A 57,671-nucleotide genomic window follows, 5' to 3' on the forward strand; every position below is an offset into this window, starting at 1 on the left:
CCATTGAACGCAATGAAACAGCCAAGCAAAAAGCCAGCTTGTTGCCCAAGGAATAAGGTTTAAACCACATTAAAACCTTTTTACTAATTTAGTCGTTTCAAACTCATTGAAATTTTGAAGCTGCACCTTGAACAGATTCCCAGGGAGGAGACCCTTTCCAAGAAAGAGTTTATCCGTAAATACTTCAAGCCCCAAAAACCAGTGGTTATTGAGCGCTTTATTGAGGATTGGCCCGCGTATTCCAAATGGAATCTAGAGTACATGAAAGAGGTGGCAGGTGATAAAACCGTTCCCTTGTATGATGATCGTCCGGTAAAACATGACGAAGGATTCAACGAGCCGCATGCAAAAATGAAAATGCGGGACTACGTGGATCTTTTAAAAAAGGGTCCAACAAAGTATCGTATTTTCCTTTGGAATGTATTGAAGGAAGTTCCCCAATTACAAAAAGATTTTACCTATCCCGATTTTGGATTGAGATTGATGAAAGGACTTCCCATGTTGTTCTTTGGGGGCAGTAACTCCCATACCTTTATGCATTATGATATAGATCTGGCGAACATCTTCCACTTTCATTTTGAAGGGAAAAAGCAATGCATTCTATATTCGCAATCCGAAACCAAGTTTTTGTACAAAATTCCCCACTCCTTGATTACCCGGGAGGATATAGATTTTGCAGACCCGGATATGGAAAAATGGCCAGCCCTGCAACATGCCAAAGGGCACATAGCCCAATTGGAGCATGGTAACGTACTTTACATTCCTGAAGGATATTGGCATCATATGAAATATGTTACCCCGGGATTTTCCATGAGTTTGCGCGCCATTGCCAGAAAGCCCAAGAATTTTAGCAAGGCGGTTTACAACATTTTCTTTATGAGGCATTTTGATAATCTTATGCGTAGGCTCAAAGGGCAAAAATGGATAGATTGGAAGAATGAGGAAGCTGTTGTCCGTACTGAAAAAATATTGACGGAAAATAGAATGGGTTAGATCAATTCATTGATTTTCTCGTAGACCAAGTGGGTCTCCCAACCCCTGTAGAATAAATAATCGGCCAATTTCTTCTTTCTTTTTTGGCTATTGGTCTCCTTAATTTGTCTCAACCGTTTTTTTGCAAGCTCATCCAATGTGGCAAGGTACTCACCTTCATCAATTTCTGCTAGGGCACTTTTTATATTGTAGGCGGAGATTTGACGTTGTTTCAATTCCAGGACAATGCGGTTTTTACCCCATTTTTTTATGTTGAACTTGCCCTGGGCATAACTTTTGGCAAAGCGCTCCTCATTTAGATAATTCTCTCGGATCAAATGGGTAATAATGTGGTCAATGGCCTCGGGAATCATATGCATGCCCCTTAATTTTTCCACTACTTCTTTATGGCTCCTCTCCTGATACGCACAGAATCCTTCCAGTTTTTTAGTGGCTTCGTCCACGGTATAATGTTTATTTTGAAAGGCTTGTTTGTTCATGGTTTCATATTAGGTTTGGAAACCACCAAGCTAGTGGTATTGGTAGCGGTGAAGACGGTTTTTCCATCAACCATATTTAATTTTGCTCCTCCTTCAGCAGTTAAATTATGGTCTTGTGGTAAAATAAGTTTGATGGTCCAATCAGGTTGGGTTTGCTCAATCTTAATTTTGAAATGATCGTTGTTGTTTTCATACCAAATGGAAATGTGATTATTGCTTACGGAAACATTTTCCAAAGAGGCCTTGTCCCATTTTGAAGGCATTTGGGGTTTAATAATCACAGTATTTCGATTTGCCTCTGGATTTATACCAAAAAATTGTTCCACAATAGGAATTGCAAAGGCATAAATGTTCCATGCTTGTACAATCATCCCATAGTCTGGGGAAACCTCGTACATGCTACCGGGAAGGGCGTAGCTAAAGGTTCGGGTCATTCTGGTTAGATAATCCAAGGCGTTATCGGGTCTACCATAATTGTTCTCGGCGATGGCTTGCACTCCAGTGGGCAAGGTCATCACGGCACCTGTATATGAAAAGACTTTACTCCCCTTAAACGATCCAATGTCTTTTCCTGCAGACTCATCTCTATCTATTCCCGTAACAAACATGCCAAATGGATTGGTATATTTCTCTGCGGTATTTAAGGCGGTTATGGCTTTTGTACTGTCGGCTATGCCCATTTCCATTGGGGTGTTCACCACCCAATTATGGTGTAGCACAAAAGGTTTCAAGGAAGTGGATTGTTGACCCAAAATTGCCTTCTTGGTAGCCTGGAGTTCTTCAATGGCCCACGGCTTGTTCAGGGTGTCTGCCCTAACCACGGCGTCGTCTATTAAATGCAATGCTTGTTGGTCCGTGCCCAGAAAGTCTGCATAAGAACCGAATGGTTCGGACCAAAAATCTGTATTGATTTTGGTTCGAAGTGTATCTGCCAATGCCTGATATTCTTTTGCCAAATTGTACTTTTCCAGTTCGGTCGCCATCTTTGAAGCATCTTCAAAAGCCTTTTGGGTATACGCAGCAACATCGATCATCTCGCTGTCCAGACCATGGATTTCCATCATCCCAAAACCATCTGGGAATAGGTTATTGTTGCTATCATTTTCATCCATAAGCCACTGTAACCCTTTTTGAACTGTTGGGAAGTATTTTTTTAGAAACTCCAAATCACCGTTCCACTTATAAATATGATAGATCAAAGACGCAAACTGAGGGGTTTCGTTGATATTCCCAGGGTTGAATACGGTGCCGTTTGTAGACATTTCATGAAGGATCTTGCCGTTGCCATTTACCGCAAGAGAAACACTATCCAATAGCATAATTGTTTTTTCTACAATATCCTTTTGGCCAATCGCCATGTACCCTTTTAATGCATATTCACTATCCACACCAAACCACCATGGGTAATCGGGGATGCCAGCTCCTATGCCCGTACCTATTTCTGGAACGGACCGTACCAACCAGTCGCAATTGTATTTGAGCCATTCAAACGCCTGCTGCATATTTTTGTCGGGAATGGTAAGCTTGGATTGATGGGCTAGTTGGGCGTAACGCTCTTTTTTCTGCTGCGCCATTTTAAAGAAACCATTGTGTATGTCAAGATATGTGGCCAAAGCCTCTTCTTGGGATTTGTACGAACCGGAAATCACAAAATTGAGAATATATTCAGATTTACTGGGCACCGTAAAGGCATACACAAGAGAGCCGGATTTACCGTTTTCGCCATTTATTTTCTCTGGGGAAGAGCTAGATGAAGGGTTCTGGTCAGACCCAAAAACTGTGAACCATGGGTTGTCTTCGTCTTTTCCAACCCATTTGCTGCCATCAAATTTTATGTTGTCCACAGCATCATGCATTTGGGTTCGTTCGCCTAGCCATGTTGGCCTTAGGTCTGTATGTCCAGTAAACGTAAACTTCATGGATTTTTCCGTGGCACCCTTGTTATGTATCACAAACTGAACAAATACACCCTGAGTTGTGTCTGGAACAAATTGTATGCGGTCTACGGAAATGTTTTTGGAAGGAAAATCAAAGATGTGTTGATTGGCAAAAGGATAGTTGATAAAGTCAGTGGCATTGTTCAGCTGTAAAGTATCGTTTTCCAACTGAATTTCTGCATCAAACCCATCCAAAAGTTTTATAGGATGGTTCCATATACCGCCCATTTCGCCTTTTATATGCCATCCCAAAGGCGGGAACTGTCCGTTTTGATGACCGACCATATAAACCCGGTCACCCGCAGTTACATATGGAGAATCTTTGTAGCGATCATTTCCCTTAATGGATTCTGAGGTTTGTAATAATGTTGACAATGGCTGTTGGGATTCAGAAGAGCATCCCACAAAGGCAATTATTAAAACTAAACATAATAGAATCCTCATTTCAATGAATATTGGTGGATCATAAAAGTAGCACTTTGTATCTAAATCCCTTAAAACAAAAAAGCGGCTCCAATTTTGGAGCCGCTTCTTATATATGTATTGTTTTGCCGTCTTTATTCTTAAAGCGGTATTCAAGGTATTTGTATGCATCCCTTGGTTGTATTTTCACCCATTTTTTGTGATCCATAAACCATTTGGATCGTATGGATGGAAATCCTTTGGTCAGATATGCAGCAATAAACGGATGGGTATTTAATATGATGCCATTGTTTACTTGCTTGCTTTTCAAAATTCGCTCAAGGTCCGCTTGTATTTTGTCTATCAAGACTATTGGAGCTTCCACTTCGGCACCGTTGCCGTTTGGATTTTCCTCACTGGTCTTAATGTTCATTTCGGGGCGCACCCTTTGCCTTGTAATCTGTACCAGGCCAAATTTACTTGGAGGCAAAATTTTGTGTTTTGCCCTGTCGTCCTTCATTTCTTCCCTTAGGTGATCAAATAACTTTCTTCTGTGTTCACCTTTGGTCATATCTATGAAGTCCACTACAATGATTCCACCCATATCTCGCAGTCGTAATTGTCTTGCAATTTCGGATGCGGCCAAAAGGTTAACTTCCAGAGCGGTATCCTCTTGGTTCTTGGCCTTGTTGGAACGGTTGCCACTGTTCACGTCTATAACGTGGAGCGCTTCAGTATGTTCTATGACAAGATAAGCCCCACGGCTCATGGAAGCCGTTTTTCCAAAAGAGGTCTTGATTTGCCGTTCGATCCCGAATTTTTCAAAAATGGGAGCGGAACCTGAATACTGCTTTACTATGGCTTCTTTTTCGGGTGCGATTTCGTGCAAATAATCCTTGATTTGATTATAGAGCGTTTCATCATCAACATGGATTCCTGAAAAGGAATCGTTGAAAACATCCCTTAAAATGGATGAAGCTCTATTGACTTCTACCAAAACTTTTGAGGGGTGCGGAGCTCTTTGCAATTTCTTGCACATTGCTATCCATTTGGATAGCAAGTTCTGAAGATCTTTGTCCAGTTCTGCAACTTTTTTGCCTTCTGCAACGGTACGTATAATAACACCAAATCCTTTGGGCTTAATGCTCTTTACCAAACGGATAAGTCTGTCCTTTTCTTCCTTGCTCGCTATCTTTTGGGATACCGAGACCCGATCGGAAAATGGGACCATGACCAAATAGCGCCCAGCTATGGATAGCTCGGAACTAATTCTGGGCCCTTTGGTGGATATGGGTTCTTTTACAATTTGTACCAATAATGACTGATTGGCTTTGATTACATCATTGATGCTGCCATTCTTGTCGATGTCTTTTTCAAATGGAAAATCTTTCAGGGTGTAATCCTTTAAACGCCCTGTCCTAACTTTTTTGATGAATTTCAGCATGGAAGACAATTGCGGGCCCAGGTCATGATAATGCAGGAATGCATCTTTTTCGTAACCTACATTGACAAATGCTGCGTTAAGGCCTGTAACGGGTTTTCTGATCTTGGCCAGAAAAATATCCCCTACGGAAAAGTTGTTGTTGTCTTCTTCTTTGTGTAATTCTATAAGTTTTCCATCCTTGAGTAAGGCAAAATCGACTGCTTCGGGACTAGATCGAACAATTAATTCTCTATTCACCTGAATCGATTTTAAATTTATCCCGGAATAGGTTATGGGATAAATGATTAAACAATATATGGTATCGGTTCTATTTCAAACCGATTGAAATTCGTTTCTTGAATCTCTATGTCAAAGAACGTGTTTGTGTAAAATGAAAAAGTAGTTGCAACAACTACTTTTTCTTGTGTCGGTTAGCTCTTCTGCGCTTTTTGCGCTTGTGCGTAGCTACCTTGTGTCTTTTTCTTTTTTTACCACTCGGCATAGGGCTCTTGCTTTAGTGTTAGTTATATTATTTTACTTGTACGTTGCTTTTTACGCCTTCAACAAACACCTTGGCGGGTTTGAAGGCAGGAATATTGTGTGCGGGGATTTTAATGGTAGTGTTCTTTGAAATGTTTCTACCTGTTTTTTCCGCTCTCGTCTTAATGATAAAGCTTCCAAAACCTCTTAAATAAACATTATCTCCATTCTCCAAGGACGATTTTACCTCCTCCATAAATGATTCAACTGTTGCTTGAACGTCTCCTTTCTCAATACCTAACTTCTCTGAGATTCTAGTTACAATATCTGCTTTCGTCATTTCTCTTGATTATTTTTCTTATTTTTTTGGCTTGCAAATATAAACATTAAAATTAATCTTTCGTTTAAAGCCTTTAATTTTAAGTATATAAACTGACACACACCGACAATAGTATTTTTCTGCATGTCTTTTTCCCAAGAAATTTTACAATGGTACCATAAGAACAAACGAGAGTTGCCATGGAGGAACACCATAGAACCTTATAATATTTGGCTGTCTGAAATTATCCTTCAGCAGACCCGGGTTGTTCAAGGAATACCCTATTACCTTAAGTTTTTGGATGCTTTTCCTACTGTTCGTCATTTGGCAAAGGCCCCAGAAGAAAAAATTTTAAAGCTTTGGCAAGGGCTAGGCTACTATTCAAGGGCCAGAAATTTGCATGCGACCGCCAAAATGGTGGTGAACGAGCACAACGGCACATTTCCGAATACCTATGTTGGGTTAAAATCCTTGAAAGGAGTTGGGGACTATACGGCTAGTGCCATTGCATCTATCTGTTTTAATATTCCGGAGCCTGTTGTTGATGGTAATGTATACAGGGTGTTGGCAAGGTATTTTGGCGTGGGTATACCCATAAATAGTTCTGAAGGAATCAAACATTTCAAGGAATTGGCAAGAAAGGTTATGAATGAGGAACAAATTCGGGACTACAATCAGGGTATCATGGAGTTTGGGGCCATTCAATGTGCGCCAAAAAAGCCATATTGCATGCTATGTCCGTTACAAGAGAGCTGTGTGGCCCTGAAAGATAATAAAGTGGATGTTCTGCCCATAAAACTGAACAAGACCAAGACCCGAAGACGATATTTTAATTATCTGGTTTTTTTGGATGGTCAAAAGAATACCTTATTGGAACAGCGAAAAGGAAAGGGCATATGGCAAAATCTATATCAGTTTCCCTTGCTGGAATCCGAAAAGGAATTACAAGTTGAAGAATTTGAACAAATTCTAATGGAAGAAAATAGACTTCCACGATACCGTTCTTTTTCCATGTATAATGAGACACCTATTGTCCACAAACTATCCCATCAGCATTTGTATACCAGATTCTGGATCGTTGAAACCAAGAAGCTTTTACCAGATGGGATTTCATGGGAACAAATAATGGAATTTCCCGTACCAGTTTTAATCGCGGATTTCATCCAAACATTTAAAATTTAGTACTTTTGACTAATTAAAGAGTTATGAGCGGAACATTGAACAAAGTAATGCTGATCGGGCATTTGGGAGACGAAGTGAAAATCCACTATTTTGAAGGTGGGAATTGCATTGCCCGCTTCCCTTTGGCCACCAATGAAACCTATACCAATAGACAAACTGGAGAAAAGGTCACCAATACGGATTGGCATAATGTTGTGGTACGGAACAAGGCTGCCGAAATCTGTGAAAAATATTTGAGCAAAGGCGATAAGGTATATGTTGAGGGTAGACTCAAAAACAGACAATGGCAAGGAGAAGATGGAAATACCAGATATACTACCGAGGTACATGTGCAGGATTTTACCTTCCTGACCACAAAGAAAGAGAGCATGGCCAATGTACAGCAGATGCAGGAAACTTCTCCAAGTCAGGAGGCATCTAAAGTTTCTGGCCCTGTGGCACCCATGGATGAGACCGAGGAAGAGGATGACCTGCCATTCTAAACATATAAGTTAAAGCAATTCAATTTGGATCCCGAACCCCCTTGTTTGGTATTTTTCTTCACTGCCTTTAATGGTATTTTTACCATAAAAGTTATTGTGCTTTTTTTCCTGTTGGGCGGATCTGCCATGATTTCGGCTGCTGAGGTGGCTCTTTTTGGCCTGTCCCAGACCGATGTAAACGAAATGCAGGAAAAAGACAGTTCCAGAGGTAACATGATCGTACAATTGTTGGACAGACCCAAGAAACTTTTGGCTACTATTTTGATTGCCAATAACGCCATAAACATTGGCATAGTTTTACTGTTCAGTTCAATTGGGGAAACCATTTTTTCTGGAATAGACGGTACCTTGCGATTCTTGTTGGAAGTGGTGGTGGCGACCTTTCTTATCTTAATGTTCGGGGAAATCTTGCCAAAAATCTATGCCAATCGCAATAGGGTTCAGTTCTCATACTTTATGGCTGTTCCCTTAAAAATTTTAAGTGTTCTGTTTACTCCTTTAAGTGCGCCAATGCGATCAAGCACCCTATTTCTTGAGGAAAAATTGGGGAAGCAAAAATCCAACCTCAGTATTAACCATTTGTCACAAGCATTGGAGTTGGCTTCAGAAGGGGATACCACCAAAGAGGAGCAGAAAATATTGGAAGGCATTGTAACTTTTGGTAACACAGACACAAAGCAGGTCATGCGTCCCCGAATCGATATTTTTGCCCTGAACGAGAAAATGAAGTTTCCTGAAGTTATCGAGGAAATCAAAAAGAACGGTTACTCAAGGGTGCCGGTGTTCTCTGAAAATATGGACAATGTACTGGGTGTTCTGTATGTGAAGGACCTTTTGCCCTATATCGACCGAAAAAGTTTTAGTTGGATGTCCTTGATCCGTGAACCTTATTTTGTGCCCGAGAATAAAAAACTGGACGACCTATTGTTGGAGTTCCAAGAAAAAAAGAACCACTTGGCGGTTGTGGTCGACGAATATGGGGGTACTTCCGGGATTGTTACCCTAGAAGACATTATCGAGGAAATAGTTGGGGATATTAGTGACGAGTTTGATGATGAAGACCTTATTTTTTCTAAACTGGATGAACGCAATTATGTATTTGATGGGAAAACCGCACTTAAGGACTTCTACCGTGTAACCAAGATTGGGGACGAAGAGGAATTTGAGGCCAAGAAAGGGGAGTCCGAGACCATAGCTGGGTTTGTTCTGGAAATTTCAGGAGGCTTCCCCAAAAGAGGCGAGAAAATATTCTTCAAAGACTATCAATTTATTGTAGAGAGTTTGGACAAAAAAAGATTGAAACGCATTAAAGTTACCCTGCCCCATGAAGCTTAGCCATTTTATATTTTTTTGTGTTGGACTTGTATTTATGGGCTGTAAGGAAGATGTTTTGCCCAGACCCAAAGCCATGCTTCGGTTGGAGTATCCCCAGGGAAGTTATAAGCTGTCAGACTCCGATTGCATTTATACCTTTGACCAAAACACACTTTCCATCATAAAAGAGAATAAAGATTGCTCCTTGGTTTTGGATTATCCAATGATGAAGGGGTCCATCTATCTTACCTATAAACCAGTGGACGGTAACATTCGGGAACTGCTCATAGATGCCCAAAAATTAACCTATGAGCATGTTGTCAAGGCAGATAACATTGCACCCAAGGAATATATAAATGCTGAGGCAAAAGTTTACGGGATGTTCTATGAAGTAAGTGGGAATGCTGCATCCCAATCCCAGTTTTATGTGACCGATAGCACAAATCATTTTATAACAGGGTCATTGTACTTTTATGCCAAGCCCAATTATGATTCCATTTTGCCTGCGGCCATGTATCTACAGAACGACATCCGTAGAATCATGGAGAGCCTTAAGTGGAAAGAATGATCATTCTTTGGATAAAAGCGCTTCGGCTCTTTCTATACTCCCGTTAATTTGCTCCTTCAGGGCGTTTACTTTTTCCTCCTCTTCGTTGAGCCATTGTTGTTTTTGCTCTGAAAGCTCCTTCCCATACAAGATTTCGTCGGAATCAAATCGGTCTCCGAAATTTTTCATCCAGTTCATCATAGCTCTATTGGCCTTTTGAAGATCTTTCATGGCTTTTTCATATTGTTGGCCTACTTCAGTGGTGTCCACTTTTTCTTTGAGCTCACCAACCAACTTGCCCAAGGTGCCCATTTTGGGCATTACTTCATCATGAACTGCCATAACCTGTTCCATTTGGGTTGGTCCTTCGGGAGCTTTTTTCTCTTCTTTGCAGGAAATGGTAAGGATAGCTAGGCATATTATTAAAAGGAATGTTCTCATAGTAGAATATTTTGCATGCTAAAATAACCAAAAAAGGAGCTATTAAAGCTCCTTTTTTTTATCTGTTTGTGATGGGGTTATTTAAAATCTGAAGCTTCTACACCTTCATTTACCTTGATTTCCTTCACTATGAATTCAATGTTCTGTGGCCCCATTTCTTGGGTCAATTTAAATGGAAATTTGATTCCAGATACTTCCTGATAGTTGTCATATCCTAAAGTGTTCTGCATTTCTTGACCTTGTACTTCCTCTACGGTCACTTCTTGAATCTTAAGGCCGGACGCCACATCATAAAAGGCTGCTTTTTTGTTGGTCACCTTTAATTTGTAGGCTTTTTTGTCTCCTATGGTTTCAATGCCTTCCAAGGTGATATTACCTGCAGCGAGATAATTCAGTTCTGGAAATGCGGCAGATTCTTCCTTTATTTTCTCAATTTCCTCTGAAGAAAGGTCTTTTCGCTGGCCTTGGGCCACCATGTAGCCCTTATTACCATCCAAAACTTGTTTCTGCATGGAATTGCCCATTACCTTTACATCTTGCATAAATTGATCCTTGGAGGTTTTCTTCATTTCCAGTTCCAGCTTCATTCCTTGCATTTCTGCCTCGGCCATCATAGCATACGATTCCACATTTTCCAACTTGGTCTTTCCACCAACGGCTTCGATATATTTTTCCAAGATCGATTTAGCGGTTACGCCATCTGGAATAGCGACATTGTAATTGGGCTTTTCAGTTTTGTTGGCATATTTGTCATAGTACAGTACGGGTATGTTCTTGCCTTTGAAAGAGACTTTTTCCAAATTTTCCAAGACATCACTTCCCTTTCCTGTGACCACAATACGGGCATTGGAGGTAGAAAAATGTTTTTTTGCTGCATTCTGGATGTCGGAAATGGTAACGGCCTCAATGCGTTCCAAATAAGTTTTGTAAAAATCGGAGGGTAGGTCTTCCGTTTCTATGTTGAGGGCATAGTTGGCAATGGTTGCCGGATTTTCGAGCGCCATGACAAAATTTCCGGCATAAAGAGCCTTTGTGTTGGTCAGTTCCTCTTCAGTCACCGGACTGTTGATCATTTTATCAATCTCTTCCAGAATCTGGACCACAGAACTATCAGTCACTGCATTACGGACTTGGGCATAAGCATCAAAACGCATTGGGCTATATTTATTGTCCCTGATACCGGAGTAAGATCCGTAGGTGTACCCTTTATCTTCCCGTAAATTTTGGTACAATCTGGCCTGGGACCCTCCGCCTAGGATTCTATTGGTCAAAAGGGAGGCCAAATAATCATCATCCTTCATTTTCAAATGGGTGATGTTTTCCACGGCCACCTCGGATTGAACGGCGTTGGGGGCATCTACAAAATTGATTTGGGTGTATTGGGCATCAGTGGGTTCCGCATAACTGAACGATGGCGGAACAGCCTTGGACCAAGGCGTAAAATATTGGGTCACTAATTCCTTTACATTGTTGAAATCAACATCGCCAATGACCACCAAATAAGCATTGGCAGGCACAAAATAATTCCGGTAAAATTGCTCAACATCCACCAAGGACACATTATTTACGGTCTCTTCACTGGTTATCTCTCCAAAAGGGTGGTTTTTACCATAGGCAAGGGCCAATTGAACCCGTGTAGCTATGGCTGAAACATCTTTTTCTTCAGATTTAAGTCCGGTTATAATGCGATCTTTTTCCTTGTCAAATTCCTCTTGGGTAAAGTTGGGGTTCAAGGAAGCATCGGCCATGAGCTCCAAAATCCTTGGGAAATATTTGGAAAGGCAACTCGCTGAAGCACTTTGACTGTTAATATCAATCGAGGCGCCTAAAAAGTCGACCTCCTCATAAAAATCATCTTTGGAGATGGACTTAGATCCTTTTCCCAATAGGCTAGAGGTCAAATCGGCAACCCCTGCCTTGTCACCCTCCAAAATAGGAGGATTATCTATGGTCAAATGAATGGATACCCTTGGTAATTTATGATTTTCTACCACTAAAACCTTGAGGCCGTTCATGAGTTCAAAACGAGCAGGTTCCTCCAAATTTATTTCAGGGGCAGGTCCTCTTTGAGGTTGTTTGGTGCGATCTATCTGTGCGTGGGATACTGCCATAAAGAGCGACAGTATCGTTAATACGATATACTTTTTCATCTTAATTGGCGTCTTTTTGTTCTGGTAAATATTCAAGTTCCACCCTTTGGTTTACTTTCAGGTATTTTTTGGCAACTTCCCTAATTTCTTCCCGGGTAATGGATCGGTAAATATCAATTTCTGTATTGATGAGGTCGGTGTTGTCCCTTAGCATGTAATTTTCGGCCAAGGAATTGGCAATCCCTTGAACACTGCTATTGGCGCTCACAAAATTGTTCTCGAACTTGTTCTGGAGTTTTTGATAGTCTTTTTCTGAAATCAAATCGGTTTGGATTTTCAAGATTTCGGCATCAATCCCATCCTTGATGTCCTGTATGGTATTGTCCCCAACAGGTAAGCCACCCACAAGGTAGGCGCCGTAATCTTCGGCATCAATGGGAAAAGAAAAAATTTGAAGGGCTTTTTTCTCTTCATCTACCAATTTTTTGTAGAGTTTGGAGCTCTCCCCATCACTAAGGTAGGTCGATATCATATTGATGACATATGCATCCCTTTTAGCCTGTCCCGGAGTCCGGTACGCCAAAAAGATGGCAGGAATCTGAATATTGGGATCATGATAGGTGGCCTGAATGGTATTGGTGATGGGAGTGTCCTCAATGTTTTTTCTTTGGACATCGGCCCCTCTTGGGATGGGACCAAAATAATCAGCAACCAATTTTTTGGTTTTGTTGATGTCGATATCCCCGGCAACCACCAGTACGGCATTGTTGGGTACATAAAAAGTTTTGTTGAAGTTTTTGAAATCATCCAAAGTGGCACTGGCCAAGTGATCTAAGGAACCAATTACACCCCAACGATACGGATGTTTTGTGTATAGATTTTTCAGCATTTGTTCAAAAAATGCCCCATAAGGAGAGTTGTCCACACGAAGACGTCTTTCTTCCTGAACCACTTCTTTTTGGGTATCTACCCCTACTTGTCCAATAATGGGATGCATCATCCGTTCAGACTCCAACCATAAGCCAATCTCCAAACTGTTAGATGGGAAGGTCTCGTAATAATAGGTGCGATCCAGAAAGGTGTTGGCGTTTCCGCGACCACCGTTGCTAGTCACAATTTTGTCCCATTCACCCTTGGGAATGTTTTGGGTACCCTCAAACAAAAGATGCTCAAAAAAATGGGCAAACCCAGTTTTTTGTGGGTCCTCGTCCTTGGATCCCACATGGTACATGACCGAAGTGGTCACCACAGGGGCTGTGTTATCTTGGTGTAGAATAACATGAAGCCCGTTGTTTAGATCATACTCTTCATAAGCGACTTCTTGCGCAGCAAGAAAATGGCCCATGGCAAGTATGAAAAGTGCAGAAAGCAGAATTCTTTTCATAATGCTCTATTTTATGTTGCTAAAATCCAATGAGGTTAGTATGGATTTTTTGATTGATGTTACGCTAAATATAGGATAAAATTTGAAAGTCAGATAAATATGACACAAGTCTTTGAAGGCAACTGTGGCATATGTCGTAAACATTCAGTAAATTAATCATCATATCCAAAAATATAATGAGATGAAAAATCTAACCCTACCTATTCGTTTTGGAATTGTCACCAGTGCGATTCTCATTGCATATTTTTTGATACTCTCCCTCATGGGAAAACACACCAATGTGTTTTATAGCCTATTTAATGGTGTTATCACTGGGTTTGGTATTTATGAGACCATAAAGTATACAAGACTACGGCAAGGTAAGGGTTTTAGTTATGGTAGTGGTTTTACCGCAGGGATTACCACCGGTTTTATAGCTTCACTACTGTTCACATTTTTCTTTGCACTTTACTCCACCGAGCTCAACAGTCATTTTTTGGACGACCTTTCCAAGGTTTGGGCCAAGGACTATAAAAATTTTCAAGGAATAGTTTTCTTTACGGTTGCCATAATGGGGTTTGCCACTACCTTGGTTTTAACACTTTCCTTTATGCAACTCTTTAAATCTTCCAACAATCCCAAAAAATAATGGGTCAAAAGGTTGTAATTATACTTGTGGATTAAGGATTTAGCAGTATATTTGCACCCGCTAATTTGGCGAATAGACCATTAAATAATTATAACTAACGTATTATGTACGCAATTGTAGAGATGGCAGGGCAGCAATTTAAAGTTGCAAAAGACCAGAAAGTGTACGTTCACCGTTTGCAGGAAGAAGAAGGGAACAAAGTCGTTTTTGACAAAGTTCTTCTTTTGGAAGATGGAGGGAACGTTACTATTGGCGCCCCAGTCATAGAAGGTGCGGCTGTTGAGGCCAAAGTTGTAAAACACCTTAAGGGTGATAAAGTTATCGTCTTCAAAAAGAAAAGACGTAAAGGATACCAAAAGAAAAACGGACACAGACAATATTTGACTGAGATCGTTGTTGAAGGTATCGTGGCCAAAGGAGCTAAGAAAGCTGCTCCGGCAAAGGCTAAAGCTGAGGAAAAGCCAGTATCTGAACCCAAAAAGGCAGAAGCAAAAAAAGCTGCTCCAAAAAAGGAAGCTCCAAAGGCGGCCGAGGATTTAAGCTCCAAAACGGTAGCTGAATTGAAAGATATGGCAAAAGCTAAGGACATTACCGGATATTCTTCCATGAAGAAAGCCGAATTGATTGAAGCGTTAAGCAAATAAAAGAATAGAACTAAAATTTAGATATCATGGCTCACAAGAAAGGTGTAGGTAGTTCAAAAAACGGTAGAGAATCAGAATCGAAACGCTTAGGGGTTAAGATTTTTGGTGGTCAGGCCGCTGTAGCCGGTAACATCATTGTAAGACAACGTGGTACCAAGCACAACCCTGGTGACAATGTTTATGCCGGAAAAGACCATACCTTGCATGCCAAGGTAGACGGCATCGTGAAGTTTGAAAAGAAAACTGGAGGAAAATCTTTTGTTTCCATCGAGCCTTTTCAAGCATAAGAATACACCGTTTTAAACGATTAAAATAAGGCCCCGCGAAGCGGGGCCTTATTTTTTGCCCTTCCTTCAACTCATTTTTTAATGGTTTAATAACCTAATGATGATATGTGACCGACGGTAATTGATTTTATTGTCACTTCTTAATTTGGGTCACGTTCCATGAAAACAAGTTTTGGTGTCTTTTGTATAATGGTTTTGGTGGTAGTTCTTATCCATACCCCAGTTCTGGGTCAAAAGTTACAACCCGATTATATTTCAATACAGACCTCTGACGCTACTTTTCTGGAACTTCAAAAAAGGTTGGAAGCTTCCAAACAACATCCCGATCAACCTCGGGAAATTGTCCAGAATCACATAAAATTGGGCGAATATCATCATATGCTGGGATTGTATTCTGAGGCAATGGACCAATACAATGGTGCTTTGGAACAAATGGGAACCGATCTTTCGGATACGCTTTATATCAAATTGAACAACAACATTGGAAGAGTGTATCTTTCCCTAAACAATTTTGAACTGGCCGAGCAACATTTTACGGATACCATGAACCGTTCCTTAGAGCTCAACTATAGCTTTGGCCAGGCCAATTCCATGTCCCTATTAGGGGCTTGCTATGAAAAACAGGGAGAATATGAAAAGGCGCTGGCCTATCAAAAAGAGAGCCTGTTGTTGTTTGAACACCTAGGAGATAAACATGGTGTGGCCATCACCAATGAGAATATTGGGAGCATTTATGAGGATTTAGGGCAATTTGACCTTGCTTATCAATACTTCAACAAATCATACGGGTACGTAAAGGATTCTGAAACCATAGAAGAGGTAAACGTACTCAATAATCTGGGAGATTCCTTTCGGAAAACTGGGGACTATGATTCGGCATTGACACATACCAAAAAGGCGTTGGAGATTGCTCAAAAACTCAACGACCTACATCAGTTGGAAGGTGCCCATAAAGACCTTTCCAAGACCTATGCCCTCATGGGAAATTTTGAAAAGGCCCATGCGGAACTGATACAATCAGAAAGGTTCAACAGTGCTATGCTCACGGCCCAGAATACCAATCAGCTCAATGTGTTGCAGACCATTTACGAGACCAATAAAAAAGAAGCCGAAATACAGTTGTTAAAGGAACAGAACAAGGTAAATGCCGCCAATCAAAACTTACTTTGGGTGGCGCTGTTCGCCATAGCCGCTATCCTAACCATTTTGTATAATTATTTGGGAAGAAAGCGAAAGGCCAAGATCAAGATACAGGAATACAAACAGCGCATGCTCAAGGCGGAACTGGACAAAAAAGCCATTGAGGAAAAGAACCTTCAAAATGAGGTGCAGCTCAAAACAGCTTCACTATCCCGATACAGCCTCCATCTTTCCCAGAAAAATAAAATCTTGCTCGATTTGTCCAATACCCTTCGAAACATTGCATCTCGAAGAAATATGGACACTTCGGAAAAAATAAAAAGCTTGGTCAAAGAAATCGATTTTAATCTGCAGCAGGAGCACGAGTGGGATGAGTTCATGAATTTTTTTAAGGAAATTCACCCAGAGTTTATCAAGAAACTCTCCACTATGTCCGAAGACAACCTTTCGCCAGCGGAGCTACGGCTGGGGATGTTGTTGAGGTTAAACCTGACCTCCAAGGAAATTGCATCCATCTTACGGGTTACCCCCGATAGTGTTCGAGTGGCTCGCCATCGTCTTCGGAAGAAACTCCCCATAGACCAAAAAGAAGAACTGGTAAACTTTATGATAGAGCTTTGACCACTTTTTTTCGCCACTTTTTAGAAAAGGTTAGCCCCATGTAAAAAAAATGTAATTGTTGCCTTCTTGTTTCCGCAGTTTTAGGGATTTGTTTCCTTTTTGTTTCCCTTTAATTTAAATCTTAATGGGTTGATATACATAGTTTTGGAATGCATACTAACGTAAACCAAAATGAAATCAATGAACTTGAAAAAACTACTTTTTGTAACGCTTTTTTTGATGCTTGGTCTCCTAAACGCCCAAGCACAAACAGGCAATATACAAGGAACCATTACCGATGAGAACGGCATTTACGTTCCTGGGGCGAATGTATATATTGAATCCCTGTCCAAGGGAGCTATCACCGACTTTGACGGAAGATTTACCTTGGTGGGAATCGCAGCGGGGACCTATACCCTGAATATTTCTTACTTGGGCTATGCCGATGTGGAGCAGGAAGTTACTGTTTCCAACGGACAAACTACCGCGGTGAGTATTGTCCTCAATCCTTCCAATGTGAAATTGGATGAAGTTCAGGTAAGTGCCTATGGACTTAGTGGGCAGGCGAAAGCCCTGAATACCCAAAAAACCAATTTAAACATAACCAATGTGGTCTCCACGGACCAAATTGGAAAATTCCCAGATGCCAATATTGGAGATGCCGTTAAACGGATTCCTGGAATCACCATGCAGGTGGACCAAGGGGAGGCCCGTAACATTATTGTTCGAGGTCTGTCGCCCCAACTAAACTCCGTGACCTTGAATGGTAGCCGGATTCCTTCCGCGGAAGCAGATAACCGAAACATTCAAATGGACTTGATCCCTTCGGATATGATTCAGACTATTGAGGTGAACAAGGCCGTTACCCCAGATATGGATGCCGATGCCTTGGGAAGTTCCGTGAACTTGGTTACCCGTACTGCACCCCAAGGATTTCGGGTTTCGGCCACGGCGGGATCGGGAGTCAACTTTATTACCGATAAAAGAATTTGGAACGGGTCTATCTTGGTGGGAGACCGTACCAACAACGGAAAATTCGGGTACATGTTTTCTGCCACCATCAACGACAATGATTTTGGTTCAGATGACATTGAAGCTGAATGGACGGATGAGTTTGAATACAACACCGGGGAAGAAGATGAAGAAGGAGAGCCCATTTTGGAGGAAGTGGATGTAGATCCCTACACCAATGTAACCGAGCAGCGCACTTATTTGGTACAACGGGTGAGAAGGAGTTTTGCTGCCAATTTTGATTTTCAAATCAACTCAGGAAACAATATTTTCTTGAAAACTATGTACAACTGGAGGGATGATCGTGAGAACCGTTTCCGATTGGAGCAGGAAATCTTGGATGGAGAGGATATTGAAGTTGGGGATTTCACGGTTTCCAGTGGAAGGCTTACCCGTTTCCCTGCAGAAATCAAAAGACAGACCAAAGGTGGTGTTGCCGGTGGGCGTAACAAGAACAGACGTTTGGAGGATCAGCGGATGCAAAATTATACCCTTGGAGGTAACCATTTGTTGGGATCTTTGAAGATGGATTGGATGGGGTCTTATGCCAAGGCTTCAGAAGAACGTTTGAACGAGCGTTACGCGGAGTACGAATCCGAATATATCGTGAACAACGATAACAGCAACCCTAGATATCCTATCATGACTGCTGCCAATGCTTCCGATTTTAACGATTTGGGCAACTTTGAGTTTGGTGAGATCACCAACGAAAATCAATATACCGAAGAAGAAGACATGAACTTCTTTGTCAATTTTGAATTGCCCGCCAATATTTTTGGCCAAGGGGATGGATCTATGAAGTTTGGTGCAAGGGGTAGGTTCAAGACCAAGGAAAGAAACAATGATTTCTTTGAATACGATTTGGAGGACGACTTTCCAACCTTGTTGGATGTCCCCACTAAAGATTATACCGATCCAGAGTATTTGGCAGGTGAAAAATACCAGGCAGGTAACTTTGCCAGTGCGGAATGGATAGGCTCTTTAAACCTGAACAGTTCCAATGGTGAAGCCGTTCCCGATGAATTTTTGCCGGGCAATTTTAAAGTGAAGGAAAATGTGTTTGGGGCCTATGCCATGATGAACCAAAGACTTTCCGATAAATTGAGCGTGTTGGCCGGTGTTAGGGTAGAGAGTACCAAATTGGAATCTGATGGTAACCGGGTCATCTACATTGAGGAAGATGAGGATGCCGGTATTGAAGAGGGCATTGAAGTGGAAAAGGTTTCGGATGAAAACACCTATACCAATGTGTTACCGGGCGTTCATTTTAAATATGATGTAACCAATAATACCATTCTAAGGTTTGCATGGACCAATACCTTGGCTAGACCCAACTATGTTGATTTGATCCCAAGGGCCGAAATTGTGAACGAAGATGCAGAAGTCATTGTTGGAAATCCAGAGTTGGATCCCACAACGTCTATGAACTTTGATTTGAATGCCGAGCATTATTTTCAGAGCGTTGGAATTATTTCGGGCGGGCTTTTTTATAAAAGGATAAATGACTTTATATACACTTTCATTACGGAATCTGAGGATGATACCTTTGGTGCTGGAACCACAGGGTACGATATTTTCCAACCCTTGAACGGGGATTCTGCATCCATTTTTGGAGCTGAGGTATCTTTCCAGAGACAATTGGATTTCTTGCCCGGGTTTGCACGTAATTTCAGCATTTATTTAAACTATACCTACTTGACCTCAAGTGCTGATGGTATCCGTAACGAAGATGGGGACGAACGTACCGATTTGGATTTACCCAACACCGCTCCGAACATGTTCAACGGTTCATTAGGGTATGCCGATAAACGTTTTAGCGCCAGATTGTCCGCTAATTTTTCGGATTCGTATGTGGATGAAATTGGGGGAAATGCTTTTGAGGACAGGTATTATGATACCCAGTTTTTCTTGGATTTCAATGCCAGCTATGCCATCAATAAAAACCTAAGGATCTATACCGATGTAAACAACATCACCAATCAACCCCTGCGTTATTTCCAAAGTGTAAAGGACCGTACGCAGCAAGCGGAGTTCTATGATATCCGTTTCACTTTCGGGTTGAAGTACGATTTGTTCAAAAAGTAATTCAGCAGCTAGTATTTTGAACAATGTCATGCCGAGTGCCTGCCCTATTTGGGCAGGTACTCCAACTGACGAACCCTTTTTAAAACTATTTTTATGAAAAAAATCTATATCCCTTTTATATTGGTGCTAGGCATGGTCTCCTGTAAAAAAGGGAGTAAGCTTCCAGCCATAGCACCGGACATTATTACTGAAAAGACACCAAATGACACGGATGATCCTGCCATTTGGATCAATCCGGAAGATGCCTCAAAAAGTATTGTTTTCGGAACCGATAAGGAGACCAATGGAGGCGTTTATGCCTTTGACCTCAATGGAAAGATCATTGAGGAAAAGTCCATCAAAAATATCCAAAGACCCAACAATGTGGATGTGGAATATGGCTTTCAATTGAATGATTCCGTTGCCGTGGACATAATTGCTTTCACAGAAAGAGAAAAACAACAAATAAGATTGTTTTCCGTACCGGATATGAAGCCGCTGGATGGTGGTGGGTTTCCCGTTTTTGAAGATGAGACTGAGGTGGAACAACGTTTGGCCATGGGCATCAGTTTGTACAAATCACCAAAAGATTCATCCGTATATGCCATTGTCGGCAGAAAGATAGGACCAAGCGGTTCGTATTTGTACCAATATAAATTGGAATCGGATAGCTCAGGAGTTTCAGCCCATTTGGTGCGCAAGTTCGGAAGCTTTACGGGAGGAAAGGAAATTGAGGCCATTGCCGTGGACAACGAAATGGGTTATGTATATTATTCCGATGAAGGTGAATGCATTAAAAAATATTACGCAGAACCTAGTATGGGCAATGAGGAATTGGCCTGCTTTGGTGGAGAACACTTTTTGGAAGATATCGAGGGAATTGCCATTGCAAGGTACCCCAACGGGGAAGTGTATATTATTGTATCTGACCAGCAACGCGGACAATTCAATATCTTTTCCCGGGAAGACAACTCCTTCATCAAAGCGGTAAACTTGTCAACCACTGAAACTGATGGCTGCGATGTGGTCACAGTTCCCTTGAACGATACTTTCCCCAATGGTCTTTTTGCTGCAATGAACGATCAAAAGGACTTCTATTTTTACGATTTGAACAAAGCTTTGGACTTGGAATAAAATTCAAATGGTAAGTTTTCGTTTTCGAGCGGTAATCTCCCAAGTGTCAATTTTTTCGTTGTTTTCAATCACGGAAACTTCATCGTGGAGGTTGATCGTAGGACAAATGTGGTAGGGGATGCCGTAAAGTACATCACCGATGTTTAGGGCATCCCAATCCGCTACCTTGATCACACCGTGCTCCTCACTTTGTGAAAGCAGTTCGTAATCCTCAAGATTGAGGAATTGTATCCGCTTGTCTATGGGGTTTTCCGCGGCAACGGATTTATGCCCCATATCCACGGTAACAATACCTTCGGTGGGTTTGGAGATAACACGGGTCACCACGAGGGCCGCGTGCTTAAAGTTTTGCTCCGTTAATTTTTCACCATATCCCCAATCCCACAATACGCAGGTGCCGGGACTGGTGATTCTGTATTCTTGCATGCGGTGCGAAGTAAAGGAGGGAGTTCCCCCGCAAATCATTCTTAGATTTGGATGTGAATTCTTTAAGGTATCGAAGTAGTCGGTTACAGACTCCAGCCCCTGTTCAATTTTTTGATTCCTTTCGGAAAACTCAGGGTCGCGAAGATGCCCGTCGTACACATGGAACCCTTCAAAGTGTAGGCATTTGCATTCATCCAAAAAGGCTATCAAGGTATCGAGCTCTTCTCCTATTTTGATTCCGGAGCGATTCATCCCATTATTGATGTCAATATAAACGGGAATGCTCAAACCTTTGACCTTCGCCTTTTCATTCAACAATTTGGCCGTAGGCACAGCATCAATCAGCGTGGCAAAACGGGTAGTAGGAAAATGGGAGGTCAATTCAAGAAAACGGGCCACTTTGGGCCCTACCAATTGATGGGCGATCAGCACAAAATCGGCACCCGCCTCTGCGGCAATTTCCGCTTCCGCAATGGTAGAACCTTTAAAATTGGAAATGCCGGCATCCAATAAACGCTTCATGACCTTGGGCATTTTATTGGTCTTGATGTGGGGCATCAAACGGGTAGCATCCCCACCGACCAAGGAAAGCATTTCTTTGATGTTGTATTCCAGATGATCTACATACAAGGCAATAGATGGGGAATCAACCGTATCCACATTTTTAATCTCATACCAATTTTGGGCCATGTTCCGTTCAGTTTGAATTGGGAAACAAGGTACTCATTTATGAGTGAAGGAAAATTGAATTCCCCCTAGAATTGAAATTTGTATCCAAAGTCTGGAAAGAACCCAATTTGGTCCACGCGGTCTATATTATTGGTTAATCGATTGTAGCGTTCCACAAAAATGTTCTCATTGGCGGTCACGTTTTGCAAGTCTACATAAAATTGGTGCGAACGTTTTTTGTTCCTACTGTTTATTTTGAGGCCAAATTTCACATCCCATCTAAAATAAGCATCGTACTGTTGGCTATAGGCCAAGTCTTCCCGTAGAATTTCAAAACCAGCTTGTTGCGAAGCCTCCAAGTCGACAGGGGTGTAGTATCTGCCCCCTGAGGTGGTAAGTCGTGTATCCACAAACCAGATATTCTTACCAGATGGGCCTGCCTTAAATTCTTTTCCTGCCAGAAGGTTGACCACATGCCCATTGTTGAAAGGGGTGTTTCGTTCAACACCATCACTTCCTTTGTATTTGCTTTCAAAGAAAGAACCCGTCAACAAACCATAATATCCCCTACTGAAAAATTTCTCCAAAGTAAGCTCAACCCCTTGGTTATGACCTGTACCTTCGTTGACCAAGGAAACCCTATCGTTGTCAAAACCAAAATCGGCTCCTTCGGTAAGCGTAGAATAACTGGAAGGAAAAGGTTCTACCCCTGCCTTGTCAATATCTTGATAATAAATTTCCACCTTAGCTCTCCAACTGTCGGCCAAACGTGCATCATATCCCAATACATAATGGTTACTTTGGACAAAATCAAGGCTTTTATTGGTCTGTAGCATTTCTCCGTTCACATTTTCGTTCAGGAACAGAAGCGGTAGCGAAACGGATTGATGGTGTAGCCCATATCCCAAGTTGAAGATATGGTTGTGAAAGGGGGAATAGTTGATGGCGGCTCGTGGTTCCCATACCCATTGACTGTTGAGGGAACTGTATTGGGCATGTAGACCGGCATTGAAGGTAAGCTTTTCAGTGACTCTAAACTGTCCTTGAACATAAGGTTGCCAAAGGGCTATATTTTCATCAATGTCCCTAAAGGTAACCAAATCTGGATCTCCATCAGCATTGTTGTCTGCCTGTTCGGTGCGATCTAGGAGCAGACTCTGTACATTGAACGCCTCAACAAGAAGGCCGGTCCTAAAGGTAAGCCTATTGTTGAGTTTGGTATTGAACAATGATGACATGGTAAAACGGGTTTCCGAATCATCTACGTCGGTATAGCGTATCAATCGCTCTTGGGGAGTGCCCATTTCGATGAAACGGTCTGCCGTGAACTCATTTCCCGAATAGGACACCGATGCAATGGTTCGTAAAAAAGAGTTTTGACTTAGGCTGAGATTGTACTTTAAACCCAAAACACCAAATCTTGAGTCCACATAGGAGTTTTCATCTTCTGCGGCGAAAAGATCATCTGGGTCTATATCGTTTCCCAAAAACTCAATATCTGAGGTTCCGAAGATGCCAAAGGCTGAAAGAGTACCGGAATTTACGCGGCCAAAATCAATGTTAAAGGAAACATCATTATAATTGGGAGTGGCTGAGGTTCCCCCGGCGCCAATCCCCAAAAGACTTACCAATGAGTATCGTGCAGCAATCAGGAACGACCCTTTATTTTTGCCCAAGGGGCCTTCTGCCATGGCCTCCACCCCAGTGAAGATTCCGGTTTGGAGGGTGTATTCATAATCATCGGCATTCCCTTTTCTGAACCCAAGGTCGAACACCCCACCAATTGCATTCCCATATTCAGCAGGAAAAGCCGAAGTGATGAAATCGGAGTTTTTAAGGAGATTGGGGTTTAAAGCCGATACAGGCCCTCCGGTGGTCCCGCTGGTGGAATAGTGATTGGGGCTGGGAATGGGCACTCCCTCCAAACGCCAGAGCAACCCTGTGGGCGAGTTCCCCCGGATAACAATGTCGTTCCTGCTATCATCGGGTGCGGAAACGCCGGCAAAGTTGGCGGCCAATCGCCCTACGTCGCTTCGCCCACCGGAAAATCGGGTGACCTCCTCCACCCCAAATTGTCTGGCGGAAACCGTGGCCAATTTGTTCACGGATTTGTTTTTGGCATCGGTATTGGTCAGGACCACTTCTTCCAATTGGTTAAAAGATTCCAGTAATGTAACGGTAATAAAAACATCTTTTCCTGTGGTTACTTCCACATTGGAAACCGTGGTGCTTTCAAAACCGATATAGCTTATCCGTAAGGTTTGGCGACCCACAGGCACATTTTCCAAAGAAAATCGACCATCAAGGTCAGTGATGGTCCCGGTGGCCATTTGCATCTGCAACAATTCAATCGTAGCTCCTTCCATGGGATTTTCAGATTGTTTGTCCAAAACGATGCCTTTGATGGTCCCTGTTTGGGAAAACATTGAAAATCCATACAAAAAGAATAGGGCGAGAATGATTTTTTTCATGACTGGCGTTATTTGATTTTCACCGAAGATGCCTCAAGGTGTTGAAATCAAGAATTCGAGGAATGGTGAACCGTACTTTAGGCCGTTGTACCGTTCATCAAAGATTCTGGGATGCCAAAGCCGCTTTTTTTGTGATGAATTTCAGATAAGAAGGGATTGCCTACGGTTCAATCTGTTATTTGACAGTTGGGTTTTAAGGTTTGCAGTGATTGTTAAGACCTTGCGTATCTTTAACAAATGGTTTTTGGGATGCTCAAAAAGAAAGGGTTAAAAAAATTTCTGTTCCGTTGGATGGTGGTCAACGTGGTTTTCTTTACCATCAAAGTCACCATGGAGCATGAAGAGGGTGAGCTGCATACCTTTTTTACGTCCACGAGCCAGTTCTATTATTGGACCACCTTCCTATTTTTTATGATAACCTGGGAGTTCAATGATCGGTTGATCTATAAAGAACTGAGAAAAGGAGAACTCAATCTAAGGAATAGTATCGGTATCTATTTGAAGACCATGGCATTGTTGCTACCCTTGAGTGCCTTGATTTACTATTTGGCCCTTTTCCCCTTAAGAGAAGTGTTGGACATTCACTGTGAACAACCTTACATCATTGAATTTTGGGGCGACTTTTTTAGAGCTGGATTGATAGGATCTACCGTAGTGTTCATCAACCTTTTTTATTTTTCCATGAAGCAGAAGGAAGAAATGCAGGAACAGATGGAAAATCTGAAAAGAGAAATGATCGCTTCCAAGTATTCCTCCTTGCGAAGTCAAATTAGCCCCCATTTTTTGTTCAACAGTTTAAATACGTTGACGTCCTTGATGTATGAGGACCGGGATTTGGCCTCGGACTTTGTAACCCGGTTGGCCTCTAGTTACCGTTATATTTTGGATAACAAGGAAGAGGATTTGGTAAGTTTGCAAAAAGAGCTCAATTTTTTGGATGCCTATATCTTTATGATGGAGGTACGGCACAAGGATGCGATTTCGGTTAAAATGGACATCAAGGTTGCTCCGGAACTCTATCGGATTCCTACCTTGACCTTGCAAATGTTAATAGAAAATGCCCTGAAGCACAATTGGTATTCCAAGGAAAAACCCTTGCAGATTTCGCTGTCCACGATTGGGAACAGCGCTTTGGCCATCAAGAATACCCTTAGAAAGCGTGATACCAAAGAGGAAAATACCAAACTTGGTCTGGAAAACATCAAAAAGCGTTATTCGTACTATACCAACAAGGAAGTGTTGATACGTGAGGAGGATGGCCATTTTGAGGTCATTATTCCACTTCTGGATAAAAAAATAACGGAAATGAACCTAAAAGCCATATCCTAAAAATGAAGGCGGTCATTGTTGAGGACGAAGAATTTGCCCTAAAGCGTTTGGCGCAGATGGTTGGGGAATTGGCCCCAGAAATTGAGATTGTGGCCGGACTCAATTCTGTGGAGAGTGGTGCCGATTGGTTCCAGAAAAACCAACTTCCCGATTTGGTGTTTTTGGACATCCAACTCAATGATGGGTATGGTTTTGACATCTTGGATGCCATTGAGGACCATCCTCCCGTAATATTTACAACGGCCTATAATGAATTTGCCATTCGTGGATTTAAGTACAATGGGGTAGATTATCTGTTAAAACCGATAGTGAAGGGAGACTTGAAGACGGCGCTGGAAAAATTCAAGAAAAATGTTACCCGTAACGGACATACCACCACAGAAAATCTGGAGCATCTGAAACAACTTTTCCATAAGGAATACAAACATAGGTTCATGGTAAAGGTGGGGAACCAATTCCGTTCTTTCAACGTGGAGGACATCGCCTATTTTAAATCCCATGAAGGGTTGATATGCCTGTATACGCATTTGGGCCAATCTTATCCCATTGAATACACCATAGACCAATTGGAGAATATCCTAAACCCTATTCACTTTTTCAGGATCAACCGCAAGTTCATGGTCTCAGTAAAGGCCGTGGTGGAAATCCATAGCTATTTTAACAGCCGTTTGTTGTTGAAACTTCTTCCAAAGGAAGAAGAGCAGGTAATCGTTTCACGGGAGCGCACCACCAATTTTAAGAAATGGCTGGATATGTGATAATGTTCTGATGTTGAACACAGAACCCCAAGATGGGTTGAAATACTTTTTGTAGCTTTAAGTACATTAACTATAAACCCATTTATCATGAAAAAAGTCATTAGCTGTTTGTTATTGTCGTCTACCATCTTGTTTTCAAGCTGTTTGGGGTCGTTCAAGGCGTTCAATAATTTGAAGGACTGGAACCAAGGGGCAACCGACAGTAAATTTGTAGATAACTTGATTTTTTGGGGGTTGTGGATTGTTCCCGTGTATGAATTGTTCCTCCTCGGGGATGCTATAATCTTCAATGTGATCGAGTTTTGGTCCGGATCTAACCCTATTGCCATGAAGGAAGGGGAATCCGAGACCCAAATGGTGGAACATGATGGTAACACCTTTAAAATGGTGGCCACAAAGAACCGAGTGCAGGTGAGTGTGGTCGCAGGACCCAAACAAGGCAAGAAAATCGATTTGGTGTACAAGCCCGATGAAAAATCTTGGAACGCCGTTCGCCCAAATGGAGAGATTATAAAGTTATCCTCTTTCGAGGAAGGGTTCTATATTGTGTATATGCCCAATGGCGAACAAGTTAAAATCGACCCTATGAGCACAAGGCAAGAGGGGTTGGCCATTCTCCAGGAAAACAAGACCTGTTATTATTCCGAAAGTTTATTGGCAGATTAATTACAGTTGACCATTTAAAAAGCCATGGTTCTTTCCATGGCTTTTTTTTGCCAAAAACTTTCGGAATATTATAGAACTATTAGCCTTTGCTTGGTAAAGGATCTTTATATGTAACAAATCAACTATTTCCGTAACCTATTGTTGTTGGAAATATTTTAATCCTATATTAGTTGGCAATATCAAAAAACATTCAGTAAATCATGATAAAAAAGGTAACCTTACATGCATTGGTGCTTGCAACAGTTTTTTCTTGCGGTGTCAAAAATCAAGTCAATGATCTAGCTTCCGATAATCCTATAAGGGCTCAATTGGATTTGGTTAATATTCAAGATGATAAAGTAAATGTGGTCATAGATCCAGGGAGGTTTGTCCAAGATACGGTTATTTACAGATTGCCAAGAGTGGTTCAGGGAACCTATGCAGTATCTGATTTTGGGAAGTATGTAGAGAATATATCGGCTATTGATTATCAGGGAAATACGATGCAAATTACTCAGGTTGACACCAACACTTGGATGTTTGCCAATGCCAAGAATTTGGATAAAATAACGTATGCGGTAAACGATACTTTTGATCAGGAAGTGGATGGAGGAATTGGCGAGGAAGTTCCCTTTTCACCCTCAGGGACCAATATAGAGCCTAAGCAGGTGATGCTGAACCTCCACGGGTTTGTGGGGTATTTTGATTCCCTAAAACGGAATGCTTACCAAATTGACATCAAATCTCCTACAAAATTCAAGTACACCTCTCCTCTCACAGAAATACAATCGACCCAGAGCGAGGATGGTACCATCAAAAACTCAGTGTTCCTTGCCAATCGATATTTTGAGGTAACGGACAATCCCATGATGTATGGGGAGACCGAAGTTGAGGAGTTTATGGTTGGAAACATCAAGATTGTATTGAGTGTTTTTTCCCCCAATGGAGTACATAAGGCTTCCGAGATTAAAGAAATCATGGCAGAGATGATGCAAGCCCAAAAGAGATATCTCGGAGATTTGAACAGTACGCCCCGATATGACATCCTACTTTATTTGTCCGACACCAAAAAACCAGATTCCCCAAAAGGGTTTGGAGCTTTGGAACACCATACTTCCACTGTGGTGGTCTTGCCGGAACAAATGGATCCAGAAGCATTGGCAGAATCGATGATCGATGTAGTGGCCCACGAATTCTTTCATATTGTCACTCCACTTTCAGTACATTCAGAAGACGTACATTATTTTGACTACAATAACCCAACATTCAGTAAGCACCTATGGCTTTACGAAGGGGTCACCGAATATTTTGCGCAGCATTTCCAGGTCTATGAAGGCTTGATAGACCCGGCGGAGTATTACGCTAGGACCACTGAAAAGATAAATACCTCAAGGTCCAATTACGATGATGCCATGAGTTTTACCCAAATGAGTGAGAACATTTTGGAAAACCCATATAAGGACAACTATGCCAATGTGTATATGAAAGGAGCGTTGATTGGTATGTGCATGGATATTTTAATGAGGGAAAACAGTGATGGGCAACGTAGCCTGCGTTCGTTGTTAGGAGAGTTGTCCGTAAAATATGGTAAGGACAAACCTTTTGAAGATGATGCCCTTATTGCTGAAATTACCACAATGACCTATCCTGCGGTTGGTGAATTTTTAAACACCCATGTAGTTGGAAATACACCCATAGATTATGGTCAAATGTTGGATAAGGTAGGACTTTATTTCGCAGAGGCTGAAGTGGAGACCAATTACATTCAGAATGCCGGCGAACTAATCTTGTCCGCAGACCCAGAGAGGGGAGGGATTAAATTCAATGACCTTGTGGCAAACAACAGCTTTTGGAACGATAATGGGGTTAAACCCAATGATTTTATAAAATCCATTAATGGAACAGAAGTCACCTTGGCCAACGCCAATCAAATTTTAACAGAAGTGTATGCATGGAGTCCTGGCAAAGCCATTCAAGTAGAGTTGTTAAGGGGAGATGAGGAGGTCCTCATTGAGGCCACCACCACACCAACCTATACCAAAGCCGTTACGCTATTGGAAAACCCAGAGGCCACGGAAGCCCAAAAAGAATTACGGAAGGCTTGGCTAAAAGGCTAGGTCTAAGTTTTGCCAAATAAAAAAGGCCCCGATCATGATCGGGGCCTTTTTTTATAGGTTGTCCAGAAAATTAATATCTGTAATAATCAGGTTTAAAGGGGCCATCCACTTTTACACCGATATATTCTGCTTGATCTTCCTTCAATTCGGTCAATTCGGCGCCCAAGCGTGCCAAATGCAATTGTGCCACTTTCTCATCCAAATGTTTGGGAAGCATATATACTTCGTTTTCATATTTGTCACTATGGTTCCAAAGTTCTATTTGGGCCAAGGTTTGGTTAGTAAATGAATTGCTCATCACAAAACTAGGGTGGCCCGTGGCACAACCCAAATTCACTAATCTACCCTCTGCCAATATAATAAGGTCCTTACCATCAATGGTATACTTGTCCACTTGTGGTTTGATCTCGTCTTTGGTATTGCCATAGGCCCTGTTTAACCAAGCCATATCGATCTCATTGTCAAAATGGCCAATGTTACAGACAATGGCCTTGTCTTTTAAGGCACGAAAATGCTCTTCGCGGATGATGTCCTTGTTTCCGGTTGCGGTGATGACCACATCGGCATTGGGGACAACGCTTTCCAGTTTTTTCACCTCATAGCCATCCATACAGGCCTGAAGGGCACAGATAGGGTCAATCTCTGTCACGGTAACAATGGCCCCTGCACCACGGAAGGAGGCCGCTGTACCTTTTCCAACATCACCATATCCGGCAACAACCACTCGTTTTCCGGCCAACATGGTGTCTGTGGCCCTACGAATCGCATCCACGGCACTTTCACGACACCCGTATTTATTATCGAATTTGGATTTGGTCACGGAGTCGTTCACGTTAATGGCAGGCATGGGCAAGGTGCCTTTCTTCATACGCTCGTACAAACGGTGCACGCCAGTGGTGGTCTCTTCGGAAAGGCCTTTTACGCCTGAAGCCAGTTCAGGATATTTATCCAACACCATATTGGTAAGGTCACCACCATCGTCCAAAATCATGTTCAAGGGCTGTCTGTCCTCACCAAAGAACAAAGTCTGCTCAATGCACCAGTCGAACTCCTCCTCATTCATCCCTTTCCAGGCATAGACTGGGATTCCGGCAGCGGCAATGGCAGCAGCGGCATGGTCTTGGGTGGAAAAGATGTTACAGGAACTCCAGGTCACTTCGGCGCCAAGGGCCACCAAAGTTTCAATCAATACCGCAGTTTGAATGGTCATGTGCAAACAACCGGCAATACGGGCTCCCTTCAAGGGCTGTTCTTTTCCGTATTCCTCTCGTAATGCCATAAGTCCTGGCATTTCGGCCTCGGCAAGCTCAATCTCTTTTCTTCCCCAGTTGGCTAGGGAAATATCTTTCACCTTATAGGGTACATGGGGAATTGTCTTTGTGCTCATACGTATATAAATTTACTTTCGTAGCTTAGCTTTTATAGTGCAGCAAAGATACAAAAACACCTAACTATTAGTCGTGCCCATTTACAAAACCATAACAGTTTCACCAACCACCTCGGTCTACATATGGAAAGTCACCGAGGCTGAGAAGGAATTGTCCAAGGGAATAGAGCTTACTCCCCATTGCCAAGATAGGATGGATGGAATGAAATCCGAGGCGCATCGGAGGGCCTTTTTGAGCATCAGGCATTTAATGGCCAAAGCGGGTTATGAGGACAAAGACCTATACTATGACGATTTTGGGAAGCCCCATTTAAAGGATGGGAACCATATTTCCATTACCCATTCGCATAATTTTACGGGGGTCATCATCAGCGAAACGGACGAAGTAGGGATAGATATTGAGATGCAGCGCGACAAAATCCTAAGAATTGCACATAAATTCACTCCCATTGAAGAGTACAAGACCTTGGCCAATGTCGAGGCCATTATTAGAAAACTTACCATCGTTTGGGGTGCCAAGGAATCGCTTTATAAAATTTATGCGCAACAGGGCTTGAGTTTTTTACGCCATATTGATGTGATGGACTTTACCTTTCAAGATGCTAGGACGGTGGCCGAAATCTTGTACAAGGGCAAAAAATCCCATTATGAGATTGAGTTTTTGGAGTTTGAAGGATTCACTTGCGTATATGCCCTCAGAATGATGGGGGGATGACAGGTAGTTTTTACTAGATTTGCTTTTGGAAAATAAAAGTGCCCCCATGAAGATATCCGTTGAGCTTACCTTGACGCCGCTACAAGATGATTTTGAGCCCCCTATCATCGATTTCATTAAAAAGTTGAGGTCTTCTGGACTTACTGTTTTGGAGAATCCCTTAAGCACCCAAGTCTTTGGGGAATATGATAGGGTTATGGGGTTGTTGACGGATGAAATTAAAGTAGCCTTTGAAAATATTGATCATGTAGTATTGGGGATGAAGATTGTAAAATCCGATAGGAGCGACTATGAACCCCATTTTTGATTTTTTCCTTGGCCCGTACGAGGACCGCGAACTCTCCCTCATTATTCTTGAAGCCACTGCCTTTTTCTTTGGAATAGCCAGTGTGATCTACGCCAAGAGGGAAGATATTATGGTCTATCCAACTGGGTTGGTGGCTACCGCCATTACCACCTACATTTTTTTCGTGGATCGCTTGTTGGGCGATATGATGATGAACTTCTACTTTTCCATCATGAGCATTTATGGATGGTGGAATTGGGCCCGTAGAAAGCAAAATCGGGAATTTATAGTAAGGATTTCTCGCACCAATACTAGGGAAAAATGGATTGGGATTGCACTGTTCTCCGTTACGCTGTTGGTCACCTTTGGGGTATACAAGGCTTTTGGGGCTGAAATAAAGACGACCAACTATGTGGATATCGTCACCTCGGGCATTTTCTTTACGGCCATGTGGTATATGGCCAACAAAAAATTGGAAAGCTGGACTCTTTGGGTTTTGGGAGACTTAATAACTGTACCTTTGTACGCCTACCGGGGATGGGGCATGTTCTCATTGCAATACCTCATTTTTACCGTATTGGCCATTCAGGGATATGTAGCATGGAAGAAAGACTTGGGCAAGAGCCCTCAAACCTCATAAAAGTAGTTCTATTTGGGCCGGAATCTACTGGAAAGACCACCTTGGCCCAACAATTGGCCCAACACTACCAAACCGAGTGGGTGCCAGAATATGCCCGGGAATATCTTCAAGATAAATGGGACAGGGAACAAAAGACCTGCGAGCCTAAAGACCTTGTTCCCATCGCTTATGGACAGATGCGCTTGGAGAACCAATTGGCAAAAAAAGCGAACAAGATTTTGGTTTGTGACACAGACCTTTTGGAGACTAAAGTATATTCAGAAACCTATTACACAGGAAGTTGTGATCCAATTCTAGAAAAATATGCTATCCAAAACACTTATGATCTATACTTGTTAACCTATATTGACACCCCATGGGAGGCAGACGATCTAAGGGACAAACCCGAAGAACGTGAGGAAATGTTCCAGTATTTCAAGCAAGCTTTGGAAAAATATGACCGAAATTTTGTTATTTTAAAGGGGGACAAAGCGTTCCGGCTTTCAACGGCCATACAAGAAATCGATAAACTTTTTAAGGCGCATGATTGATTTAAGTTCAAAAGACTTGGAACAATTGGAAAACAAGGGGATTTCCAAAGAAAAGGTGGTAAATCAGATAGAAACTTTCAAAGCTGGGATACCCTTTGTGGATTTGGTGAAGGCAGCGGTAATTTCCAATGGTATCTTTAGATTTTCGGAAAAGGAGCAAGAAGAACTTGTACAATATTTTGAGCAGAACCGAAGCCATTTGGATTTATTGAAATTCGTTCCAGCTTCTGGGGCAGCATCCCGGATGTTCAAGGCCATGTTCAATTTTTTGGATGCCTTTGACCCCAAAAAGGAGACCCTTTCTGAATATTTGGACCGAACAGGCGATTCCGATGCAAAAAAGTTTACCGACCAAATGCATAAGCTGCCCTTTTATGGGTTCATTATGGATCGTATTAAGGATAATGTGTCCAATAAAGACGAAGAAGCCTATCTTTTTGTAAAGGAAATGCTAGGAGAAGAGAGATTAAACTACGGATTCTATCCCAAAGGACTATTGCCCTTTCATAAGTACGATTCAGGTAGCGCAACACCATTTGAGGAGCATTTGAGGGAAGCGGCATTGTATGCCAAAACAGATGGGAAGGCCCATTTACACTTTACCGTTTCTCCACAGCACGATGATATGTTTAAGGAAGAAGAATCCAAGGTGTCTCCAAAAATTTCGAAGGCTACAAGCACGCAGTTCCTAATTTCATATTCAAACCAAAAGCCATCCACCGATACCATTGCGGTGGACATGGAGAATAAGCCCTTTAAAAATGGTGATGGTTCAATACTGTTTCGCCCCGGTGGACATGGGGCCCTGATTGAAAACTTGAACGAACAGGACGCCGATATCATTTTTATCAAGAATATAGACAATGTGGTGGTCGACAAGAATTTGGAAAAAGTGGCCAACAGCAAAAAAATGTTGGCCGGAGTGCTAAAAAAAGTTCAGGTCAAGGCCTTTGAGTATGCTAGACTTTTGGATGACAATAAAGTGTCGCCAGAAAAATCCGATGAAATAAAATCCTTTTTGGAAAGAGAACTCAATGTTCGAATGCCCAAAGATTATGATAATATGGATGTTAACGAACAACTAGTCATTTTAAAGGATAAATTAAATCGTCCCATACGTATCTGTGGAATGGTAAAGAACGAAGGGGAACCAGGAGGCGGTCCTTTTTGGGTGAGGGATGCCGAAGGAAATATTTCACTTCAAATCATTGAGTCGGCTCAGATTGACCTATCCAATCAGGAACAGGAGTCCATTCTCAAAAATTCAACCCACTTTAATCCAGTGGATTTGGTATGCGGAGTAAGAAACTACAAGGGAGAAAAATACAATCTTTTGGATTTTGTGGACCCTAAGCAAGGATTTATTACGGGAAAGACACAAGAAGGCAAGGAGTTAAAGGCGTTGGAGCTTCCAGGACTGTGGAATGGAGCGATGGCCTTTTGGAACACTTTATTTGTCGAAGTCCCTTTGGTAACATTTAATCCTGTGAAGACCGTAAACGATCTTCTTAAGCCTACCCATCAAGCATAGACAAGAAAACATTTTGTAAAATCCGCTTCTTGGCAGAGAAGCGGATTTTTTTTTTGCTTTTATGTGACCCCCATAAAAAAGTAGTGTCAAAAAGATATAATGGAAACGGATACACTGTTAAAAGAATTTATAGTTTTTAATGTAACCGTAGAAGAGAGACAGTCTTAATGACTGTCTGGATTTTAGGTTGGTTGATTTGGTTGGAAGGCCGTACAAATTGTACGGCTTTCTTTTAAAAACTCTTTTTGACGGTATTTGCTTAAAGGAAACAAAAACAATGCTATTTGGAATAGTTCTGTTCTTTAATATAATCTCATTGGCCATGGCCATTTACCTTTTGGTGTCATATATAAAAAGTCGAAAGAAAATAGTACATAAAAAAAAAGCAGGATGATGCTAGCTAAACGCTAACCATGTATTATCCGTTGTTGCCAAGTGTGGTCATAATTTTTTTCCTTGGGATTATGATTTTGGCACTTTTGAAAGGCTGCTTCGGCGGCCTTTCTTCTTTTTCATCACAAAAGTTTAACCTGTTGTTATTGCAATGAATTAGTGGTGATTTTGCTATGAAAAAAGAACTCTACATAGTACATTTGCGGCCATCTCAAAGGGGTGCTTTGCATGGCAAGGCTGAGATTATACCCAATGAACCTGGGCGGGTAATGCTGCCAAGGGATTGCGCAAGGCGCATCTTGGAATTTCATCGTTTCTTTAAAGAAACAAAATCAAGTATTAACAAGAATAATGGCCCCTTTTATTCGTAACATTTTTACGAATGAAAACTTTATTCACAACATTGGCCGTTTCCGGGCTGGCGCTGAGTATGAGCGCACAACAGGAACCAACAGATTCTTTGGAAGGTAAAAAAGTGGTGTTGGACGAGGTCTTGGTCCAAGCTGTACGGGTGACCAAGGAATTTCCCATTACCTTTTCCAACTTGGACAAAGAGGAGCTTACCTCCCGAAACCTAGGGCAGGACGTTCCCATTTTAATGAACTTTTTACCGGCCGTGGTCACTACCTCAGATGCAGGTGCTGGGGTGGGATACACCAGTTTCCGTGTAAGGGGGACCGACTCAAGGGGGGTAAATGTCACCATTAATGGTGTGCCGTACAATGATGCGGAATCCCATGGGACATTTTGGGTGAACATGCCTGATTTTGCTTCTTCGACCCAGAGTTTGCAGTTGCAGCGCGGGGTGGGTACTTCTACCAATGGTGCAGGGGCATTTGGCGCAAGCCTAAATGTATTGACGGATGCATTTTCCGAAGAGGCGTATGCCAAGATTTCCTCTTCTGTGGGGAGTTTTAACACGCTGCGGAACAATGTAAAGTTCAGTACCGGGATGTTGAATGACCATTTTGAATTTTCGGGAAGGTTGTCGCGCATTACTTCTGATGGGTATGTGGACCGTGCCAGCTCCGAACTGGACAGCTATTTTATGCAAGGGACCTACCGTAGCGACAATACTTTGCTAAAGGCATTGTTTTTTGGAGGTCATGAGGTTACCTATCAAGCCTGGAACGGCATCACTGCTGAAGAATTGGAAGAAAATAGAACCTACAATTCCGCAGGAAGATATACCGATGAGAATGGGAATGTACAGTTTCATGACCGTGAAGAGGACAATTACAAGCAAAACCATGTGCAATTGCATTGGAACCGGACCCTAAGTCCGGAATGGAGTACCAATTTGGCCTTGCACTATACCCGCGGTAGGGGGTATTTTGAACAGTATAGGGAAGATGATGACTTTTCAGACTATGGCTTGGAACCCATTAGCTTGGGAGGGGAGACCATCAATACTACCGACTTGATCCGAAGAAGATGGTTGGACAACCACTTTTATGGCACCGTTTTTTCGGCCACGTATGATAAAGAAAGCCTGAAATTGATCTTGGGTGGAGGATACAATGAGTACAAGGGAGACCACTTTGGGGAAATCATCTGGGCACGTTATGCAAGTGGTAGTGAAATTAGGGATAGGTACTATGATGACAATTCCACTAAAACGGATTTCAATACCTATGCAAAGGCCAATTATCAGTTGGATGACCAATGGTCGGTTTTTGGGGATATGCAATACCGAAGGGTTGGCTATGAAGCCAATGGAGAAGATACGGGATTGGTGGATGATACCTTCAATTTTTTCAATCCAAAGGCAGGGATTACGTTCAATTTGAACCCCAACAACAATTTTTATCTGTCCTACGCCAGGGCCAATAGGGAACCCAATCGGAATGACTATGAAAACGGCAGCCCCAAACCTGAGCAATTGAACGATTATGAGTTAGGGTGGCGTTTTGTGTCCCCTGACATCCAGCTAAACACCAATGTGTACTACATGCGCTATAAAGATCAGTTGGTGCTCACTGGGGAACTCAATGATGTGGGAGCGCCACTAAGGGCCAATGTGGGGGATAGTTACCGCTTGGGATTGGAAGTGGATGCCAACATCCGATTGGGGCGCAAGTTTAGGATACAGCCCAATGTGGCCTTGAGCGATAATAGAAATGTTGATTTCTTCTTCCAACGCGATGGGGAACTCCAAAACTTGGGGAACACCAAAATTGCGTATTCACCACAAGTGATTGCTGGAAACATCCTTGCGTTTCAACCCAATACAAATTTTCAGGTATCGTTGCTTTCGAAATTTGTAGGCAAGCAGTACATGGGGAACATCGATTCCGAAAATTCAACTTTGGACAGTTATACCCAAACCGATTTCAATGTGCAATATGTCATCGAGGCCAATTCGTTTGTAAAAAGCATTGTGCTTTCCGGGTTGGTGAACAATATTTTTGATGCCGATATTGTTTCCAATGGGTATTTCTACACCTTTGATGACGACTATTCCAATCCTGGAACCGTTACCACCATTGAGGGAGCGGGATATTACCCCCAGGCAGGAATCAACTTTCTCATAGGGGCCACCGTTAATTTTTAATGACCAAATAGTAAATGGGATTCTGTACTTTTATACACCATGACAGAATCCCATTTTCATTTTTCTGAAGAAAAGCCCCTCCGATGGGGCATTATTGGTTGCGGTAGTGTGGCCGAAAAGAAAAGCGTTCCAGCATACCAACTCATCCCAGAGTTTAAAGTACACATGGTAATGCGTCGCGATGCAGAGAGAGTCCAAGATTATGCCCAAAGGCACCAAATAGCGCGTTGGACCACCAATGCGGATGAGGTAATCCAGAATCCGGAAATCGATGCCATTTACATCGCCACACCTCCGGATACCCATAAATTATATGCCCTTCAAGTGGCCGTTGCGGGAAAACCATGTTGTATTGAAAAGCCCATGTCGCCCAATTATCAGGACAGTTTGGTCATTTATGAAGCATTCAAGAGGAAGAACATACCCCTTTTCATTGCGTATTATCGTCGCTCTTTGCCCCGATTCCTTAAAGTGAAGCAATGGTTGGATGAGGGGTTGATAGGCAGGGTGAGGCATGTAAATTGGCAAAAATCCGCATCGCCCAATGAGGTCGATTTAAATGGCGGGTCCAATTGGCGGACGGAAGAGAAAGTGGCTCCCGGTGGTTATTTTGATGATTTGGCCAGTCACGGTCTGGATTTGTTCAACTTTCTTTTTGGGGATATCAAAACAGCAAACGGGGTGGCCTTGAACCAACAAGGTTTGTATACGGCCCATGATGCCATTGCGGGAAGTTGGTTGCACGAAAATGGGGTGACAGGAGCTGGATTTTGGAATTTTGGCACCCATCATCGGGTGGATAAGGTAGAGATTTTTGGTTCCGAAGGAAGCATACGCTTTGCAGTTCTGGACGAGGCCCCTGTTGAATTGGAGAATACCTCGGGACATGAAATTCTGGAAATTCCACATCCAGCGCATGTGCAACAATATCATGTGGAGAACATCAAAAATCATTTGTTGGGAAAATGTGAACACCCCTCAACAGGAAAAACAGGGTTGCATACCAGTTGGGTCATGGATGCTATCTTGGGCAATCTTTAATTGGAGATGACCACAGTGTTTCCGCTTTGCGTGGCTCTATAAAAAAGCAAATCGTAATATCTGCCTCCGTCATCAGGTCTGTCCAACTGCTGTCCCGTAAACAAATTATAGGTGTATCCCTCACAATCACAGACTACATTCTGTCCATCTATGGACATCGTGGAACAGGTATTGGGAGCATGGTTGGGACAACTGGCTTCCCACGCTACAAATTGGGCGCCACTCAATCCAGCACGCATTACAAAGACACCTCGGGTACCTACACCATCGTTGCCAACATAGACAGGATTACCAATATTGTTCAGCCCATTATAAAGAGGTAGGTTGAGGTTTAGATCAAACCTAAAATTAACTTCTTGAAGGTATGGATTTCGGTTGGTACTGTCTGAGCTACAAGAAATTAGAAAGATAAGAAGGATACAGCCCAAAAAGCGTCTCATAGTTTGAATTTCAAAACGTTACTGCTGCAAAGTTGAACAAAAATTACCTATATTTGCGTTAAATCCTCGCAAAAAAACCATGCAGGGGCATGGGTATCGTTGAGGATTTTTTGTATTTGTAGAGAAAGACCATTGGGGAAATTTTTTTATTTTCTTCGATGTTCTTTTGCATAAAAACGTGACGATATGAGTAAAGTATCTTATTACACAGCGGAGGGATTAAAAAAATTAAGGGATGAGTTGAATCACTTGAAAGATGTAGAACGCCCCAAGGCATCGCAGGCCATTGCCGAAGCTAGGGACAAAGGAGATTTGTCCGAAAATGCCGAATATGATGCTGCCAAAGAAGCTCAAGGCCTCTTGGAAATGAAGATTTCCAAAATGGAGGAAACCTTGGCCAATGCTAGGTTGATAGACGAATCGCAATTGGATACCTCAAAAATATTGGTGCTTTCCACAGTAAAACTAAAGAACCAAGCCAATGGCATGGAAATGAAATATACTTTGGTGGCAGAAAGCGAGGCAGACCTAAAATCGGGCAAAATATCCGTTACCTCACCCATTGGAAAAGGATTACTGGGAAAATCTGTCGGCGATGTGGCAGAGATCAAAGTGCCCAACGGAACGTTAAAGTTGGAGGTTTTGGAAATTACAAGGGAATAAAAAAACCTAAAATACCTATATTTAATCCCGTCGAGAGACGGGATTTTTTTAACCAAATCACCATGGCCAGTATTTTCACCAAAATCATCAATGGAGACATCCCATGCTACAAAATAGCAGAAGATGCCGATAATTTTGCCTTTTTGGACATAAATCCAAATGCTAAGGGGCATACGCTATGTGTACCCAAGAAAGAGGTGGATAAACTGCTGGACCTTGATGGGGAGGCGTACATGAAACTTATGGCCTTTTCAAGAAAAGTAGGTAAGGCCATTGAAGCGTCAGTTCCCTGCAAACGTGTCGGGATGACGGTTATTGGGCTGGAAGTGCCTCATGTGCACGTACACCTTATTCCATTGCATAGTATGAAAAATGCAACATTTCAGCATAAGGAGAGCCTAAGTGCAGAGGAGTTTGAAGCTGTGGCCCAAAAAATCCGTGAGGCCCTTAAATAAGACCCTCCAAATAGAAATACACGGTTGCGGCCACCACACAGAGTATCAGCACCAAAACAATAAAAAACAAAGTGGTGAAGCGTATGGATGACCTATCCGGTGTAACCAACTTATTGTAGTAATCAAAAACCCTTTCAATATCCGGGGTCCAACTTACTGGATAAATTACAGATTGACATTTTTTGCATTTTATCTCATGGGTCACCTCATTGGTGGTGATATGGAAAAATGCACCAAGCGTATGTTTTTGGTAAAAGGTGAGTATCAACTCTTGGTTATAGCACTCGGGGCAGTTATTGGTGATTTCGGCTTCCTTGAGAACAATTTTTTTTTCCTTTGCCATGACTCACGTTTCATTTGTTCTGAGGGAAATTTGCATGATTGTTCCCTCCTTACTTGACGAAAATACTTTAATTTTTCCTTTATGGTACTCCTCAACAATTCTTTTTACCAAGGAAAGGCCCAATCCCCAACCTCTTTTTTTAGTGGTTACCCCCGGGATAAAAATATTCTGAAAATCACTTTTTGGGATACCTTGTCCTGTATCGGAAACCAAAATGTGTACGTTTTGTCCTTTTTTTTCAATTTGTATACCAATGTTGCCCTTGCCTTTCATGGCATCTATGCCATTTTTTACCAAATTTTCAATACTCCAATTATATAATGGGGGATTCAATGGTACATAAAGTTGCTCAACGTTGGTACTAAAAGAAAAGTGGACCAACTTGGAACTGCGCTGAATTAAATATTGATAGGCTTTTTCGGTTTCGGCTACAATGTCATGGTTGCGCAGTTCAGGTACGGAACCTATTTTGGAGAACCGTTCCGTAATGGTGTGTAGTCTGTCAATGTCCTTGGCAATTTCTTTGGTAATATCCGGATTGATGTCTTCTGATTTCAACAATTCATTCCAACCCAGTAGTGAAGTCAAAGGTGTGCCAATTTGATGTGCTGTTTCCTTGGCCATCCCCGCCCACAGTTTGTTCTGTTCCGAAGCTTTGTTGGTCCGAAAGAAAAAGAATATCACCGTTCCGAACAGGAAAATTATCAACAATAGGGCAAGGGGGTAATATTTTAGCTTATTCAGGACTTCGGAGTTTCCATAGTAGAGCGTTTCAAGGAGCTCCCCATCCTGAATGATTTGTATAGGTTCATTCTCACTTGCAAATTGTCTGATTTTTTTTTGGATATAGACACTGTCCGCTATCTTCTCCTTAGGAATATTGTGCGTTTTAAACGAGCCTTCTTCGTTTACTAAGATCATGGGGGTAGAGGTATTGTTGCCCATGACCTTTAAGGTGAGGTTTCCCAATTCTTGGTCCACCGAGGATTGAATAAGTTCCAACTGTGCCGTAGCCCAAATTTCCATTTTTAGGCGCTCCTCCTCCTTGAATTTTCTAAAAAAGCTGTTGGTGTTCCAAAGGATAAGGCTAACTATGGCAAATGCCGAAATCAACAGAATTATGTTGGATGCTTTCCTTTTGGGACTGAAGTTCATTTTTTGGCTGAATTGTTATTAAAGATAGCTGAAAAAGAAAATATGTTGATAGTTAGTTGAAATAACGGGTTTCTAATGGGTTTCATTTTATGTACATTTGAATTTTATTGAAATTTAGCATACATGGAAGTTCAGGGAAGAATAAAAATGATTGATGAGACCAAGACATTTGGAAACAATGGGTTCCGAAAAAGAGAAATGGTCATAACAACCGAAGAGCAATATCCGCAGCATATATTGGTGGAGTTTATACAGGATAAATGCGATTTACTGAACAATTATTCCGTAGGTCAACCAGTTAAGGTTAGCATCAACCTTCGCGGTCGTGAGTGGACAAACCCCCAAGGTGAAACCAAATACTTCAACTCCATTCAAGGGTGGAGAATAGAGAATCTACAATCAGAGGCACAAGATGGCAACATGCCGCCCGTTCCACCCATGGAAGCCTTTGAACCAGCGGATGACCTGAATGAGGAAGATCATGACGATCTGCCATTCTAATATTTGTCTGCCTTCATACATTTTTTGGATAAAGACGCTTTTGCGACTTTAGTCTATTTCTTATCTTGGCAAAAAGACCATTTTGGAAAACAGCGGAAATAAATTTCCCATAACCTTCTTGGGAGACCGTTTGGAGTTTCCTTCTGTGGAAAGCGCAAATGAAGACGGTCTTTTGGCTGTTGGGGGCGATTTGTCCCTAGACCGACTTATGCTTGCCTACAAAAACGGGATTTTTCCTTGGTTTAACGACGATTCCCTTGTATTGTGGTGGAGCCCGGACCCACGCATGGTCCTTTTTCCCAACAAAGTTAAAGTATCCAAAAGCATGCGAAAGGTGTTACGTGATGGCACATTTAAATTAACGAAGGATACTTGCTTTTTAGAAGTTATGAAACAATGTGCCAACATGGAGCGAAAGGGACAAGAGGGCACTTGGATAACCCCCAAAATGAAAGCAGCCTATTTGGATTTACACAAACAGGGATGTGCAAAGTCCTATGAGGTATGGGAGGGCAATGAGCTTGTTGGCGGATTGTACGGAGTAGATTTGGGGCATGTGTTCTGTGGCGAAAGCATGTTCAGCTTAAAACCCAATGCCTCAAAGTTTGCCTTTATTGAAATGGCCCGCGAACTAAAGGAAAAAAACTATTTGCTTATAGATTGCCAAGTATACACCCCGCATTTGGAAAGCTTGGGGGCAGAATTGATGCCTAGGAAACAATTTGTGGAAATTTTGAAAATCGGATTGTAGGTCCAAAGGATTTTTGGTGAATCACACCTCATGATATCTAAAACAAGCAGTTTCATGATCATTTACCATCCCTGTGGCCTGCATATGGGCATAAATCACCGTGCTTCCCACAAATTTGAAGCCTCTCTTTTTAAGGTCTTTGCTGATGGTGTCCGATAAAGGTGTGGTAGCAGGGGCCATTTTATAATTTTCCAAGCTGTTTTTAATGGGGACCCCATCTACAAACCCCCAGATATAAGTGCTGAAACTGCCAAATTCTTCCTGAATGGCCATAAAGGCCTTGGCGTTGGAAACAGTGGCATGCACTTTCAGTTTGTTTCGGATGATACCCGGGTTATCCAAAAGCTCATCGATTTTATCCTGACCATACTCGGCAATTTTTTGATAGTCAAAGTCATCAAAGGCTTCCCTAAAATTATCTCGTTTCCGCAATACGGTGATCCAACTTAGACCGGCTTGGAAGGTTTCCAATATCAAAAATTCAAAAAGAGTGGCATCATCCTTAACGGGAACACCCCATTCCAAATCGTGGTAGGCTTCATATAAAGGGTCGCCTAGGCACCAACCGCATCGATGTTTGTCCATAGTGGAAAAGTTTTGGTCAAAGGTAAAGAACCTATCAAACATCCGGCAACGAAAACAGCAGGGTTCAATAATTAATTGAATATATGGGACAAATGTAAGGTTTTGATATGCGGGACAACCAATGACAAAAATCAGAAAACGTCCGGATTGTGGAACGTATTTTTGCTAAAAGTATTTAAGATGGAACTGCTGGAAAAAAAGATTGAAGAGGATAGGGTCACGCTGGTTAGACAAGGTATTTCAATGGGAATGGATTATGAAAAATACCGGGATTTGGTACATCATTTTGCCGAAACCAAGCAGACTTCAGGTTTATCCCGGTCTGAAGCCAATATAGAATACACCCAATTGAACGACCGAAGGATGAAACGTTGGGATAAAACCTTAAAGGTTTCTGGCGAGTTACAAGAGAAAATCTCAGGTTTGGAATCGAAAATGGTGTTTTTGGTCATAACTGAGAGTTGGTGTGGAGATGCCGCCCACAGTATGCCCATTATGAACAAAATTGCCGAGTTAAACTCAAATATAGGACTGAAAGTGGTGCTTCGGGATGAGAATATGGAGCTGATGGATGCGTTTTTAACAAGAGGCAGCCGTTCCATACCCAAGTTGGTGGTATTTGATATGGATAAGCAGGAAATTTTAGGGAAATGGGGTCCTAGGCCAGCCCAGGCCACAGAAATGGTAACGAATTATAAGGAGGAACACGGAAAGTTGACCCCAGAACTTAAGCAAGACCTTCAGGTTTGGTACAACAAGGATAAGGGTGAAAGTATTTTGGAGGAGATTGTAGCCCTACTTCCCTTGAAATAGGTAAGTAATGGTTCCAATTTGGTTGACTTTGGAATCAGGGCTAAAACGTGCCTTTAGGGCGTAAGCTATGGCGTTGTCCACAAGGCATCCATTGTTGGTGCCGGAGCTCTTGTCATTAAAACTTGCTTCGGTAACATAGCCATTGGCATCCACATTAATGTTAATGACCACCTTCCCTCCTTCAATACAGGTGTAAATAGGAGGTGGCAGATAATATGCGTTTCTTTCTACCAATGAAAATGAAATGGAGGTACGCCTGTCTTTAAGATAGTTGGTGAACTCTTCTTTTTGTGCATCCCTTTCACCCAACTTCTGCTTTTTCTCGTCACGTTTTGCGGCCAGTTCCTTTAGCTGATCGGCAAAAGCGGTGTCACTTTCCGAAAATTGACCTTCTTCACTGCTCATGGCCCTTTCTTCCAATAACTCTTCCAGCGTTTTTAAGGGTTCGGGATTCCCAATGGTGGGTTTTGCGGTTTCATTGAAGGCCATGTGGCTTTTGATGGGGTCGTTGTTGGCCAATTCCTCCATTCGTTCTTCCTCTTCCTTCAGCAATTCCTCGATATCCTCATCGGCCAAGCTCATTTCAATGACATACTCATCTTCTTGCATGCCCCCTAAGTGGATGTTGAACAACAACAAGACCACCAAGGCCATGGAGAAGAAGGTTATGATTAGGGATAACTGGCTTCTGTTCAAGTTCATGGTTCTAGTATAACCGCTTTTTTTATAAAATATTTTGCCTGATGACTGTTTCAAACCAATTATTTGCTCGGTTTTTAGGCCATTCTGCCTATAAATTTTCTTTGAAATCCATAGGTGTTGTAGCATTATTTACGTTGAAATCCCCTATTTTGGTTCTTCTTAAAGCAGAAAGGTGTGCTCCAGTTTTCAAAGATTTCCCAAAATCATGGGCCAAGGAGCGAATGTAGGTTCCTTTACTGCAAACTACTCTAAAATCCACTTCGGGCAGTTGAATTCGAGTGATTTCAAATTCTGTTATGGTAATTTTTCGGGATTTTATGTCCACTTCCTTTCCTTCACGAGCTAGTTCGTAAAGACGTTTTCCATCTTTTTTTAAAGCCGAGAATATGGGAGGAACCTGTTCAATCTCACCCAAAAATTCTTTGGTCGCTTCTTTTATGATGTTTTGCGTAAGGTGCTCCGTAGGGTAGGTTTGGTCTACTTCGGTTTCCAAATCATAGGAAGGAGTAGTGGCCCCAAGGGTGAATGTTCCCGTATATTCCTTGATTTGTCCTTGCAACTCTGGGATTTTTTTGGTGAACTTCCCTGTGCAGATAATCAAAAGGCCTGTGGCTAAAGGGTCAAGAGTGCCTGCGTGGCCTATTTTGATTTTCTTAAGGTCGAATTTTTTTCGGATGGCCCATTTAAGGGCATTCACCGCCTGAAAGGAACTCCACTCCAAAGGTTTATCGATCAAAAGAATTTGACCGTTTAAAAAATCTTCCTTGGTTTTCAAAGGTTTCGGGATTTGGATAAAGGTAACAATCTATCCCCAAATGCTCCAGGCAACGGCGATAAGCCCCACTATGAGACAATATATGGCAAAATACGTAAGCTTGCTCTGGCGCACGAGTTTGATCATCCAAGTACAGGCGGCAAGGCCGGCTATGAAGGCGGCAATAAACCCAGCGCCCATGGCAACGGCCTGATCACCGTGAAAATTGATTTCACCCCCCATAAGGTCTTTGGCCACTTTTCCCAAAATAAGGGGAACGACCATCAAGAACGAAAAACGAGCCGATTTTGCTTTGTCAACACCCAAAAGAACCGCTGCGGAAATGGTAGCCCCACTTCTGGAAATCCCTGGTAAAATGGCCACCGCCTGTGCCATACCGATGACAAAGGCGCTTCTGAACGAAACCCCCTTGTCCGTAGTCTTGGCCAAATCGGCCAAATAGAGTAGCACTGCGGTAATGATGAGCATGATGCCCACTATGATGATGGCCCCGTCAAAAAAAACTTCAATAAAATCATTCAAAAAGAGTCCGATCAAAGCCGCGGGAATCATGGAAATGACAATTTTTAGCGAAAATTGGGTCTCCTCGTTCCATTTGAACTGGAAAAGACCTTTCAAAATTTCAAAAACATCCTTCCTGAATACGACCAAGGTGCTCAATGCGGTGGCAAAATGTAAGATCACCGTGAAGAGTAGGCTTTCCTCGGGAAGGGCATGTGCGCCCAAAATGGCTTTCCCCAATTCCAAATGTCCGCTGGACGATACAGGTAAAAATTCGGTCAACCCTTGGATGATTCCAAGGATTATGGCATCAATAAGCTCCAATTATTCTTTGTTTTTGTTAGGGTTCAACAAAATAGCATAAATCTGTATACCCAAGCCGATCAGTACCAAAGTGGGCGCTAAACGGATTCTCCTAAAACTGTAGATATTTGGATTGAAGACCTCTGGGTCATCACTGCCACCGCCGGCCATCAAAATAAAGCCCAAAGCAATAAAAGCCAGACCTATGAAGAGGAACAGGTAGTTCTTCTTTTGAAAGATGAACTCCTTGGTGGGTTTTTGAACATTCTTGTTTTTCTTGCTCATGCCGCAAATTTAAGGAAAAGTTTCCCAGAATATTTTCTGAACCAACAATATGGGAAGATATGAGTCCCAAATCTATCAGCGTAGCGGTCCAATATCTAGAATCTAATAGTAAAGATCGTCTGTCCTCAGATTTAAAAAACGTTGGGTGGCGAAATGGGTGCTTGCCCACGAAATGACAACCCCTAGTCCAAAAACTCCGATAAATAAAAAGATCAATACCAAATAGTCCTGTAGCAGGTTCAGTTCGGGAAAATTTTTGTTGATGTAATAGATAAGGATGCTCAAGGAGGCCAAAGCCACGGCCGCGCCTATCATGCCCAGTTTTATGTTGGCCCAGATAAAGGGGCGTCTGATAAAGGTCTTGGTAGCGCCCACCATCTGCATGGTCTTGATGATAAACCGTTTGGAATAAATGGACAATCGGATGGAACTGTTGATGAGCAATACGGCTATGACGGTAAAAATGGCACTGGCCACTAGAATCCATAAACTGATCTTTCGGGCATTGTCGTTAAGCAAAGAGATCAAAGGTTTGTCATAGCTTACCTCGTCCACATAGGTTTTTGTGGCAAGGTCTTCGGCAATTTCCGCGATTTGCTCTGGAGAAACAAAATCGGCCTTTAGGTTCACATCAATGGAATTCTTTAACGGATTGTATCCCAAGAACTCCACAAAATTTTCACCAATGTCCTCGCTGTATTGTTCTGCAGCATCTTCCTTGGAAATGTACTCGGCAGATTTGGTGTATTCTGCCAAAACGAGGCTTTTTTGCAATTGGTCAATTTCAACCGGTTTGGCATTGTCCTTCAAAAAGACCGAAATGGTGATTTGTTCCTTGAAGTGGTCCGCCAGTTTTTTGGTATTCAAGACCAAAAGTCCCAAAACACCCAACAGGAAAAGCACCAAAGCGATGCTCAAAACCACGGAGAAGTAGGAGGAAATCAACTTTCTTCGCTGATATCGTTCAATATATTGGCTCATAGAATGGAATCAGTACGTAAAAATAGAAAAGTAAATTGTATTTAGGGGATTAAACCTATTTTTGCAACTCGAAAATGAAAGAGAGTACCATGAACTACGATTTCCGTGACATTGAAGCCAAATGGCAGAAGTACTGGGCAGAAAATGAAACCTTTAAGGCAATCAACGATTCTGACAAGCCCAAATTTTATGCCTTGTCCATGTTCCCCTATCCTTCTGGGGCAGGATTGCACGTAGGGCACCCATTGGGGTACATTGCCACGGACATCTATTCCCGTTATAAAAGGCATAAAGGGTTCAACGTGTTGCATCCCATGGGGTACGATTCCTTCGGGTTGCCCGCGGAGCAGTACGCCATTCAAACCGGACAACACCCTGCGATCACTACCGAAAACAATATTAAAAGGTATCGCGAGCAGTTGGACAGGTTGGGCTTTTCGTTCGATTGGAGCAGGGAAGTGCGCACTTCCAATCCGGGATATTACAAATGGACACAGTGGATCTTCATCCAATTGTTCAACTCATGGTACAATAAAAGTTCCGATAAAGCTGAAGCCATTGAGACTTTGGTCTCCCTTTTTGAAAAGGAAGGGAATACAGCGGTAGAAGCTGTTTGTGATGAGGATGCACCCAATTTTGGTGCAGCGGAATGGAACGCGTTTTCTGAAAAGGAAAAGCAAGAGATCCTTTTAAAATACAGACTCACGTATTTGGCTGATACCGAAGTGAACTGGTGTCCGGCCTTGGGCACGGTTTTGGCCAATGATGAGATCGTAAATGGCGTATCCGAGCGTGGAGGTCATCCCGTCATCCGAAAAAAAATGACGCAATGGAGCATGCGTATCACAGCTTATGCCCAACGCTTGCTAGATGGATTGAACAAGATTGATTGGCCACAGCCGCTAAAAGATTCCCAGACCAATTGGATCGGTCGTTCCGAAGGAGCTTCGGTGACTTTCAATGTCATTCCAAATGCAGATGTCACTTCGAGCGCAGTCGAGAAGCCGGACACGATTGAGGTCTTCACCACCCGCCCCGATACCATTTTTGGGGTAAGTTTTATGACCTTGGCCCCTGAGCATGATTTGGTGCCCAAAATCACCACTCCAGAACAAAAAGCTGAGGTGGAAGCCTATGTGGAGGCCACGGCAAAGCGTTCCGAGCGGGATCGTATGGCCGATGTAAAAACCATTTCAGGGGTGTTTACCGGAGCATATGCAGAGCATCCATTTACCAAGGAGCCTGTTCCCATTTGGATTGGCGACTATGTTTTGGCCAGCTACGGAACCGGAGCGGTGATGGCCGTGCCTTGTGGTGATCAACGGGATTACGATTTCGCCAAACATTATAATATAGCCATCCCCAATATTTTTGAAGGGGTGGATATTTCCGAAGAGGCTTTTGCCGATAAGGCGACAACCATTATTGCCAATTCCGACTTTTTGAATGGGCTTTCTTATAAAGAGGCCACTAAAAAAGTGATTGCAGAGTTGGAGAAAATTGGACATGGAGTGGGTAAGGTGAACTATCGCCTTCGTGATGCCGTCTTCAGCAGGCAACGCTATTGGGGAGAACCCTTCCCGGTGTATTATGTAGATGGGATGCCCCAGATGATTGATTTGGAACACTTGCCTTTGGAATTGCCCGAAGTGGAGAAATATCTTCCCACTGAAACTGGCGAACCGCCCTTGGGTAATGCTACAACCTGGGCTTGGGACCGCCTCAAGGCGGAAGTAGTCAGCAATGAGCTCATTGATCATGTTAACGTATTTCCTTTGGAGTTGAACACCATGCCGGGTTGGGCAGGAAGTTCCCAATACTTTAATCGATATATGGACCCGCGCAACGATGAGGCCATCTTCTCTCCGGAGGCCATTGGATATTGGCAGGATGTGGACCTATATATTGGAGGCAGCGAACATGCTACGGGCCACCTGTTGTATTCCCGTTTTTGGCAGAAGTTTATGTTTGACAGAGGTTATGTGCCCAAGGACGAGTATGTCCAAAAGTTGATCAACCAAGGGATGATTACGGGGACGAGTGCATTTGTCTACCGAACTAAAATCAATGGTAAGGTGACCTTTATTTCAAAAGGGAAGATTAAAACTTATGCAGATTATTTGATTGAGATTACCGATGGAGCCGATTTCGACTTGAAACCAGAACAGTTTGGCACAAGTGCTTTGCAAAAAATCCATGCGGATGTTTCTTTGGTGAATGCCTCCGATGAGTTGGATGTTGAAGCCTTCAAAAAATGGCAACCGGAATATAAGGATGCCGAGTTCATCTTGGAAGATGGAAAGTATATTGTAGGTCGCGAAGTTGAAAAAATGTCCAAATCCAAGTACAATGTCGTCAACCCCGATGCTATTTGTGAGGAGTATGGGGCAGATTCCCTTCGTTTGTATGAAATGTTCTTGGGTCCCTTGGAGCAATCCAAACCGTGGAACACTGCAGGAATTACAGGAGTGCATTCCTTCCTTAAAAAACTGTGGCGTCTTTTTGAGGTCATTGAGGATAAAGAACCCACGGCCGATAATTTGAAAACGCTGCACAAGACCATCAAGAAAGTGGAGGAGGATATCGAGAACTTCTCGTTCAATACTTCCGTGTCCACCTTTATGATTTGTGTGAACGAACTTACCGCTCAAAAATGTACCAGCAGGGCTATTTTTGAACAGTTGGCCATTTTGGTGTCACCCTACGCGCCCCATATTGCGGAGGAGCTTTGGGAGCGATTGGGCCATACCGAGTCCATTGCCGAAGCACCTTTCCCAAAGTTTGAGGAGAAATATCTAGTAGAGAGCAGCAAAGAATACCCCATTTCCTTTAATGGAAAAATGCGCTTTAAGTTGGAGTTGCCCTTGGATATGGGCAAAGACGAGATAGAAGCCGCGGTTCTGGCCCATGAAAAGACCCAGGAACAATTGCAGGGCCGTACTCCCAAAAAGGTGATTGTGGTACCCGGTAAGATTGTGAATATTGTAGGGTAAGCGAGGCTTCTCAAAAGACAGTAAATCTCTACGGATAATCTTTACGATGCGATGAGCAGTCATCCATAAAGTCCCTACATTTAGGGCAAATAACCAACCATGGACACTATTGAGATCATTGGCCTTGTTGCGGCCACCCTAACCACCAGTTCATTTATTCCGCAAGTTTATAAGGCGTGGCGGCACAAATCTACCCGGGATGTTTCCCTTACCATGTATTTGGCCTTTTTCATTGGAACCATGCTGTGGCTATACTACGGTTATGTGCATGAGAGCCTAGCCATAATATTGGCGAATGGTATAACTGGTATTTTGGTCATTGTAATGCTTGTTTTAAAAATAAAACACAAATAGTCCAATCTACCCCCCTTATTTTTTAGGGTACTTTACAATAATATATTATTAAATATAGATTGACCCCATAAAAAAATAGGGTATAATGTAAATTTTATGTGAAATTTATCTGGCAACCCCTACATTTTATCGATTTCATTTCTTTGATTCCAGTTTTTATAACAACTTTGGGTATAGTAACCATAAAACACAACAAGATGATTGTAGGGGTGCCTAAAGAAATCAAAAGCAGTGAAGGCCGAGTTGGTATGACACCAGCTGGGGTTTTTGAATTGGTGAAGAATTACCACACCGTTTATGTGCAATCTGGCGCAGGTGAGGGCAGTGGTTTTTTTGACAAAGATTACCAACAAGCCGGGGCGACTGTTCTGGATACCATTGAACAGGTGTATGCTAAGAGTGATATGATCGTGAAGGTCAAAGAACCTATTGCCGAGGAGTACGATTTGGTTCAAGAAGGGCAGATTGTTTTTACCTACTTTCATTTTGCTTCGAGTGAGGCCTTGACGCAGGCCATGATTAAAAGCAAGGGAATCTGTATTGCATATGAGACTGTTGAGGATGAGGAGGGTACACTGCCCTTGTTGACCCCTATGTCTGAAGTGGCCGGAAGAATGGCCATTCAACAAGGAGCCAAGTATTTGGAAAAACCCGTAAAGGGCCGTGGAGTGCTTTTGGGAGGAGTTCCAGGTGTTGCTCCAGGCCGTGTGTTGATCCTTGGGGCAGGAACCGTGGGCATTCAGGCTGCAAAAATGGCAGCAGGACTTGGTGCACACGTAACCATTTTGGATGTCAATATGAAACGGCTTCGCTATGTAAACGATATTATGCCAAGTCATGTGGTAACGGAGTTTTCAAATGAGTTCAACATCAGAAAGCATATACAATCCCATGACCTTATAATAGGGGGCGTGTTGTTGAAAGGGGCCAAGGCGCCCAATCTGATCACTAGGGATATGCTCAAAGACATGCGACCAGGAACGGTTATCGTGGATGTGGCGGTGGACCAAGGAGGATGCGTGGAGACTACCAAGCCAACCACACACGGCAACCCCGTATATATTATTGATGATGTGGTCCATTACTGCGTGGCCAATATGCCCGGAGCCGTGCCCTATACGTCAACCGTGGCCTTGACGAATGTAACTTTGCCCTATGTGCTGAAATTGGCCAATATGGGCTGGCGAAGTGCCTGCAATTTGGATAAGACCTTGGCCAAAGGGTTGAATATTGTTGAAGGAGAAGTGGTATACAAAGAAATTGTTGAGGCTTTTCATTGGGAATCTGCTTTGGCGTAAAAACATACATTTTGTCAGTAGAAGAACCCCGCCGAACCTTGGCGGGGTTTTTGTTGTAATATGGTATATTTATAAGACCAAAAATCGAATAGTTATGATGACATATTATATATTGATCGGTGGAATTGCACTGGTGAGTTGGTTGGTGAGCAACAAACTGAAAAGTAAGTTCAAGAAATACTCCCAAGTACATCTGAGAAATGGCATGAGTGGTGCAGAGATTGCACAAAAAATGCTTGATGACCATGGTATCCGTGATGTAAAGGTAATTTCTACCCCAGGAATGCTTACGGACCACTATAATCCAAAAAACAAGACCGTTAACCTTAGCGAAGGCGTTTACAGTCAACGTAATGCCGCCGCCGCCGCCGTGGCTGCCCATGAATGTGGACACGCGGTACAACATGCCCAAGCGTATGAATGGTTGACCATGCGATCCAAATTGGTTCCTGTGGTAAGCGTAACTTCGGGAATGTCTACTTGGGTCGTATTTGGAGGTATCGCCTTAATGGCGGCTACAGGTGTTGCGGGTGGAATTGGCTTCTATATTGCCGTGGCCGGTTTGGTGATGATGGGGATGGCTACACTATTCAGCTTTGTGACCTTGCCTGTTGAGTACGATGCCAGTAAGCGGGCCTTGGTGTGGTTGAAGCAAAAAAACATGGTGAGCCAGCAAGAATATGCAGGAGCCGAGGACGCCCTAAAATGGGCGGCACGAACCTATTTGGTAGCTGCGTTGGGCGCATTGGCCTCACTACTTTATTGGGCCTTACAAGTGTTTGGAAGTAGGGATTAACAATGTTTTTAAGAATAAATTATAAGCCTGCCCGGAGTCAATCCGAGCAGGTTTTTTTCTTGTCATAACCTCTTGCTATATTTTTTGTAGCTTTGCTATTAAAATTATAGCATTATGAAAATACCTGTTCCCGGTCAACCAGTTCGTGGCTCCAAAACGGGTCAGCCTATTATGGCTTTGCTCGATTTGTTGGGCAGAAGTTGGGCCATGGGGATTATATGGCACTTGTATTCTGGACCCAGTACTTTTCGGGATTTACAAGATTATTGTGAGTCCATTTCACCAAATACACTTAACACTAGGCTCAAAGAACTCCGGGAATGCCATTTGATTACCAGAACAATGGATGGTTACAGTCTCACCGAGCAAGGGGTGGAATTGTTTGAACTTTTAAAGCCAATGGGTTCATGGGCTCGACATAACTGGGCCAAAAGTTTTGAGAACGACAATCAAAAATAACTATGAGAAACATTAAAAAACCGCTTCAGGGAGAATACCCATCATATTCACATATTTATATGGATTTGATGGAAGATGATGGTAAGGTTTTGGAGCATCTCTGGCAAAATTTTCTTGAGATTAAGGATTGTATCCAATCCCTTCCAAAAGAGAAATTAACGTATCGTTATGCCGAGGATAAATGGACCATTAAAGAGATTTTGGTACACCTTATTGATGATGAACGGATTTTTGCTTATCGGGCGTTGCGTTATGCCCGAAACGATAGTACACCGCTTCATGGGTTTGACCAAGATGAATATGCCAAGTTTTCCGACGCCAATAGTAGAAGCTTGGAAAGTATATTTGAAGAGTATGAATGGGTAAGAAAATCTACCATTGCCCTATTTGAGTATTTGCCAGAAGAAAGTTTTACCCGAGGGGGAGAAGGTATTGATCATGATGGAAGTATTATCAACAAAAGAACGGTTCGGGGATTGGCTTATCATATTGCGGGGCATGAACTACGACATTTTAACATCATTAAAGAACGATACCTAAACTAAAAACGGGGCCAGAGGCCCCGTTTCATTGGTATTTATTTTTTTGAACCTATTCCATCCAATTGGCTACTTGATTGTCGATCATCTGAAGTCCTACACCTTCCGTGCCGGTCACCGCGATCATGTCCAAGATGTCACGTATGGTGTTCTCCTCTTCAACTTGCTCCAGAACAAACCAGTCCAAGAAGCGCTCAGTAGCTATATCTCCCAGTTCACGGGCTTTTTTTACAATGTTGTGAATGGACTTGGTAACGGCCACTTCATGCTCCAAGGTGCTTTCAAATACATCAACAATGGAAGAGTAGTCATGGTTGATTCCCGTAACTTCTGGAGATAGGGGATTTCCTCCTGTATCAATCAAAAATTCGAAAATCTTCATCATATGGCCACGCTCTTCCTCAGCTTGCTTGTAAAAGAATTTGGCACTGGTAAAAAACCCATTCTGCTCGCACCAAGACGCCATGGCCAAATAGGTGGCAGAAGCATGGGCTTCCATTTTTATCTGTCCGTTGAGCAAATCCATGGATTCTACTTTAATGCCCATACTTTGTCTTGCTATATCTTTCATTTATATTGGGTTTATCAAGTTATACTAACAAAAATACGGAATTTGATTCCGTTTTGGAAGTAACTCCTTTGTTTTAAGGCAGTTTTAGATTGAATAAAAATAGGTGGAAGAAAACAAATCTAAATGGAGGCGGTCTCACGTTCTTCAGAAAGGCCCAAAGCAACAAAGCTATGGTCGACCAATTGTTTTAAGTCCAAGACTTCTAAGGTATTAAGTACAAATAGATGCTCTTTGTTGCAAAGCATGAGTACCTCAAAGCCGTGTCTGTTCAAATCCCCGTCAAAATGATCTTCAATAGAGATGGACAATACCTTGTATCGGAGGGAAAGCAATTGGCAAAGTGACATTCGCACCATCTTTTGCCCAAAATCCACATAGAAACAACGTTCCTTCACGGATTGGTACAAAGTATAATATGTAGACTGATAAACTACATTCATGGGTACAAATGTAAACTTTATTTAGATTGAATACAAATATCAGATTTGAATTTGCCGATCTATTTGTTGGTCCAATGAAATGAAAGTTTCGGTTCGTGAAACGCCTTCAATTTGTTGGATTTTTTTATTGAGCACCTGCATAAGGTGTTCATTGTCGCGGCACAAGACTTTTATGAGTATGGACCAGTTTCCGGTGGTGTAATGGCATTCCAGAACCTCTGGGATTTTCTCAAGTTCCCTTACAGCCTGCGGATTGGCCATGGCTTTGTCTAAAAAGATGCCAATATATGCCATGGTAGTATAACCTAATACCTTGGGATTGATAACGAATTTTGACCCAGATAGGAGGCCAGAGCTTTCCAATTTTCGTAATCTTTGGTGAATGGCCGCCCCGGAAATACCAATGTTACGGGCAATTTCCAAAATGGGCCTCCGGGCATCTTCCATCAAAAATCTTAGGATTTTCTTGTCGATGCCATCAATTTTAACCGAACTGTTATGATTTTTCACAGAAAAGATTTAAAACTGAAGCTAAAGATATAGAAAATATGAATTCGGTTAACCTGCAACAGAATCTGGATTGTAGCCTAGATAGAGAACCTCGTACTCTTTAAAATGTATCCCATAGGATTTGAGTTCACTTAGTATGGGCTGATAAACCTCCATACTTATGGGTATCTGTACCCCAGGGGTTGTTATTTTTTTGTTCAATATCTGCAATGTGGCCATTGCCACGGGCAGACCTACCGTTTTGGACATGGCGGTATAGGTTCTGTTTTCACCAATGACCACCATGTTTGCATCAATCTGCTTTTTTTCACCGTCTATTTCGTACCCAAATTTGTGGTACATCACGATCATGTCTTTTTCATCTTCCCTGAGGGTCCAACTATCTTCCAAGATAAATTGTAGTATTTGTGCAGGGGTTGCATTCTTCAGCGGTATTTTTTTGGAGGGATCAAAAAGATTGAGTTCCAACAATTTACCCCAACGGATATCGTCTTGGTCTATTTTTAGATAGTGCCGCATTTTTAGCTCCACCGAATCAGTAGGGGAATAAGGAAGAAACAGGTTTACAAACTCTCTATAAGACATGCCTTCCGAGTTTTCTATGGTGTAACTATCATCGGTCATCCCCAAAATAACAAACATCTGCCATGCTTTGGAAAACCCTACCCTTCTCATGGTGCCCCTAAAAAGCGTAAGGGCGTCCTGAAGACCATAAGCTTCCCTATATTTTAAGGAATCACGGTTGGCATAGGCTTCAAACTTTCCATGTCCCTCTACATCCAAAAACTCCGTTCTTCTGAACAGTTTTTGGTAGGGGATGTATTTATAAGTTCCTTCCTGAATGAATTTTGCTGTCCCGCCCTGTCCCGCCAGAACAACATTTCTAGGATTCCAGGTAAACTTGTAATTCCAGAGGTTGGAATCGCTTTCTGGAGCTACCAACCCACCAGTAAAGGATTCAAACAGTAACATTTTACCACCTTTGGATCGGATACGATCTATCACTTCCATGGCACTCATGTGGTCAATTCCAGGGTCAAGTCCTATTTCATTCATAAAAATGAGACCGTTCTTTTTGACCTCTTCGTTAAGGGCTTCCATTTCTTTACTCACATAAGAAGCCGTCACCAAGTGTTTTTTATATTGGATGCAATCCTCTGCAATCTTAATGTGCAAATTGGCCGGAAGCATGGAAATAACGATTGATGCCAACGACACGGCCTTCTTGCGTTCTTCTTCGTTAAAGATGTCCAACGCAATAACCTCACAATTTGGATGAGAGGAAAATTGCTCAGGAATGTTCTTTGGTTGTAGGTCTCCAATGACCAAACGGAGATTTTCACTATCTGATTTTTTGAGGAGATAGTCTAGTAGATAGGAGGTTGATTTTCCTGCCCCAACAACTAAAATAGTGCGGACCATAGGTTTTGATTACTTTTGATTAAAACGGATACTAAGGTATCAAATTGTTATATTTCTAAAAAAATTAGTAAAAAAAGTTATGAACAGAACAATATTGTTGACGGGAATTCTACTTGGTTTGCTGGCTATAGTTTTAGGTGCCTTTGGCGCCCATGGCTTGGAAAAACTGGTGGATTATGAATCGGTTGAGGTCTTTGAGACTGGTGTGAGATACCAAATGTACCATGCTTTGTTCCTGCTTTTTTTGGCAATATTCGGCAGCCTTGGTGAAAAGCATAAAAAGAGGGTATACTTGATGATTTTGATAGGAGTTATCCTATTTTCTTTTTCAATTTATTTTTTGGCTCTCAACAGTCTTACCAACTTTGATTTTAAAGTCATTGGTTTTTTAACACCTATTGGTGGAGTTTTTCTGATTTTGGGATGGTTTCTTTTGGGATATTACATTTTAACCCACAAAGGGCTTAAATAAACCACAAAAGAGGGTTTAAAAGTTATATTTTTCTAGTTTTGCAGTATATAAAAAACTAACAAATGAAAGCTTCCACATCAGCTTCGAAAAC

59 protein-coding genes (2 of these 59 only partly in view) are annotated in these 57,671 nt (G+C 42.3%); 36 read left to right on the forward strand and 23 right to left on the reverse strand.

What is annotated here, in order from left to right:
• Together bioB and EZV76_RS04175 are read left to right on the forward strand one after the other, a co-directional pair.
• On the forward strand, positions 1-56 hold the 3' portion of the coding sequence (gene bioB / locus EZV76_RS04170; protein WP_136565307.1) for a biotin synthase BioB. 1,045 nt of this gene lie to the left of the window's left edge; the window shows 56 of its 1,101 coding nt (coding positions 1,046-1,101); its start codon lies beyond the left edge, outside the window; its stop codon occupies positions 54-56.
• A 58-nt stretch (positions 57-114) separates the two neighbouring features.
• Positions 115-993, forward strand: a complete 879-nt coding sequence (locus EZV76_RS04175; protein WP_136565308.1) for a cupin-like domain-containing protein — start codon at positions 115-117, stop codon at positions 991-993.
• On the opposite strand, the gene EZV76_RS04180 is transcribed toward EZV76_RS04175, so the two are convergent.
• The 4 genes from EZV76_RS04180 to EZV76_RS04195 all read right to left on the reverse strand — a co-directional run bounded on the left by EZV76_RS04180 (position 990) and on the right by EZV76_RS04195 (position 6,054).
• Entirely contained in the window at positions 990-1,472 is a 483-nt protein-coding gene (locus tag EZV76_RS04180) for a regulatory protein RecX (RefSeq protein WP_136565309.1), read from the reverse strand. The two genes, EZV76_RS04175 and EZV76_RS04180, sit on opposite strands and share 4 nt — an antisense overlap.
• On the reverse strand, positions 1,469-3,853 hold the full coding sequence (locus EZV76_RS04185) for an alpha-L-rhamnosidase-related protein (protein ID WP_136565310.1): 2,385 nt from the start codon (positions 3,851-3,853) through the stop codon (positions 1,469-1,471). The genes EZV76_RS04180 and EZV76_RS04185 overlap by 4 nt, the downstream gene beginning before the upstream one ends.
• Positions 3,854-3,941: 88 nt before the next feature.
• A complete protein-coding gene (locus EZV76_RS04190) occupies positions 3,942-5,492 on the reverse strand; it encodes an Rne/Rng family ribonuclease (protein WP_136565311.1) in 1,551 nt (516 codons plus the stop codon).
• 271 nt (positions 5,493-5,763) lie between these two features.
• The gene (locus EZV76_RS04195; RefSeq protein WP_036380395.1) at positions 5,764-6,054 is read right to left on the reverse strand and encodes an HU family DNA-binding protein; all 291 of its coding nucleotides are present in this window, start codon (positions 6,052-6,054) and stop codon (positions 5,764-5,766) included.
• 123 nt (positions 6,055-6,177) lie between these two features.
• On the opposite strand from EZV76_RS04195, the gene mutY reads away from it, so the two are divergent.
• Genes mutY through gldD form a run of 4 tightly spaced genes read left to right on the forward strand, consistent with a single transcriptional unit; the run spans position 6,178 to position 9,579 of the window.
• Positions 6,178-7,215: an A/G-specific adenine glycosylase gene (mutY, locus tag EZV76_RS04200; protein ID WP_136565312.1), complete on the forward strand. Its 1,038-nt coding sequence runs from the start codon at positions 6,178-6,180 to the stop codon at positions 7,213-7,215.
• Positions 7,216-7,238: 23 nt separating this feature from the next.
• On the forward strand, positions 7,239-7,697 hold the full coding sequence (locus EZV76_RS04205) for a single-stranded DNA-binding protein (RefSeq protein ID WP_136565313.1): 459 nt from the start codon (positions 7,239-7,241) through the stop codon (positions 7,695-7,697).
• Positions 7,698-7,721: 24 nt separating this feature from the next.
• Positions 7,722-9,032 carry a gliding motility-associated protein GldE gene (locus tag EZV76_RS04210; RefSeq protein ID WP_136565314.1) on the forward strand — a complete coding sequence of 437 codons (1,311 nt, stop codon included), beginning with the start codon at positions 7,722-7,724 and terminating at the stop codon, positions 9,030-9,032.
• Complete coding sequence (gene gldD, locus EZV76_RS04215) at positions 9,022-9,579, forward strand: gliding motility lipoprotein GldD (RefSeq protein WP_136565315.1); 558 nt, start codon at positions 9,022-9,024, stop codon at positions 9,577-9,579. Before EZV76_RS04210 ends, gldD begins: the two co-directional genes overlap by 11 nt.
• Here the strand turns inward: gldD and EZV76_RS04220 are convergent, their stop codons facing one another.
• From EZV76_RS04220 to EZV76_RS04230, 3 genes are all read right to left on the reverse strand, one after another.
• Entirely contained in the window at positions 9,580-9,999 is a 420-nt protein-coding gene (locus EZV76_RS04220) for a hypothetical protein (RefSeq protein ID WP_136565316.1), read from the reverse strand.
• Between the two features lie 77 nt (positions 10,000-10,076).
• Positions 10,077-12,149 carry a M16 family metallopeptidase gene (locus tag EZV76_RS04225; protein ID WP_136565317.1) on the reverse strand — a complete coding sequence of 691 codons (2,073 nt, stop codon included), beginning with the start codon at positions 12,147-12,149 and terminating at the stop codon, positions 10,077-10,079.
• 1 nt (position 12,150) lies between these two features.
• Positions 12,151-13,473 (reverse strand): M16 family metallopeptidase, encoded by a 1,323-nt coding sequence (locus tag EZV76_RS04230; RefSeq protein WP_136565318.1) that lies wholly within the window; start codon positions 13,471-13,473, stop codon positions 12,151-12,153.
• Between the two features lie 181 nt (positions 13,474-13,654).
• Here EZV76_RS04230 and EZV76_RS04235 point away from each other — a divergent pair, with 181 nt between their 5' ends.
• The 6 genes from EZV76_RS04235 (at position 13,655) to EZV76_RS04260 (ending at position 20,981) form a co-directional block, all read left to right on the forward strand.
• A complete protein-coding gene (locus EZV76_RS04235) occupies positions 13,655-14,101 on the forward strand; it encodes a DUF4199 domain-containing protein (protein ID WP_136565319.1) in 447 nt (148 codons plus the stop codon).
• A gap of 104 nt (positions 14,102-14,205) precedes the next feature.
• Positions 14,206-14,745 carry a 50S ribosomal protein L21 gene (rplU, locus tag EZV76_RS04240; protein ID WP_136565320.1) on the forward strand — a complete coding sequence of 180 codons (540 nt, stop codon included), beginning with the start codon at positions 14,206-14,208 and terminating at the stop codon, positions 14,743-14,745.
• Between the two features lie 26 nt (positions 14,746-14,771).
• Positions 14,772-15,032: a 50S ribosomal protein L27 gene (gene rpmA, locus EZV76_RS04245; protein WP_090291918.1), complete on the forward strand. Its 261-nt coding sequence runs from the start codon at positions 14,772-14,774 to the stop codon at positions 15,030-15,032.
• A gap of 159 nt (positions 15,033-15,191) precedes the next feature.
• Positions 15,192-16,793, forward strand: coding sequence for a tetratricopeptide repeat protein (locus EZV76_RS04250; protein WP_136565321.1), 1,602 nt, complete (start codon positions 15,192-15,194; stop codon positions 16,791-16,793).
• 171 nt (positions 16,794-16,964) lie between these two features.
• Complete coding sequence (locus tag EZV76_RS04255; protein ID WP_136565322.1) at positions 16,965-19,868, forward strand: TonB-dependent receptor; 2,904 nt, start codon at positions 16,965-16,967, stop codon at positions 19,866-19,868.
• Between the two features lie 93 nt (positions 19,869-19,961).
• A complete protein-coding gene (locus tag EZV76_RS04260; RefSeq protein WP_136565323.1) occupies positions 19,962-20,981 on the forward strand; it encodes a phytase in 1,020 nt (339 codons plus the stop codon).
• A 3-nt stretch (positions 20,982-20,984) separates the two neighbouring features.
• On the opposite strand, the gene EZV76_RS04265 is transcribed toward EZV76_RS04260, so the two are convergent.
• Complete coding sequence (locus tag EZV76_RS04265) at positions 20,985-22,097, reverse strand: alanine racemase (protein WP_136565324.1); 1,113 nt, start codon at positions 22,095-22,097, stop codon at positions 20,985-20,987.
• A 65-nt stretch (positions 22,098-22,162) separates the two neighbouring features.
• The gene (locus tag EZV76_RS04270; protein ID WP_136565325.1) at positions 22,163-24,547 is read right to left on the reverse strand and encodes a TonB-dependent receptor; all 2,385 of its coding nucleotides are present in this window, start codon (positions 24,545-24,547) and stop codon (positions 22,163-22,165) included.
• Positions 24,548-24,796: 249 nt separating this feature from the next.
• On the opposite strand from EZV76_RS04270, the gene EZV76_RS04275 reads away from it, so the two are divergent.
• From EZV76_RS04275 to EZV76_RS04290, 4 genes are all read left to right on the forward strand, one after another.
• Positions 24,797-25,876 (forward strand): sensor histidine kinase, encoded by a 1,080-nt coding sequence (locus tag EZV76_RS04275; RefSeq protein WP_161594384.1) that lies wholly within the window; start codon positions 24,797-24,799, stop codon positions 25,874-25,876.
• Between the two features lie 2 nt (positions 25,877-25,878).
• A complete protein-coding gene (locus EZV76_RS04280) occupies positions 25,879-26,634 on the forward strand; it encodes a LytR/AlgR family response regulator transcription factor (RefSeq protein ID WP_136565327.1) in 756 nt (251 codons plus the stop codon).
• Between the two features lie 87 nt (positions 26,635-26,721).
• Complete coding sequence (locus EZV76_RS04285) at positions 26,722-27,300, forward strand: DUF3332 domain-containing protein (protein WP_136565328.1); 579 nt, start codon at positions 26,722-26,724, stop codon at positions 27,298-27,300.
• A gap of 200 nt (positions 27,301-27,500) precedes the next feature.
• Positions 27,501-29,396, forward strand: a complete 1,896-nt coding sequence (locus EZV76_RS04290) for a M61 family metallopeptidase (protein ID WP_136565329.1) — start codon at positions 27,501-27,503, stop codon at positions 29,394-29,396.
• A 70-nt stretch (positions 29,397-29,466) separates the two neighbouring features.
• On the opposite strand, the gene ahcY is transcribed toward EZV76_RS04290, so the two are convergent.
• On the reverse strand, positions 29,467-30,783 hold the full coding sequence (ahcY, locus tag EZV76_RS04295) for an adenosylhomocysteinase (RefSeq protein ID WP_136565330.1): 1,317 nt from the start codon (positions 30,781-30,783) through the stop codon (positions 29,467-29,469).
• Positions 30,784-30,856: 73 nt separating this feature from the next.
• Here ahcY and EZV76_RS04300 point away from each other — a divergent pair, with 73 nt between their 5' ends.
• The 7 genes from EZV76_RS04300 to EZV76_RS04330 all read left to right on the forward strand — a co-directional run bounded on the left by EZV76_RS04300 (position 30,857) and on the right by EZV76_RS04330 (position 38,473).
• A complete protein-coding gene (locus EZV76_RS04300) occupies positions 30,857-31,498 on the forward strand; it encodes a 4'-phosphopantetheinyl transferase family protein (RefSeq protein ID WP_136565331.1) in 642 nt (213 codons plus the stop codon).
• Between the two features lie 46 nt (positions 31,499-31,544).
• Positions 31,545-31,805 (forward strand): thiamine-binding protein, encoded by a 261-nt coding sequence (locus tag EZV76_RS04305; RefSeq protein WP_136565332.1) that lies wholly within the window; start codon positions 31,545-31,547, stop codon positions 31,803-31,805.
• Complete coding sequence (gene pnuC, locus EZV76_RS04310) at positions 31,789-32,424, forward strand: nicotinamide riboside transporter PnuC (RefSeq protein WP_136565333.1); 636 nt, start codon at positions 31,789-31,791, stop codon at positions 32,422-32,424. The genes EZV76_RS04305 and pnuC overlap by 17 nt, the downstream gene beginning before the upstream one ends.
• Positions 32,385-32,954 carry an AAA family ATPase gene (locus EZV76_RS04315; RefSeq protein ID WP_136565334.1) on the forward strand — a complete coding sequence of 190 codons (570 nt, stop codon included), beginning with the start codon at positions 32,385-32,387 and terminating at the stop codon, positions 32,952-32,954. Before pnuC ends, EZV76_RS04315 begins: the two co-directional genes overlap by 40 nt.
• Positions 32,947-34,485 (forward strand): DUF4301 family protein, encoded by a 1,539-nt coding sequence (locus tag EZV76_RS04320; RefSeq protein ID WP_136565335.1) that lies wholly within the window; start codon positions 32,947-32,949, stop codon positions 34,483-34,485. The genes EZV76_RS04315 and EZV76_RS04320 overlap by 8 nt, the downstream gene beginning before the upstream one ends.
• A 775-nt stretch (positions 34,486-35,260) precedes the next feature.
• Positions 35,261-37,432 carry a TonB-dependent receptor gene (locus tag EZV76_RS04325; protein WP_136565336.1) on the forward strand — a complete coding sequence of 724 codons (2,172 nt, stop codon included), beginning with the start codon at positions 35,261-35,263 and terminating at the stop codon, positions 37,430-37,432.
• 39 nt (positions 37,433-37,471) lie between these two features.
• Entirely contained in the window at positions 37,472-38,473 is a 1,002-nt protein-coding gene (locus EZV76_RS04330; RefSeq protein WP_136565337.1) for a Gfo/Idh/MocA family protein, read from the forward strand.
• Here the strand turns inward: EZV76_RS04330 and EZV76_RS04335 are convergent.
• Positions 38,470-38,913 carry a Rieske (2Fe-2S) protein gene (locus EZV76_RS04335; protein ID WP_136565338.1) on the reverse strand — a complete coding sequence of 148 codons (444 nt, stop codon included), beginning with the start codon at positions 38,911-38,913 and terminating at the stop codon, positions 38,470-38,472. The two genes, EZV76_RS04330 and EZV76_RS04335, sit on opposite strands and share 4 nt — an antisense overlap.
• Positions 38,914-39,099: 186 nt before the next feature.
• On the opposite strand from EZV76_RS04335, the gene greA reads away from it, so the two are divergent.
• Complete coding sequence (gene greA, locus EZV76_RS04340; protein ID WP_136565339.1) at positions 39,100-39,576, forward strand: transcription elongation factor GreA; 477 nt, start codon at positions 39,100-39,102, stop codon at positions 39,574-39,576.
• Between the two features lie 62 nt (positions 39,577-39,638).
• Positions 39,639-40,031 carry an HIT family protein gene (locus EZV76_RS04345; protein ID WP_136565340.1) on the forward strand — a complete coding sequence of 131 codons (393 nt, stop codon included), beginning with the start codon at positions 39,639-39,641 and terminating at the stop codon, positions 40,029-40,031.
• On the opposite strand, the gene EZV76_RS04350 is transcribed toward EZV76_RS04345, so the two are convergent.
• Both EZV76_RS04350 and EZV76_RS04355 read right to left on the reverse strand, forming a co-directional pair.
• Complete coding sequence (locus EZV76_RS04350) at positions 40,024-40,374, reverse strand: hypothetical protein (RefSeq protein WP_136565341.1); 351 nt, start codon at positions 40,372-40,374, stop codon at positions 40,024-40,026. The two genes, EZV76_RS04345 and EZV76_RS04350, sit on opposite strands and share 8 nt — an antisense overlap.
• Before the next feature lie 3 nt (positions 40,375-40,377).
• Positions 40,378-41,529: a sensor histidine kinase gene (locus EZV76_RS04355; protein ID WP_136565342.1), complete on the reverse strand. Its 1,152-nt coding sequence runs from the start codon at positions 41,527-41,529 to the stop codon at positions 40,378-40,380.
• A gap of 123 nt (positions 41,530-41,652) precedes the next feature.
• Here EZV76_RS04355 and EZV76_RS04360 point away from each other — a divergent pair, with 123 nt between their 5' ends.
• A complete protein-coding gene (locus tag EZV76_RS04360; protein WP_136565343.1) occupies positions 41,653-42,030 on the forward strand; it encodes a DUF3127 domain-containing protein in 378 nt (125 codons plus the stop codon).
• A gap of 82 nt (positions 42,031-42,112) precedes the next feature.
• A complete protein-coding gene (aat, locus tag EZV76_RS04365) occupies positions 42,113-42,781 on the forward strand; it encodes a leucyl/phenylalanyl-tRNA--protein transferase (RefSeq protein WP_439107475.1) in 669 nt (222 codons plus the stop codon).
• A gap of 21 nt (positions 42,782-42,802) precedes the next feature.
• Here aat and EZV76_RS04370 read toward each other — a convergent pair whose 3' ends face one another.
• Positions 42,803-43,366, reverse strand: a complete 564-nt coding sequence (locus tag EZV76_RS04370) for a DNA-3-methyladenine glycosylase I (protein WP_136565345.1) — start codon at positions 43,364-43,366, stop codon at positions 42,803-42,805.
• Between the two features lie 180 nt (positions 43,367-43,546).
• Here EZV76_RS04370 and EZV76_RS04375 point away from each other — a divergent pair, with 180 nt between their 5' ends.
• Positions 43,547-44,179, forward strand: coding sequence for a thioredoxin family protein (locus EZV76_RS04375; RefSeq protein ID WP_136565346.1), 633 nt, complete (start codon positions 43,547-43,549; stop codon positions 44,177-44,179).
• On the opposite strand, the gene EZV76_RS04380 is transcribed toward EZV76_RS04375, so the two are convergent.
• The 5 genes from EZV76_RS04380 to EZV76_RS04400 form a co-directional block, all read right to left on the reverse strand.
• On the reverse strand, positions 44,162-44,881 hold the full coding sequence (locus EZV76_RS04380) for an energy transducer TonB family protein (RefSeq protein ID WP_136565347.1): 720 nt from the start codon (positions 44,879-44,881) through the stop codon (positions 44,162-44,164). The genes EZV76_RS04375 and EZV76_RS04380 overlap by 18 nt on opposite strands.
• A gap of 88 nt (positions 44,882-44,969) precedes the next feature.
• Positions 44,970-45,656, reverse strand: a complete 687-nt coding sequence (gene truB, locus EZV76_RS04385; protein WP_136565348.1) for a tRNA pseudouridine(55) synthase TruB — start codon at positions 45,654-45,656, stop codon at positions 44,970-44,972.
• Between the two features lie 30 nt (positions 45,657-45,686).
• On the reverse strand, positions 45,687-46,481 hold the full coding sequence (locus tag EZV76_RS04390) for an undecaprenyl-diphosphate phosphatase (protein WP_136565349.1): 795 nt from the start codon (positions 46,479-46,481) through the stop codon (positions 45,687-45,689).
• Positions 46,482-46,745, reverse strand: coding sequence for a DUF3098 domain-containing protein (locus EZV76_RS04395; protein ID WP_136565350.1), 264 nt, complete (start codon positions 46,743-46,745; stop codon positions 46,482-46,484).
• A 102-nt stretch (positions 46,746-46,847) separates the two neighbouring features.
• On the reverse strand, positions 46,848-47,726 hold the full coding sequence (locus EZV76_RS04400) for a cell division protein FtsX (protein WP_136565351.1): 879 nt from the start codon (positions 47,724-47,726) through the stop codon (positions 46,848-46,850).
• Positions 47,727-47,815: 89 nt separating this feature from the next.
• On the opposite strand from EZV76_RS04400, the gene EZV76_RS04405 reads away from it, so the two are divergent.
• The 6 genes from EZV76_RS04405 to EZV76_RS04430 all read left to right on the forward strand — a co-directional run bounded on the left by EZV76_RS04405 (position 47,816) and on the right by EZV76_RS04430 (position 54,171).
• Positions 47,816-50,719: a leucine--tRNA ligase gene (locus EZV76_RS04405; protein WP_136565352.1), complete on the forward strand. Its 2,904-nt coding sequence runs from the start codon at positions 47,816-47,818 to the stop codon at positions 50,717-50,719.
• Positions 50,720-50,818: 99 nt separating this feature from the next.
• Positions 50,819-51,073 (forward strand): SemiSWEET family sugar transporter, encoded by a 255-nt coding sequence (locus EZV76_RS04410; protein WP_136565353.1) that lies wholly within the window; start codon positions 50,819-50,821, stop codon positions 51,071-51,073.
• A 197-nt stretch (positions 51,074-51,270) separates the two neighbouring features.
• Positions 51,271-52,371, forward strand: a complete 1,101-nt coding sequence (gene ald, locus EZV76_RS04415; protein ID WP_136565354.1) for an alanine dehydrogenase — start codon at positions 51,271-51,273, stop codon at positions 52,369-52,371.
• Positions 52,372-52,465: 94 nt separating this feature from the next.
• Positions 52,466-53,167 carry a zinc metallopeptidase gene (locus EZV76_RS04420; protein ID WP_136565355.1) on the forward strand — a complete coding sequence of 234 codons (702 nt, stop codon included), beginning with the start codon at positions 52,466-52,468 and terminating at the stop codon, positions 53,165-53,167.
• 114 nt (positions 53,168-53,281) lie between these two features.
• On the forward strand, positions 53,282-53,626 hold the full coding sequence (locus tag EZV76_RS04425; RefSeq protein WP_136565356.1) for a winged helix-turn-helix transcriptional regulator: 345 nt from the start codon (positions 53,282-53,284) through the stop codon (positions 53,624-53,626).
• A 2-nt stretch (positions 53,627-53,628) separates the two neighbouring features.
• Entirely contained in the window at positions 53,629-54,171 is a 543-nt protein-coding gene (locus tag EZV76_RS04430; RefSeq protein WP_136565357.1) for a DinB family protein, read from the forward strand.
• A 46-nt stretch (positions 54,172-54,217) separates the two neighbouring features.
• On the opposite strand, the gene EZV76_RS04435 is transcribed toward EZV76_RS04430, so the two are convergent.
• The 4 genes from EZV76_RS04435 to EZV76_RS04450 all read right to left on the reverse strand — a co-directional run bounded on the left by EZV76_RS04435 (position 54,218) and on the right by EZV76_RS04450 (position 57,108).
• Positions 54,218-54,736 (reverse strand): ferritin, encoded by a 519-nt coding sequence (locus tag EZV76_RS04435; RefSeq protein WP_136565358.1) that lies wholly within the window; start codon positions 54,734-54,736, stop codon positions 54,218-54,220.
• A 119-nt stretch (positions 54,737-54,855) separates the two neighbouring features.
• Positions 54,856-55,176 carry a hypothetical protein gene (locus EZV76_RS04440; RefSeq protein ID WP_136565359.1) on the reverse strand — a complete coding sequence of 107 codons (321 nt, stop codon included), beginning with the start codon at positions 55,174-55,176 and terminating at the stop codon, positions 54,856-54,858.
• Positions 55,177-55,215: 39 nt separating this feature from the next.
• Positions 55,216-55,686, reverse strand: a complete 471-nt coding sequence (locus EZV76_RS04445) for an Lrp/AsnC ligand binding domain-containing protein (RefSeq protein WP_136565360.1) — start codon at positions 55,684-55,686, stop codon at positions 55,216-55,218.
• Positions 55,687-55,734: 48 nt separating this feature from the next.
• The gene (locus tag EZV76_RS04450) at positions 55,735-57,108 is read right to left on the reverse strand and encodes a saccharopine dehydrogenase family protein (protein WP_136565361.1); all 1,374 of its coding nucleotides are present in this window, start codon (positions 57,106-57,108) and stop codon (positions 55,735-55,737) included.
• A gap of 79 nt (positions 57,109-57,187) precedes the next feature.
• On the opposite strand from EZV76_RS04450, the gene EZV76_RS04455 reads away from it, so the two are divergent.
• Both EZV76_RS04455 and pckA read left to right on the forward strand, forming a co-directional pair.
• Positions 57,188-57,580: a DUF423 domain-containing protein gene (locus EZV76_RS04455; protein ID WP_136565362.1), complete on the forward strand. Its 393-nt coding sequence runs from the start codon at positions 57,188-57,190 to the stop codon at positions 57,578-57,580.
• Between the two features lie 62 nt (positions 57,581-57,642).
• Positions 57,643-57,671: the 5' end (the start) of a phosphoenolpyruvate carboxykinase (ATP) gene (gene pckA / locus EZV76_RS04460; protein ID WP_136565363.1), read on the forward strand. The gene runs 1,588 nt beyond the window's last position; 29 of the gene's 1,617 nt are visible here — the first part of the coding sequence; the start codon lies at positions 57,643-57,645; the stop codon falls past the right edge of the window.

Origin of the sequence: Flagellimonas alvinocaridis (assembly GCF_004916895.1) — a bacterium.
Taxonomy (GTDB): Bacteria; Bacteroidota; Bacteroidia; order Flavobacteriales; family Flavobacteriaceae; genus Flagellimonas; species Flagellimonas alvinocaridis.

Coding starts and splice junctions, on each gene's coding strand:
- EZV76_RS04270 (WP_136565325.1), bottom strand. CDS start 24,547: ATGAAAAAAATCATTCTCGCCCTATTCTTTTTGTATGGATTTTCAATG.
- ald (WP_136565354.1), top strand. CDS start 51,271: ATGATTGTAGGGGTGCCTAAAGAAATCAAAAGCAGTGAAGGCCGAGTT.
- EZV76_RS04205 (WP_136565313.1), top strand. CDS start 7,239: ATGAGCGGAACATTGAACAAAGTAATGCTGATCGGGCATTTGGGAGAC.
- EZV76_RS04250 (WP_136565321.1), top strand. CDS start 15,192: ATGAAAACAAGTTTTGGTGTCTTTTGTATAATGGTTTTGGTGGTAGTT.
- EZV76_RS04290 (WP_136565329.1), top strand. CDS start 27,501: ATGATAAAAAAGGTAACCTTACATGCATTGGTGCTTGCAACAGTTTTT.
- EZV76_RS04400 (WP_136565351.1), bottom strand. CDS start 47,726: ATGAGCCAATATATTGAACGATATCAGCGAAGAAAGTTGATTTCCTCC.
- EZV76_RS04345 (WP_136565340.1), top strand. CDS start 39,639: ATGGCCAGTATTTTCACCAAAATCATCAATGGAGACATCCCATGCTAC.
- EZV76_RS04420 (WP_136565355.1), top strand. CDS start 52,466: ATGATGACATATTATATATTGATCGGTGGAATTGCACTGGTGAGTTGG.
- rpmA (WP_090291918.1), top strand. CDS start 14,772: ATGGCTCACAAGAAAGGTGTAGGTAGTTCAAAAAACGGTAGAGAATCA.
- greA (WP_136565339.1), top strand. CDS start 39,100: ATGAGTAAAGTATCTTATTACACAGCGGAGGGATTAAAAAAATTAAGG.
- EZV76_RS04305 (WP_136565332.1), top strand. CDS start 31,545: ATGAAGATATCCGTTGAGCTTACCTTGACGCCGCTACAAGATGATTTT.
- EZV76_RS04315 (WP_136565334.1), top strand. CDS start 32,385: ATGGAAGAAAGACTTGGGCAAGAGCCCTCAAACCTCATAAAAGTAGTT.
- ahcY (WP_136565330.1), bottom strand. CDS start 30,783: ATGAGCACAAAGACAATTCCCCATGTACCCTATAAGGTGAAAGATATT.
- EZV76_RS04280 (WP_136565327.1), top strand. CDS start 25,879: ATGAAGGCGGTCATTGTTGAGGACGAAGAATTTGCCCTAAAGCGTTTG.
- EZV76_RS04330 (WP_136565337.1), top strand. CDS start 37,472: ATGACAGAATCCCATTTTCATTTTTCTGAAGAAAAGCCCCTCCGATGG.
- EZV76_RS04350 (WP_136565341.1), bottom strand. CDS start 40,374: ATGGCAAAGGAAAAAAAAATTGTTCTCAAGGAAGCCGAAATCACCAAT.
- EZV76_RS04405 (WP_136565352.1), top strand. CDS start 47,816: ATGAACTACGATTTCCGTGACATTGAAGCCAAATGGCAGAAGTACTGG.
- EZV76_RS04255 (WP_136565322.1), top strand. CDS start 16,965: ATGAAATCAATGAACTTGAAAAAACTACTTTTTGTAACGCTTTTTTTG.
- EZV76_RS04195 (WP_036380395.1), bottom strand. CDS start 6,054: ATGACGAAAGCAGATATTGTAACTAGAATCTCAGAGAAGTTAGGTATT.
- EZV76_RS04425 (WP_136565356.1), top strand. CDS start 53,282: ATGAAAATACCTGTTCCCGGTCAACCAGTTCGTGGCTCCAAAACGGGT.
- pnuC (WP_136565333.1), top strand. CDS start 31,789: ATGAACCCCATTTTTGATTTTTTCCTTGGCCCGTACGAGGACCGCGAA.
- EZV76_RS04220 (WP_136565316.1), bottom strand. CDS start 9,999: ATGAGAACATTCCTTTTAATAATATGCCTAGCTATCCTTACCATTTCC.
- EZV76_RS04355 (WP_136565342.1), bottom strand. CDS start 41,529: ATGAACTTCAGTCCCAAAAGGAAAGCATCCAACATAATTCTGTTGATT.
- EZV76_RS04375 (WP_136565346.1), top strand. CDS start 43,547: ATGGAACTGCTGGAAAAAAAGATTGAAGAGGATAGGGTCACGCTGGTT.
- EZV76_RS04410 (WP_136565353.1), top strand. CDS start 50,819: ATGGACACTATTGAGATCATTGGCCTTGTTGCGGCCACCCTAACCACC.
- EZV76_RS04335 (WP_136565338.1), bottom strand. CDS start 38,913: ATGAGACGCTTTTTGGGCTGTATCCTTCTTATCTTTCTAATTTCTTGT.
- gldD (WP_136565315.1), top strand. CDS start 9,022: ATGAAGCTTAGCCATTTTATATTTTTTTGTGTTGGACTTGTATTTATG.
- EZV76_RS04440 (WP_136565359.1), bottom strand. CDS start 55,176: ATGAATGTAGTTTATCAGTCTACATATTATACTTTGTACCAATCCGTG.
- EZV76_RS04325 (WP_136565336.1), top strand. CDS start 35,261: ATGAAAACTTTATTCACAACATTGGCCGTTTCCGGGCTGGCGCTGAGT.
- EZV76_RS04430 (WP_136565357.1), top strand. CDS start 53,629: ATGAGAAACATTAAAAAACCGCTTCAGGGAGAATACCCATCATATTCA.
- EZV76_RS04455 (WP_136565362.1), top strand. CDS start 57,188: ATGAACAGAACAATATTGTTGACGGGAATTCTACTTGGTTTGCTGGCT.
- mutY (WP_136565312.1), top strand. CDS start 6,178: ATGTCTTTTTCCCAAGAAATTTTACAATGGTACCATAAGAACAAACGA.
- EZV76_RS04285 (WP_136565328.1), top strand. CDS start 26,722: ATGAAAAAAGTCATTAGCTGTTTGTTATTGTCGTCTACCATCTTGTTT.
- EZV76_RS04380 (WP_136565347.1), bottom strand. CDS start 44,881: ATGAACTTGAACAGAAGCCAGTTATCCCTAATCATAACCTTCTTCTCC.
- EZV76_RS04360 (WP_136565343.1), top strand. CDS start 41,653: ATGGAAGTTCAGGGAAGAATAAAAATGATTGATGAGACCAAGACATTT.
- EZV76_RS04225 (WP_136565317.1), bottom strand. CDS start 12,149: ATGAAAAAGTATATCGTATTAACGATACTGTCGCTCTTTATGGCAGTA.
- rplU (WP_136565320.1), top strand. CDS start 14,206: ATGTACGCAATTGTAGAGATGGCAGGGCAGCAATTTAAAGTTGCAAAA.
- EZV76_RS04260 (WP_136565323.1), top strand. CDS start 19,962: ATGAAAAAAATCTATATCCCTTTTATATTGGTGCTAGGCATGGTCTCC.
- EZV76_RS04435 (WP_136565358.1), bottom strand. CDS start 54,736: ATGAAAGATATAGCAAGACAAAGTATGGGCATTAAAGTAGAATCCATG.
- EZV76_RS04180 (WP_136565309.1), bottom strand. CDS start 1,472: ATGAACAAACAAGCCTTTCAAAATAAACATTATACCGTGGACGAAGCC.
- EZV76_RS04450 (WP_136565361.1), bottom strand. CDS start 57,108: ATGGTCCGCACTATTTTAGTTGTTGGGGCAGGAAAATCAACCTCCTAT.
- EZV76_RS04320 (WP_136565335.1), top strand. CDS start 32,947: ATGATTGATTTAAGTTCAAAAGACTTGGAACAATTGGAAAACAAGGGG.
- EZV76_RS04265 (WP_136565324.1), bottom strand. CDS start 22,097: ATGGCCCAAAATTGGTATGAGATTAAAAATGTGGATACGGTTGATTCC.
- EZV76_RS04230 (WP_136565318.1), bottom strand. CDS start 13,473: ATGAAAAGAATTCTGCTTTCTGCACTTTTCATACTTGCCATGGGCCAT.
- EZV76_RS04185 (WP_136565310.1), bottom strand. CDS start 3,853: ATGAGGATTCTATTATGTTTAGTTTTAATAATTGCCTTTGTGGGATGC.
- EZV76_RS04275 (WP_161594384.1), top strand. CDS start 24,797: ATGCTCAAAAAGAAAGGGTTAAAAAAATTTCTGTTCCGTTGGATGGTG.
- EZV76_RS04370 (WP_136565345.1), bottom strand. CDS start 43,366: ATGGACAAACATCGATGCGGTTGGTGCCTAGGCGACCCTTTATATGAA.
- EZV76_RS04395 (WP_136565350.1), bottom strand. CDS start 46,745: ATGAGCAAGAAAAACAAGAATGTTCAAAAACCCACCAAGGAGTTCATC.
- EZV76_RS04235 (WP_136565319.1), top strand. CDS start 13,655: ATGAAAAATCTAACCCTACCTATTCGTTTTGGAATTGTCACCAGTGCG.